This window comes from uncultured Tateyamaria sp. (genome assembly GCF_947497045.1).
Classification (GTDB): domain Bacteria; phylum Pseudomonadota; class Alphaproteobacteria; order Rhodobacterales; family Rhodobacteraceae; genus Tateyamaria.
Genome location: NZ_CANMEU010000001.1, coordinates 445,234 through 502,904 on the forward strand (window position 1 = coordinate 445,234; position 57,671 = coordinate 502,904).

Genomic DNA, 57,671 nt, shown 5'->3' on the forward strand with positions numbered 1-57,671 from the left:
ATGGCATAGGCCAGTTGATAATCCTCTTCGCGCAACTCGGCGGCCGCTTCGGCCTTCGCGCGATCTTCCTCAATCTGGCGGATTTCATCTTCGCTGAGCGAGTCGTTGTTGAGCGAGCCGCGCAGATCCGCTTCCGAGCTTTGGCCGACAGCGCTTGCGGGCTCGTCCTCTTCCTCGGTTTGAGGGGCGCGGCGCGGTTGTTCGACGATGATGTCGGGGCTCACGCCAAGCGACTGGATCGAACGACCCGAGGGCGTGTAATAGCGCGCCGTGGTCAAGCGCATCGCGCTTTCGCCCCGCAACGGCATGACAGTTTGCACCGACCCTTTGCCAAAGCTCTTGGTGCCGATCACGATAGCACGGCGGTGATCCTGCAAGGCACCAGCCACAATCTCGGAAGCCGAGGCAGAGCCGCCATTGATCAGCACGACGATAGGTTTGCCTTCGGCGAGATCGCCAGGAGTGGCGTTGAACCGATCCCCATCCACTGGATCCCGACCCCGGGTCGACACGATCTCACCCTCTTCGAGGAAGGCATCCGACACCCGGATCGCCTGGGTCAGCAAACCGCCGGGGTTGTTGCGCAGGTCGATGACGAAGCCGTTCACCGAATCCATGCCGCCGAGGGTTTCGACCTCTTCTTTCAATTTGGAGATCAGATTGGGCGTCGTTTTGTCGTTGAACGTGGTCACGCGCATCACGATGGTATCGCCTTCGGTGCGACTGCGCACCGCCTGCAATTCGATGGTGTCGCGGATGATCGAGACGTCGAAGGGCTCAGTTTCGCCCTCGCGCACCACGGTGATAATGATTTCTGAGCCCACCGGGCCGCGCATCCGTTCAACCGCTGAATCGAGCGTCAGGCCCAACATGCTGTCGCCGTCCACATGAGTGATGAAATCGCCCGCCTCGATCCCCGCTTCGGCGGCGGGGGTGCCATCGATGGGTGAGACAACCTTGATAAAGCCCTCTTCCTGCGTAACCTCAATGCCAAGACCGCCGAACTCACCGCGAGTCTGGACTTGCATGGCCGCCGCATCATCAGGCGACAGATAGCTGGAGTGTGGGTCAAGCGAGGTCAGCATCCCGTCAATCGCCGCCTCAATCAGCTCACCGGGTTCGACCTCTTCCACATATTGGCTGCGGATGCGCTCAAAGATGTCGCCGAACAGGTCAAGCTGTTCATAGACACTGCTGTTCGCAGCGCTTTCCTGTGCCAGCAATGGCCCTGCCACCTGCGTCGTGGCGATGACCCCGGCCAATGTACCGCCCAGCGCGGCCATGACGAATTTTTGCATTCCTATCTATCCATCCTTGTCGGTGCTGAACCACTCAAGCGGGTCCATTGGCACGTTGTCCTGTCTTACCTCTATATAGAGCGTTTCCGACGCCGCAGCGCCACCCCCATCACCACCAGTTGATGGCACGTCTGCGGAACCTTGCCCCGGCAGCCCCCCCATCAGGCCCAATGGCGTGTCTGCCGCGATAATCTGGCCGGTTTCTCCATAGGTAACGCCCATCCCCGCCAAGACAAACAATGTGCCCGGACGCGGTTCCAGAATCGTGACGTTCCCAAAATCGAGCAATGGGCCAACATAGCGGATCGTGGCGGCTGTTGGCGATGCGACAAGCGCGCCGGGCCGGGTGGCCAGCAGAATGCCGGGCCGTGTAATTCCGGCGGCATCCGGTTCACCCGCACGGCGCAGGATCAGCCCGCGTACCGGGGCAGGCAGGTTGCCGATCTGGTCGTCGATGCTGGGCGGAGTCCAGCCTGCGTCGTCGGTCGCGATGCTGGCCAGCCCGCTTGAGAACGCGTCAAGTGTCTCTGCCGAGGCGATCAGGATCGCGGTGCGGACGGGATCAGAGGTAAAGCGTTGGGGCAGGTCGGTGCGCTCGGCCATTGCCTGATTGAGCGCGGCGCGCGCGGTCTGCACTTCGCTGAGGCCCTTTTGCAGTTGGGAGGCTGCCTGCGTCTGCAAGAGGCGCAGGTCCGTCACATCCGCGAGGTCCCGGCGCAGCGTTTCGGCCCGCCGGTTCAGCGCAGGGGTGAGTTCGGCGAGCAGCATACCTGCACGCGCTGTGCCGTTGGGGCCATCGGGGTGCAGGAACGCAGTCGGGGATTCACCGGGGGTCAGCCGTTGCAGCACCGCCAGCAATTGTGCAATTTCCGCATCGCGTGCGGCCAATTGCCCGCTCAACTGTGCCTCGCGGATCGCCGCACGGCGCAGACCGGCGCGCATGGCCGACAATCCCGCCTCATAGGCTTGCACTGTTTGGGTCAACGCGCGCACCCGATCCCGCGCGCTTTCCGCGTCCGTCAACTGAATCGAGGCACTTTCAAGCTGCGCGCCCGCCTCACGCGCCAGCGCGCCCGCGTCCTCCTGAGCTGCGACAGACGCCGCCATCAGGCAAGCAATGAGGACCGCAAGATACCTCATGCAATCAGGCTGTGCCCCGTCATTTCAACCGGTTTGTCCAGCCCCATCAACTCAAGCAAGGTAGGGGCCAGATCAGCCAGGCGTCCATCATTCAATTCACCCTCGGCCCCGATCAGTGCGACAGGCACGAGGTTCGTTGTGTGGGCCGTATGCGGCGCGCCGGTATCGGGATCAATCATGGTTTCGCAATTGCCGTGATCGGCCGTCAGGATCATCACCCCGCCTGCAGCATCAAGCGCCGGCAGCACGCGGGCAAGGCCCTGATCCACCGCTTCACATGCCGCAATCGCGGCCTTGAGATCACCGGTATGCCCGACCATGTCCGGGTTCGCATAATTCACCACGATCAGGTCATATCCAGCCTCGATCGCCTCGATAAGACGGTCCGTGACCTCAACCGAGGACATCTCGGGTTGCAGATCATAGGTCGCCACGGACGGAGATTTGGGCATGACCCGGTCTTCACCGCGTTCGGGCGTTTCCGTGCCACCGTTCAGAAAGAAGGTCACGTGCGGATATTTCTCGGTCTCGGCAAGGCGGAACTGACGCAAGCCCGCCTTGGCAACCCATGCCCCAAGCGTGTTCACGATTTCAGGCTTGGGATAGACGGTGCCCATGTAAGCCTGATGCGCCTGGGAATAGTCGGCCATCCCGATCAGACCCGCCCAATCGGGGCGGCCTTCGGGCGCGAACGCCTCAAAGGACGGATCGCCAAGCGCCGCCATGATTTCGCGCGCGCGGTCGGCGCGGAAATTCAGGCAGAACAACCCGTCTCCGTCCTTGGCCCCTTTATAACCATCCATGACGGTGGCCGGAATAAACTCGTCCGTCGTGTCGTTGCCATAGGCGGCCTCGACCGCGGCATAGTGGCTTTTGGCGACACGGCCCCTGGCGGCCACAATCGCGGAAAATGCAGTTTCGACACGGTCCCATCGGTTGTCGCGATCCAGTGCGAAATAACGACCCGTGACGGTGACAACCCGCGCGCCCGCAGGCAGCCCGGCGGCCAAATCCGACAGGTATGTCTCCGCAGATTTCGGCGCGACATCCCGCCCATCGGTGATCGCGTGGATCAACACATCAAGGCCCGCATCCGTGCAGGCCCTGGCAGCGGCGATCATATGCGACAGATGCCCGTGCACCCCTCCGTCAGACACCACCCCAAGCAAATGCGCGCGCCCGCCCTGCTCCTTGATTGCGGCAATCCAGTTGTTGAGGGGGTCATTGTGGAAAAAGCTGCCGTCTTCTATGGCCAAATCAATCTGACCCAGGTCCATCGCCACCACCCGGCCCGCGCCGATATTGGTATGGCCCACTTCGGAATTGCCCATTTGCCCCTTGGGCAGACCCACATCAGGGCCGTGGGTGGTGAGGGTCGCGTTCGGGCAGGTTTCCATGATGTGTTCAAAGGTTGGTGTTTCGGCCAGCGCCGGGGCATTGCCATGCGTTTCTTTGCGCAGGCCCCACCCATCAAGAATGCACAGAACGACCGGTTTTGAGGGTGCCATTTGCCAACGAACCTTTATTTGCAACGTCCCGGGCTTTCTACCGTGCTATATCAGGCTTGGAAAGAACGGTTGGGGGGCGGGCAACAGTTGGCTGACATCCAGAAATACGTGCTGGTTCACATGAATGTCGTGCGCCCTGTAGGCCCCTTCAACGCGGGGCATCCCAATATCCAGTATTTTTTTCACCAGTTGCCGCTGATTTTCGCCAAGGCCAGGGCGGATGGTGACCTGTTTTGGCACGCTCACGGGGCGCGGGCACCGGATGGGCAATACCTTGAGATGGACGGGATTTTGGCGCAGGACACCCGCGGCACTCAGGACAATTTGCACATCATCACCATGGCCGGATGGCGTGACATCAAGGCGATGCACAGGTTCACCTATCGCGAGCCATTACATGTCGAGGGGATGCGGACCCTGCGCGATTGGGTGGATCGTTCGGACGGCGCGACGATGGTGATGTGGTGGGTTGTGCGCGGTACCCGCGTTTCACTGGCCGAGGGCTGGGAGAGGTTGCAGAGTTTGCGCCAGAACGGCGCGTCCAAGGATGCCTTTTCGCTGCAACAGCGGTTTGCTGCCCCTGAGTGACCGCGGCAGGGTCATGCCTGCCTGCGCGTATGAGGGGCTTTGCCCCCGCGCCATGCAGCGCTCCCCCACGGTATTTTTGGTCAAAAGAAACAGGAAAGCGCATCTTTCGGGTCGCGCCCTGATCGATGGGTGTTCATGGTCGGCCTGTTGATCTTGAAAGGACCTGATATGCCCGTGTTTACTGCGTTGCCCTCTGACATCGTTGCCGCTTATCGGGCAGGTGCCCCAGATGCCTTTGGCAATCCGCCAGAACGTGCCGTCAGCAACGGGAACGGCAATCCCTGCCGTCATTGTCTTTGTAGTATTCCCACCGGTGCCCCAATGCTCGTGTTGGCCCACAAACCGTTTGAGGGCACTCATCCCTACGCCGAGGTTGGCCCGATATTCCTGTGTGCCGAACCCTGCGCGCGCGGTGGCGGCAGTGCCGAAATGCCCCCGATCCTCACCACATCACCGGATTACCTGATCAAGGGCTATTCCGCCACGGATCGCATCGTTTATGGAACCGGTGCGGTGATCCCGACACCCCGGATATCGGCCCGTCTTGATCAGATCTTTGCCAACCCGGACGTCGCCTATATCCACATCCGCTCGGCCCGCAACAATTGTTATCAGGCCCGGGTGGATCGACCTGCGAACCCTGACGACTAGGGACTTGTCTGCCTGTCCCCCTTGGCCCATAAACGCGCCTGCACCGCGCCACAGCCAAGGATTGCAACCATGCCCATCGACGCCCCCGAAACCAAGATTGTCGACACTTCTCGCGTGGCCTGTGATGGAAGCGAGGGCGCGCTTGGCCACCCCCGTGTCTGGTTGTACGTTCCCGAGGATACCGGCTGGGTCGAGTGCCCTTATTGCGATTGCAAATACGTCGCGCGCGGCGGTCCTGCCGATACGCAGTAGCACCGCGCCAACGGGTTCAGAGGCCCGTCACCCCGGCTTGGCGCTCAACGCGCGTGTCACGCAGGACAGCAGGGTCTTATCAAGCCCGTTGTTGGCGAGCACATATGTTCCAATATTGTGCCCCGCCAGAAACGTAAGCCGATCACCGGCTTTCGTGCGTCCCCGCCCCAATGCCGTGCCAGAGCTGCGTTCGAAATAGGTGTACCGCGCCCGCCCTGTGTTCCCGTCAGAGCATTCGAATTTGGCCACACCTGCCCCAAGGAAAGTGCGCCGCCACATTCCTCGACAGGCTGTCCCGTCTGCACCTGTTGCCGTCAATGGGCCGCTTTCGCGTCCGAATGTGCGCCCCGTGAAAAAGTTTTGCCCATCCTGCGTGCATCCCACAAAGGGGACGCAAAAGTTGTCATTTAATGTGCAGGTTGTATCCGCTTGCACAGGATCAACCAGCGTTGCACTGGTAATTGCGCATAGGATGGTTAAGCGTAGCATCGCGGATCTCGACGTGGTCAATGGAAGGGCGTGGCATGACACAAACACAATTTGGCAAGGGCTGCCACCTGCATCTGATTGACGGCTCAGCCTTTATCTTTCGCGCTTATCACGCGTTGCCTCCGTTAACCCGCAAGTCTGATGGTTTGCCCATCGGGGCGGTGTCGGGGTTCTGCAACATGCTGCACCGCTATGTTGAAGGAAACACCGGCCCCGACGCGCCCACCCATGTGGCCGTGATCTTTGACAAGGGCAGCCATACCTTCCGCAACGACATGTACGACCAGTACAAGGCCAACCGCGAGGCCATGCCCGAGGACCTGCGTCCACAGATTCCGCTGACCCGTCAAGCCACCGAAGCCTTCAATATCGCCTGCAAGGAAAAGGAAGGGTTCGAGGCCGACGACATCATCGCCACCCTCGCCGTGCAGGCCCGTGCCGCGGGGGGCCGCTGCACCATCATCAGTTCAGACAAGGACTTGATGCAGCTTGTCGGTGATGGCGTCGAGATGCTCGATGCGATGAAGAACAAGCGCATCGACCGTGACGGGGTGTTCGAGAAATTCGGTGTCTATCCCGACCGGGTGGTCGACGTGCAGGCACTGGCGGGTGACAGCGTGGACAACGTGCCCGGCGCGCCCGGCATAGGGATCAAGACGGCGGCCCTGCTGATCAACGAATATGGCGATCTGGATGGGTTGCTTGACCGGGCTGGTGAAATCAAACAGCCCAAGCGTCGCGAAACCCTGATCGAACATGCCGATCAGATCCGCCTGTCCCGCCGCCTTGTGCAGCTGGACGCGGAGATGGAGCTGGATTTCACGCTCGACGATCTGGAAGTCCGCGATCCGATCCCGGATCAGCTTATGCCCTTTCTGGCGGAGATGGAGTTTCGCACCCTCACCAAGCGCATTTCCGACCAGCTTGGCGTCGAAATGCCCGAGATCAAGGAGCCTGCCCCCGCCGCCCCGGATGCGCCTGAAGCCCCCGGCTTTGACGAAGCCACCTATGAACACGTGCAGGACGCGAGCGCCCTTCAAACATGGATCAACCTGATTTACGAGCGTGGCTATGTGGCTGTTGATACCGAAACCACCGGGCTCAATGAAATGACCGCGGGGCTGGTTGGTATCTCACTGGCGGTGAACCCCGGTCACGCCTGCTATATCCCGCTCACCCACAAGCAGGGCGGCGATGATCTCTTTGGCTCGGACGATCTGGCCGAGGGGCAGATGCCGCTCGATGAGGCGCTGAAGATGCTCGCGCCCATGCTGGAGGACAACAGCATCCTCAAGATCGGGCAGAACATGAAATACGATGCCAAGATCTTTGCCCAGATCGGCATTACCGTCGCCCCCATCGACGACACCATGCTGATGAGTTACGCGATGCATGGCGGGCTGCACAATCACGGCATGGACACCCTGTCCGAACGCTATCTGAACCACACCCCCATCCCGATCAAACCCCTGCTTGGGTCCGGCAAGTCCGCCAAGACCTTTGATCAGGTGCCTGTAGATGACGCCGTGAAATACGCCGCCGAGGACGCCGATATCACCCTGCGCCTCTGGCAGCATTTCAAGCCGCTGTTGCATCGCGCACAAGTCACCAAGGTCTATGAAACGCTTGAACGACCCATGGTGCCGGTGCTGGCGGCCATGGAACGCTCGGGCATCAAGGTGGATCGCGACACCCTCAGCCGCATGTCCAACGCCTTTGCGCAGAAGATGGCGGGGCTCGAGGACGAAATCTATGAAATGGCGGGGCGCAAGTTCAATGTCGGTTCACCCAAACAGTTGGGTGAAATCCTGTTTGACGAAATGGGAATCGAAGGTGGCAAGAAGGGCAAGACCGGAGCCTATGCCACCGGCGCGGACGTGCTTGAAGATCTCGCGACCGAGCATGACCTGCCGGGTCGGGTACTGGATTGGCGTCAACTCAGCAAGTTGAAGTCGACCTATACGGACGCCCTTCAGGACCACATCAATCCGGACACGGGCCGGGTACACACCTCTTATTCCATCGCGGGGGCCTCAACGGGCCGGCTCGCCTCGACCGATCCGAACCTGCAAAACATCCCGATCCGCACCGAGGAAGGGCGGCGCATCCGCGAAGCCTTCGTTTCGGAACAGGGCAAGACGCTTGTTGCGCTGGATTACTCGCAGATCGAGTTGCGCATTCTGGCCCACATCGCCGACATTCCCGAACTCAAGCAGGCCTTTGCAGATGGGATCGACATTCACGCACTCACTGCGTCCGAAATGTTCGACGTACCACTGGACGAGATGACGCCCGAGGTACGCCGTCAGGCCAAGGCGATTAACTTCGGGGTGATTTACGGCATTTCCGGCTTTGGGTTGGCGCGCAACCTGCGTATTCCACGCGCCGAGGCGCAGGGGTTCATCGACCGATATTTCGAACGCTTCCCCGGCATCCGCACCTACATGGACGACACCAAGGCCTTCGCGAAGGAACACGGCTATGTGCAGACCCTGTTCGGGCGGCGGATTCATACACCCGAGATTGCGTCCAAAGGCCCACGCGCCGGGTTCGCCGCGCGTGCGGCCATCAACGCGCCCATCCAGGGCACCGCGGCGGATGTGATACGGCGCGCGATGATCCGCATGCCCGAAGCCATCAAGGACCTGCCCGCGGCGATGCTGCTACAGGTCCACGATGAACTGCTGTTCGAGGTTGAAAACGGCGCGGTGGACGATCTGATAGGTGTGGCCAAGGACGTGATGGAGGGTGCGGCAGATCCGGTCGTGCATCTGGATGTGAAGCTGATCGTGGATGCGGGGCAGGGACAGCACTGGGCAGAGGCGCATTAGGCACCCGGCCCCGCCGCTCCCTGCCCATTACTTATCGATCGTCAGCGTTTCGACCTCCCGGCGCGCAATCGGGGCGACAGGAAAGGCGACATAAGCCTGGAGGGCAGCAATCACTGGGCGCATCTCATGTTGCAGATCGGGGACAAAGCGCCGCCCGTGTGCACCCCAGAAAGCTGCGCTGCGCGCCCGCTCAGCGCATCCAGTCCAGCCCGGTTTCGGTACGGCCTTGCGGTGTGTATTCGGCGCTGACCCAGCCCGCGTAGCCGGACGCATCAATCGCCTGAAACAATGCAGGAAAATCAATTTTACCGGTGCCCGGCGGCGTGCGCCCCGGCCCATCCCCAATCTGGATGTGGCGGATCAGAGGGGCCATTGCCTCGAACGTGCCCACGGGGTCTCCGGTGATTTCATAGGCATGATAGCTGTCATATTGCAGTCCCAGATTGGGCGCATCCACGGCCTCTATGACCTCGGCCGCCAGATCAAAACTGTTCAGAAAGTAGCCGGGCTGCGCCTTTGGGTTAAGGGGCTCCAACGTCAGGCACAGGCCATCTGGCAAAATCTCGGTCGCCCGTTTGAGGTTGTCAATAAGGGTGGCCTTCGCCTCTGGCCCCTGCGCATCGCCACTCATCACATGAATGATGCCAGCGCCAAGAACCTGCGCGTAGCGCACAGCCCGGCGCATATCATAGTCGAACCGCGCAGCACCCCCGGGAAGGGCCGCAAACCCGCGCGGTCCGCCCGTATAGCTCGGCCCCGGCGCATTCAACAGCACCATCTGCAACCCATTACGGTTCAGCGCGGCCTGCGTATCGGGCGCAGGCACATCATAGGGAAACAACACCTCGACGGCCAGAAAGCCGGCCTCCGCCGCCGCATCAAAGCGATCCAGATAGGGAAGCTCGGCCCAAAGATGAGTCAGGTTTGCTGCAAAGCGAGGCATTTCGGCACCCTAGCGGCGGTCATCAACCAGCGCCATCAAAACGTCTTGACCCACCCATGCCCGAAACCAGATCGTAGCCTGCACCAAGGATGACGGCTGTGCCATTGTCCCTATTGCCGTATCCTGCCGATGCCAAAGAGGGCGGAGGACACCTCCGCCTTACGCCACACATCTGACTGCGCGCCCGTCTGGTGATCGCAAATTGCGGAATGTTCTGTCTTGTAAGGCGGAGGTGTCTTCCGCCATCCTCAGGGCAATTCAACGGAGGGTATGATCTGAAAGAATTGCCCACTTGACCAGACCCCAAACCAATCCTGGTGATGCACCCCCAGATCGACAAGCCGGTAAAAGCTTTTGCGGTCAATCAACGCCTCCAGATCGCTGCGGATCAGGATATAGGGGGCCGGTTCGCCCGTCTGTGCATCCCGGTGCACGCGGATCGGATGATCCGGGCCCGCCACCGCCACATCTTCCACATGGGTGGTAAAGGTCAGCACTTGATCAGCAGCCGCCCCTTTGGCCTCAAAATCCAGCGCGACAAAGGGGGCATCATCGACGGTGATTCCGACCTTCTCGACCGGAGTGACAAGGAAATACTTACCCTCTTCCCGCTTCAGAATGGAGGAGAACAGCTTGACCAGACCGGGACGTCCGATTGGTGTGCCTTCATAAAACCATGTCCCGTCTCGCGCGATGCGCATGTCCAGATCCCCGCAAAACGGCGGATTCCAGAGATGCACGGGCGGCAATCCGCGCGTTTTAGTGGCGTTGATCGACGCCAAAAGCCCTTCGGCATCAGGTGTCACGCTTTTTTGTCCACTCATATCTTTTGCCATTCCCTCTGAGGGTAATAGGTTATCAACTAGCATATATCCCGAATGAAAGAGATGTCATGACCGACGCGCAGGATCTTGTGGCCGAAATCGAAGCACTGGGGGGCAAGTTGGCCGAGGCCAAAGCCTCGATCACCAAACGCTTTATTGGTCAGGAACGTGTGGTCGAGTTGACCCTGTCTGCGCTGTTATGCGGTGGGCACGGGTTGCTTGTCGGCCTGCCGGGTTTGGGCAAGACCCGCCTGGTGGAAACCCTGTCGACTGTGATGGGACTGGATGGCAGCCGTATCCAGTTTACACCCGACCTGATGCCTGCCGATATTCTGGGTTCCGAAGTGCTGGACACCGCCGAGGATGGCAGCCGCGCTTTCCGCTTTGTCCCCGGCCCCATTTTTTGCCAGCTGCTGATGGCCGATGAGATCAACCGCGCCAGCCCACGCACCCAATCCGCCTTGTTGCAGGCGATGCAGGAAAAGACCGTGACCGTCGCCGGACAGGACCGCCCCCTTGGCATGCCCTTCCACGTGCTTGCGACCCAGAACCCGATTGAGCAAGAGGGCACCTATCCCCTTCCCGAAGCGCAGCTTGACCGCTTTCTTGTCCAGATCGACGTGCTGTACCCTGATCGCGCGACCGAGCGTGATATTCTGCTCGCCACCACAGGCACCGAAGACGCCCAGGCCACACCGGTCTTTTCCGGCGACGAGTTGCTTTCTGCCCAGACCCTCCTGCGGCGCATGCCGGTGGGGGACAGCGTGGTTGAGATGATCCTTGATCTGGTCCGCGCCTTCCGCCCGGACGAGGCTGACGCCTCCGATCAGGTCCGCGAAACCGTAGCCTGGGGTCCCGGCCCCCGTGCCGCGCAGGCCTTAATGTTGGCCGTGCGCGCCCGCGCGTTGTTGCAAGGCCGTTTGGCCCCCTCAGCCGAAGATGTCATCGACATGGCCCGCCCTGTCCTGTCCCACCGGATGGCGCTGAACTTTGCCGCCCGTGCCCGTGGGGACAGCCTTGCCGACCTCATCGAAACGACCGCCGCGACCCTCAGCCGTCAAGAGGCCGCCGCGTGATCACCCCCCTCGCCTTGCGCGAAAAGGCGGAGACACAAGCCGCCCGCCTGCCCGCCCTTCTGGCGCGGGCCGAGCATCTGGCAGGGGCCGTTCTTTTGGGCGATCACGGGCGACGCCGCGCGGGTCTGGGGGATGATTTCTGGCAATACCGCCCCGCGCAGATCGGGGACAGCCGCCGCATGATCGATCATCGCCGCAGTGCGATGGGCGATGTGCAGTTTGTGCGCGAACGCGAGTGGCAGATCGCGCAGTCCGTGATGCTCTGGGTCGATCAGGGCGCGTCCATGCGCTTTGCCTCCTCCGACAATCTGACGACGAAGGCAGAACGCGCCCGCGTGCTGGGGCTGGCCTGTGCGATCCTCCTTATTCGTGGCGGCGAACGTGTGGGCCTCACCGGAACCCAGTTACCCCCACGCCGGGGCAGCGCCCAGATCCTGCGTCTGGCCGAGATGTTCTCTCAGGACGATACCCAAGACTACGCGCCCCCCGAACACCGCGCCATGATCCCTCATGCGCGCGCCGTTTTCGTATCGGACTTCATGGGCGATATCGAGGCCGTGCGCACCGCCCTCACCAAGGCCGCTGACCGGGGCGTACGCGGTGTGTTGCTGCACACGCTTGATCCCGCAGAAGAGGCGTTTCCATTCAGGGGGCGCACCGTTTTTGAAAGCATCGGCGGCACAATGGAACATGAAACACTGAAAGCCTCCGATCTCAAGGAGCGTTATTTGGACCGCCTCGCCGCGCGCAAGGCCGAATTGCGACACCTCTGCGCCATTGCGGGCTGGCAGTACGGCCTGCACCACACCGACACATCCGCCCAGTCGGGATTGTTGTGGCTGTGGCGCGCCCTTGATGGCGGGCGGGCCCGCGCATGACCGTCTTTGGCCCCATCGGATTTACAGCACCCTGGTTGCTGATTGCGCTGATCGCCTTGCCGATCCTGTGGCTGATCCTGCGCGCGATTCCACCCGCCCCGATCCGTCAGCGGTTTCCCGGCGTGGCCCTGCTGCTTGGCCTTCAGGACGACGAGGCGGTGTCGGATCGCACCCCTTGGTGGCTGTTGCTGCTGCGCATGTTGGCCGTGGCCGCGATGATCATTGGGTTGGCTGGTCCGGTTCTCAACCCCGAGACGGATGCTGAAACCGGTGACGGGCCGATGTTGATCGTGATGGATGGCAGTTGGGCGGGGGCCGCGCAGTGGGCGCGCCAGATCGAAGCTGTCAGTGATACCCTGCGCCGCGCGGGGGCTGCGGGCCGCGAGGTCGCATTGCTGCATCTGGCGGCCCCGGCCCCGGCTGTCTTTCAGGCCGCCAATGCCATTTCGGCGCGCCTGCCCGGTCTGACCCCTGCCCCGTGGCAACCCCACAGTGCGGATGAGGTCAACGCAATGCTGCCCGAAGGGTCATTTGAGACTGTGTGGTTCAGCGATGCGCTCGACTATCCGGATCGTGCGCCCCTGCTTGAGACTCTTGAGGCCCGCGGCCCGGTGCGTGTCACCCAAACCGCGCTGGATGTGCTGGCGCTGACCCCCGCCGCTTATGTGGACGGGGCGGTTCAATTGACCGCCATCCGCGCACAGCCCGGCCCCGAACGGGGCGTCACCGTGCTGGCCCAAGGGCGCGATCCTGCGGGCAATGCCACAACGCTCGCCACCGCCAATGCCGTGTTCACAAGCGGTGAGATGACGGCAACCACTGCCTTGTCGCTGCCCGCCGAATTACGCGCCCGTGTCACGCGGTTCGAAATTCAGGGTGCACGCTCTGCCGGGTCGGTCACGCTGGTCGATGACAGTCTGCGCCGCCGCGAGGTCGCGCTGATCGCAGGACGTGAAGGGCGCGAAGGCCTCGAATTGCTCTCTCCACTTCATTACCTTGAACGCGCGCTGGAACCGACTGCCGATCTGCTCAGCGGCGCTTTGTCAGAGGTATTGCCGGCAAACCCGGATGTGATCGTGTTGGCCGATGTCGCCACCCTGTCCGAAGGCGAGGCAGAGAATCTGACCGAATGGCTGGACCAAGGCGGGCTGCTGCTGCGCTTTGCCGGGCCGCGTGTCGCCGCAAGCGACATCAGCCGCATCGATGAGGATCCGTTGATGCCCGTACGCCTGCGCGCCGGGGGGCGCAGCGTTGGTGGTGCGATGAGTTGGGGATCGCCCAAGACGCTGGCTGCTTTTCGCGAAGGGTCTCCGTTCTTTGGGCTGGACGCGCCCGAGGATGTGGCCATCACCGCACAGGTCATGGCCCAGCCCGACCCGACATTGGCCGAACGGGTCATTGCAGAGCTGAGCGATGGCACCCCGCTTGTGACCCGCAAACGGCTTGGTCAGGGCCAGATCGTGCTGTTCCATGTCACTGCCAATGCGGAGTGGTCCACCCTGCCTTTGTCCGGTCTGTTTGTCGAAATGCTCGAACGGCTGGCTGTGTCATCGACCAGTTCCGCACCCGAGGCCGGTGACCTTGAGGGCACCATATGGACCCCGCAGATCGTGATGGATGGTTTTGGCAGTTTGCGCGATGCAGGCGCGATGCCAGGCGTTGATGGCCCGTCGCTGGTGAGCGATCCGACCGGGCCTGACCTGTTGCCCGGTGTATATCTTTCGGGGGATCGCAGCCTCGCACGCAATGTGTTGACGGCGGATGCGACTCTGAGCCCCGCGACATGGCCCGCGCGTATTCCGGTGTCGGGTCTGACCATCGCCCCGGAACAACCGCTGGCCGGGTTGCTGCTGGCTGTCGCGATCTGTTTGCTGCTGCTGGATATCGTGGCCTCCCTTGCCTTGTCGGGTCGGTTGACGGGCGGTGTGCGCGCCACGCGTGTATCGGGGATCGCCTTGGCCGTTATCCTCGTCCTGCCAGCCCCTCACGCCCACGCACAACAGGATGACCAATCCCAGATTGCAGCCGCCTCCGAAGTCGTTTTGGCCCACGTCATCACGGGCGACCGCCAAGTAGACGAAATCGCAGAGGCGGGCCTGCGTGGTCTCTCGGACACCCTGTTCTTTCGCACCTCGATCGAGCCAGCGCCACCCATTGGCGTGAACCTGGAAGCAGACGAGTTGGCGTTCTTCCCCATTCTCTATTGGCCGATCACGCCCGACCAACCCCGCCCCTCGCGTGAGGCCTATACCAAGCTGAACGAATATCTGCGCTCCGGCGGCTTGATCGTTTTTGATACCCGCGACGGCGATATTGCGGGCTTTGGCACCACCAGCGGCAATGGGCGCAAGTTGCAGGACCTTGCCGCCCCGCTGGACATTCCCGCGCTTGAGCCGGTGCCGCGTGACCACGTGCTGACGCGCACATTCTATCTGTTGCAGGATTTTCCGGGTCGCCACGTGGGCGCGGATATCTGGGTCGAGGCCGCACCACCCGGTGCCGAACAGGTTGAGGGCATGCCTTTCCGCAACCTCAATGACGGGGTCACGCCCGTAGTGATCGGCGGCAATGACTGGGCAGCGGCGTGGGCTGTGACTTCGTCCGGTCAGGCGATGTTGCCTGTGGGCCGTGGCTTTGGCGGTGAGCGGCAGCGTGAACTGGCTTACCGCTTTGGCGTGAACCTCGTGATGCACGTGCTGACGGGCAATTACAAAAGCGATCAGGTTCATGTGCCTGCATTGCTGGATCGGCTGGGCCAATGACCGGAACTGTTCTGTTTGATCCCCTTTTGCCATGGGCAGTCCTCGCCGTGCTGGCCGTGCTGGTTGTCGGCGGGGTTGTGCTGGCCCTGATGCGTGGCCTTTCGGGCTGGGCCTTGCGCGGGGCGGCGGGCCTTGTGGTGCTGGCTGCGTTGTCGGGTCCCGCCCTGCAACAAGAAGACCGCGCGCCGCTGTCCGACATCGTGATCCTGGCCGAAGATCAAAGCGCCAGCCAACGCCTGCGCGACCGTCCTGCCCAAAGCATCAGTGCGGCGGACGCGCTTGAGGCCGCATTGATCGCGCGCGACAACACCGAGGTGCGCCGGATCACCGTCCCGGACGGGGATGAGGACGCAGGCACCCGCCTGATGACCGCCCTGTCGGACGCCTTGGCCGAAGAACCCCGCGCCCAGGTTGCGGGCCTGATCGCGATCAGCGATGGGCAAGTGCATGATCCCGATCTGCCCGTTGACCTGCCCGCCCCGCTGCACCTGTTGCTGAGTGGGAAAGACACCGATTGGGACCGCCGTCTGTTGGTCAAGAACGCGCCCGCTTTTGCGATCATTGGCGAGGCAGTAACCCTGACCCTGCGGATCGAAGACAGCGGTGCCGCACCAACCGATGTGGGGCTGGCCCCGCTCGATATCTCGGTCGATGGCGCACCTGCGCAGAGGTTTAACGTGCCTATCGGGCAGGATATCGACCTGCCCGTGACCCTGCCCCATGGCGGGCGCAACGTGATCCAGTTTTCGGTGCCCGAAGCTGAGGGCGAGTTGACAGACCGCAACAACACGGCCCTGATTCAGATGAACGGGGTCCGGGATCGCCTGCGCGTTCTGCTGGTCTCGGGTGAGCCCCATGCAGGCGGGCGCACATGGCGCAACCTGCTCAAATCCGACAGCTCTGTTGATCTGGTCCACTTCACCATCCTGCGCCCGCCTGAAAAACAGGATGGGGTGCCTGTGGGCGAATTGTCCCTCATCGCCTTCCCGACCCGCGAATTGTTCCTCGAAAAGATCGACGACTTCGACCTGATCATCTTTGATCGCTACAAACGGCGGGGGATTTTGCCTGCACTCTACCTCGACAATGTGGCGCGCTATATCCGCGACGGTGGGGCCGTTCTGGTCGCTGCTGGTCCCGATTTCGCAGGGGCCGACAGCCTTTTTCGCTCGCCCCTTGGTGCGGTGTTGCCAGCCCAGCCTTCGGCCCGCGTGATCGAAGAGGCATATCTGCCCAAAGTGTCCGAGATCGGGGAACGTCATCCGGTCACCACGGCCCTGCCAAATGCGGGCGATTGGGGGCGCTGGTTGCGTCAGATCGACGTTGATCCACGGTCTGGTACCACGGTGATGGAGGGCGTGGATGACCGCCCCCTCCTCGTGCTTGACCGAGTGGGTGAGGGGCGCGTGGCGCTGCTCGCCTCGGATCATGCGTGGCTGTGGAATCGTGGATATGAGGGCGGTGGGCCGCAACTGGAATTGCTACGCCGTCTGGCCCATTGGATGATGAAAGAACCGGAGTTGGAGGAAGAGGCCCTGACGGCCATTGCCACGGGCCAATCCATGCGCATCCTGCGCCGCACGCTTGAGGGTACAGCACCTCCGGTCACCATCACGGGCCCTGATGGCACGACCACGCAGCTTGATCTGAGCGAAGGCGCGCCCGGCCAGTTCGAGACCCGTTTTGATGGTCCTGAAATCGGCCTTTACCGGCTCGAGAATGGTGACCAAAGCACGGTGATCGGCCTTGGCCCTGCCGCGCCCAAGGAGTTTGAAGCAACCATCGCGACCCCCGACATTCTGGGGGAACGCGTCGCGGCCACCCGCGGTGGCGTGTTGCGCCTGCAAGGGGGTACGCCGCGCATCCGCGCCGTGCGCGAAGGACGCCCTGCTGCGGGCCGCGGCTGGATCGGCATTACGCCACGCAACGCCTATGAGACGCAGGATGTACGCCAGATGTCACTGCTGCCGCCGTGGTTGGTTTTGTTGCTGGCTGCGGGGCTGATCACAGGTGCGTGGCTGCGCGAGGGTCGCCGTTAGGGGCGTCGTTCCACTGCCACCCGCGCCGAACGACCCGCTGCGTCGATCACCGCAATGTCCGAAAAGCCGAGGCCTAGTGTGCCGATATCTATCTGTCGATGGCGCAGGTTCGAGGCGATGGGCGCGCCGTTCAACAGGACCGTCAGCGGCAATGCGCCCCCTTCGACTTTGATCACCGCATCGGCTTGGGCCAGCACGGCCCCGTCCGGTGGGAAAGCCACGGCAGGCCCAGTCACAGTGTCCTGCGGGGTGCCAAAGCGTTGCAGGGGCGCAGGCAGGTCTGCGGTGCTGAGCATCAGCGTGTCTGCGGGCGGTGGTGGGGCCGGGTCATAGGTGGGTTTGAGCCGCCCAAAGGCTTCGAACAGGATAGGGGCGGCGTGATCGCCCCCAAATGCGCCGGGCACCGGCGTACCGTCAGGCCGCCCCATCCAGACCCCAATCACGTGCCGCCCGTCATAGCCGAAAGCCCACGCATCGCGGTGCCCATAGGACGTGCCGGTCTTGTAGGCCAGTCCCGCAACCCCGTCGCGTGGCGGGGCAGTGCCACGCAGGATATCACCCACTTGCCATGCCGCACGGGGGGCAAGGATGCGGGCGCGGGGGATGTCTTCGCCGTCAAAGCCGACACGCGTTCCCAACTGCGCCAACCCTGCATAGACCCGCATCAAATCCTCAAGCGTCAGACCCAATCCGCCCAAGGCCACCGCCAATCCGGCGGTTCCTGACGGCAGGCGCGGTTCGGCCCCGAAGGCACGCAAGGTGGCCATCAGACGTTCCGGCCCCAACGCCTCTGTCAGCGCGACGGGCGGGATGTTCAGTGACATCTCCAACGCTTGGCGCGCGGTCACATCGCCGCGAAACTGTCCGTCAAAGTTCTGCGGTGCATAACGGCCAAACCGGGTGGGACGATCCGCAAAAACGGTGGCGGGATGCGCAAGACCCCGGTCAAAGGCCAACGCATAGATCAACGGCTTGAGGGTCGATCCCGGCGAGCGTTCCGCCCGCGTCATATCCACAAAGCCCAGTGCGCCGCGCGCGTCCGTATAACGAGGCGCACCGATACGGGCCAAAACCTCGCCTGTTTGATGATCTGCCACCATCAGTGCAATCGAAACCCCCGGCGCGAGCCCGGCGGCGTGGGTGCGCACAAGCCGCTCCATCTTGCGCTGAAGTCCGGCGGAGAGGTGGGTGTCGTGCCGCTGCGCTAACGGATCAGCTTGGCGCAGCGCATCCGCCATATGCGGGGCCAGCCGGGGGACAGGGCGCATCCGGCGTGGCACATCAGCCCGAACCCCGGCTGCCCCCACCCGCGCGAGAACCCGGTCGCGCGCCACCCGCGCGACACCTGCAAACCTGTCCGGGCGACGACTTTCAGGGGCTTGGGGCAAAGCGACCAGCAAGGCCGCCTCTGCTGGCGATAGACGCCATGGTTCTTTGCCGAACCACGTGAAACTGGCGCTGCGCACCCCTTCGATCCGCCCCCCATAAGGCGCGTGTTGCAGATAGAGATGCAGGATGTCGTCCTTGCTCAATCGCCGCTCGAGCGCCCAGGCCAGCCGCATCTGGCGCAGCTTGCCCCGCACCGACCCTGTGCCGGAATTTTCCAGCAGGCGCGCCACCTGCATGGTCAGTGTCGACCCCCCCGAAACGATCTTGCGCGACCAGATCGCCTGCCCCACAGCCCGCGCCATGGCCCGCGCGTCCACACCGTTGTGATCCCGGAACCGCTTGTCCTCGTAGGCGATCAACATGTCGATGAAATCAGCATCCACCGATCCCCGCGTCACGGCCAGCCGCAACCGCCCATCCTCGACCGGAAAGGCGCGCATGAGGATGTCATCGCGGTCCCGCATCTCGACCGAGGTTTCGCTTAGCGTTGGCGGGATCACGGTCGCGTCCACCCATATGTCCCACCGCTCGCGCACGAAGGCGACCGACAGCATCGCCAAGGCTATCGCAATAAGGGGACGATGCGGTTTCACTCGGTCACGACCGTTTCGCCGGTGGCTGTGATGGCGCGATATTCGGGCCGATACATGTCCTCGACCAGTGCGGCGGGGTGATGGAAGGTGCCGGGGCTGACGGCGCGCGCGATATAGGCCAGCTCAAACGCATCGGCCCCCCGTTGATCGACAGCAGCCAGAAAGCGGTCGGCGCGGAATTCGACATGTTGCACCGGTGCCTGACTCAGCCAGTCAAAGCCACTCACATCGCCCGATCTTATGAGGGTCGGGTTGTCGATTTCGATGCCCGCAGGCAGCGGATCGTCCACCATCAGCCGCGCACCCACCTCTTCAAACGGCGTAACGCGCAAGACAATCACTCGACGCTCGCCAACGGCCCATGGCCCCTCGACCGGGGTGCCCTCAAGCGTGAAGGCTGCGCGTATGATCTGGTATCCGTATCCGCCCGCTTCGGGTGGGGTCAGCGGCACACCATATGTGGTCAGCGTCACGTCCTGCGCCGCACCAGAGACGTTGCGGATGATCGACACCGCATCCCCGCGCCCGCGCGACTGCACCAGCGGCCCTGCCACGGGCACGTCATCAACGGTCAGGCTTGCAGGTCCCGTACCGCTGCGCAGGGCCTGCGCCGCCATCAGCACCTGTGCTGCCTCTTGGGTCGAATATTGACCCGATTGCGCGGTGATCGCACTGGCAAGTGTCGCGCGGTTCACGGCGGTGCTGCCCACTTCGGCGGCAAGGTGCAGAACACCCGCCGCATCGCGTAGTGGCGTGCCAAAATCGTCGCGCCATTGCTGCCTTCCGGGGCCTGCATTGACCGCCATATCCCCAGCCAGACCAAACATCCGGTCCGCCCGCGTTTGCTCCCCATAGCTGGCCAAGGCCGCCCCCAATTGCGCCCGCGCGAGCGGGGTGGCAAAAGCAGTGCCCTTGGTGTCGGCATAGTACCGCAAATCGCCAATCGACGCGGCCCCGGACCGCGCCAGCACCATGAGCGCATAGGCTATGTCCTCTCCCCCGGCGTCAAAGTCGGGCGCATAGTTGATCCGGTTGCGCAAGTTGTCCAAGGCCAACCGCACGGCACGTGCGGGGACGTTATAGCCCTGTTCCTGCGCACGCGTCAGGAAGTCAGTAACATAGGCATCCAGCCAGAACTCCCCCGCCTGGGCCTGCCACAACCCAAAGGCCCCGTTGCTGGCCTGACGGGTCAGCACGCGTGCAATCGCCTGATCCACGCGAGGCTTGATGTCGTCGATCCCCGCCGCACCTGCGACCTGTGGCGCATAGAGCAGCGGCAGTGCCGCTGATGTGACCTGTTCAGTGCACCCATAGGGGTAGCGATCAAGCTGGCGCAGTAGTCCCGGCATATCGAAACGCGCCAGTGGTCCTGCGGCGAGCGTCGCCCGCGCCGTGCTCCCATGCAAATCGGCGAGTACATTGTCGTCGAAGGTCAGGGCGGCCCCTGCATCCAGACTGAACCGCCGTGTGGTGGCGACAATCGGGTCGTTGGCACGCACGCCCAAGGTAAGCGCCTTGCGCAACACGGTGCCATCCGGTGTGGTCAAGGCCACGCGAATGCTGTGATCACCAACCGCGTCAGCAGTCACCGGCACAGCGACGCGCACCGTTCCTTGCGTACTCATTTCGATCTGATCGGGTGCGCTGCCGAGGATGACACCCTCTGCGTCGACTGCAAGCGTCATAGCCCCTGCATCTCCCGTTGCGTGCACAAATTCCAGCATCACACGGCTGCGATCCCCCGGCGCCAGAAAGCGCGGCACCGCCGCAGAGATCACAACCGGATCGCGTGCAACCATGTCCGCATTGGCCTGCCCGACGCCTGTGTTCGACCATGCCATCGCCATCAAGCGGATTGTACCGTTGAAATTCGGACGCGGCACCGGGATCACTGCGACCCCATCTGGCCCGACCTCGACGGGGCCGGAAAAGGCGGCCATCACAGCCTCGGTCGGCGGCGGCCCTTGGCGCTGCATCGCGGCACCCGCATCCCCGCCCGAGCGGACGGTGCCCGTTGCCCCGCTGCGCCCATCGATCAGCCGCCCGTACATATCGCGCAGATCAACACCCAGACGCCGCTGGCCGAAATAGTGCGCCTGCGGGTCGGGGGCGTCGAACCCCGTCAGGTTCAGCACGCCCACATCGACCGCCGCAAGTGTCACGTATCCCGTGGCCTCCTCCAGCCCATCCACGCGCACTTCGACATCTGTGCTTCCGGGCTGACCGTCGACGGCCAATGGGGCCTCGATGGACACGCTCAGCGCCTTTGCACCGGGGTCAATGGCCGCGTGGGCAAGGCCAAGGACGCGGCCCGGTCCGAACCCTTCGCCCGATCCACGCAAGGCTGAAGCCGTGACATAAGCCCCGGTGCCCCAATCCTCGGTCACGTCCAGTGGAATCACGTTTTCACCTGCAACCACTGGCACCACCTGGCGCGCAATCACCCCGTTTGACAGAACGCTCACCAGGGCCACGCCGTCAAATCCGGGCACGACTCGCAGTTGCGCTGTGTCCCCGATCCGGTAGCGCGCCGCGTCGAGCGACAGGGTCAGCCGATCCGGCGTGCTGCTGCTGTCCGTGCCCCCATACCAACCTGCTGCGAAACTGACCGAGCTTGCGGCATAAGCCCCCTCAACCGTTTCGACGACCACTTCGTAGTCGCCCCATTCGGTTGGCACCTCGATGCTTTGCGGTTCGCTCCCAAGTGTGATCTCTCCTTGGGCCACCCGCGTGCGCCGGGTTGTGGGTTCCCAATTCCAGTTGCCGAACAGTTGATACCATTGATAGCGCGTTTCGACTTTGTTGACGGTCCATTGCGCCCGCACCGCAGCACCGCCAAGCGCCACCAGATCGAACCGGGCGGTGCCGTTTTCGGGCAGAACATCCTCGAACCCCGGCCTGATCCCGATCACCATACCTGTCGACGCGATGGGCCGGGTGAGCGACCGTTCTACCGGGCGCCCACCACTGTCCGACACCCGCACCGTCGTGATCGCCTCAAGCAAGACGCCCTCGGCCGTGACATCGGGCCATGTGAGGGCGACATCTGCCTGTCCCGCGGCATCCGTGCGGCCCCCATCGAAAAAGACGCGCTGCGGCGAAAACTGCGCATCATGGCGGCCAAAGAAGTATCCCGGCCAGCCTGTGACGCTGTTGCGCCGTTGCACGCGCACATCGCCCTCAACCACCAAATCCGCCCCCGGTGCGCCGAACAGATAGCGGGCACCAACAGCAACGCGCGTGGGCGCTCCAATGCGCAAGGCCCCCTCGGGCAGGTTCAGATCCACTTCAATCCGGTCGGGAATAAAGTCTTCGACCAGTACGGTCTGACTGGCCAGTGGCGGAGCACCCACATCGCCCATCACCTCAATCCGCCATGTGCCGCGCGGCGCGGTCGTCGCAACGGGCAAGGCCATCACATGTCCACCCGCCCGGCCTTGGGTGCTGACTATGCGCGCGTATTCGACCCCATCGGGACGGAACAGAATTGCGGTCAGTGGCAGTCCGTTGATTGCACCGACCTTGGCGTCACGCACCAATGCTGTTGCATAGATCGTCGCACCGGGCCGGTATGCCCCTCGATCCGTTGTCAGGAACACATCGACGGGGGGGGCAGGTGGGCGACCCTCGACCCCACGGTCCGACAGGTCAAAAGCGGGATCGCTCAGCGGCAGGAACACGAAATCATCGCCCGTTTCGACTTGCAGCAGGGTCGGCGTTGCGGCCCCTCTGCCACGGGTCAATCCAGCCTCGAATTGCACGAATCCGTCTGCGTCCGTGCGCGCAGTGCCCAGGATCGCGTTGGCCTGCGAGATCAGACTGACCTCTGCCCCTTCAACCGCGCTTGCATCTCCAAGCGCACGCACCGCAGCCGTCAGCCCATCCGTCCCCTGCCAGCTGCTGATCCCAAGGTCGGACAGCACGAACCACTGCGAGGCGGGCAGCGTGTCAAAGCTGTCACTGCCCGGACGTTTGGCGGTGAGCACATAGATACCCGGCGCTTGATCGGCCAGCACATCACCCAAGGGCAGCAAGGTGCGCATTTCAGTGTTCAGTGTATTTTCCACATCTCCAGAGCCTTCCCAGATGACCTCGGCAATGTCTGTATTGAACTGATCCGCCTGCCATTGGGTCATGGGGCGGCCAAAGAAATCGCGCCGCATCGCCTGCACCAGATTGCGGTCACTGACCCGCGCAAGGGTCAGCGCCACGGTGTCCAGATTGACCGTTTCGACCGGAATGCTGGCCCCGGCACCGCGCGGCAGCACATAGCTGCGCCCCGGAAAGCGCACCACTGGTGCGCGGTCGCGGACATATTGGGTGAGGGTGATATCTTTGTTCAAGGTCTCGCCACTGGCCGCGGGCAGCCCGGAGCGCAGCGTGATGCGATACCGCTCACCGTGGCGCACCCCGTCAACGCAGAGCGTGCGTGCATCCACATCCACGACCAGCCCTTGGGTGTCGGTGCGCACGAAGGGTTCGTAATCCACACCCGCCTGCACCAGATCCTCGGAAAAGGTGGTGCAGATGCGCGGTGCGGCGCTGTTATTGTCCACTTGGGTTTCGACAACGCGGAAGCCATATTTTCCGATGGCACCGGTCAGGGCGGCCGCGATGTCATCGCGCGGTTGCAGCGCCTGCGCGAGCCGGAGTGCGCCGATCATCTCCCGCCCGCGCCCATTGCGTTCGAGCGCCTCGGCGTAAGTCTGCAACGCGGTCGCCTGTCCACCAACGGTCTTCGCGCGCAGGTAAGCGTTGAGCGCTGCGGGAACGGCCTCTTGGAGGGCATCGCGTCGCTGTCGGCTCGGGACATTCTCACCCAAGCGCTGCGCGATATAGGCGTAGCGCGCCCAGACATCCGGCGCATCGCTCAACGCGACAGCAGCGCCCGACCGCCGCAGAGCCACGGCACGCTCACCACGCTGCCACGCGGCGCGGGATGCTTCGATCAGAGCCTCAAGCGACTGCTCATTGACCGCAAACCGAAAACCCATGCGCGCGGCCAGAATACGCGCGGCCTCAATGTCGTCCTCGCTCACCCCCAATGCGGCAGCGCGTTGCGCAGCCGTCGTGTTTTGCGCTGCATCACCACGCACCCGCACCGCAGATTGCGCACCCGCATAGGGTTGGCGGTCGGTGATCGCAGATTTCGGGAAACAAGCGTTCGACCGGGTGTTGAACGTGAACGCAACGCATTGGTCATCCGCGCTGCACGCCCGCCGACAGGCCTCAACGGTGGTATCGAACAACGCAGTGCGGTCCGCGCCAAAGAAATCCATATCCTGGGTCAGAATATAGCGGTTTTCCGGCAGGATTTGCTGGGCCATGGCGGCGGGAACCATCAGGCAAACGCTAAGAAAACCGATGACGGCATAGATGGCACGACGCATGCGTGATCTCCGATAAAGTGGGCACAATACGCGCCAACCTGCCACGCGTAGGGCGGGGCATGCAAATGTTTCGGGTGATGGGGTTAAGCGCATATTCACCATCCCCGTGAGATACCGAATCCCAGAAGTTTCCATGGGGCAGATGTATGAGTCTGGCAAACAAGCTGGCTGAGGAACGGCGCGGGCGTCTCGCGGCTGAGCGGCTGCTTGAGTTGAAACAGGTCGAACTGTCAGCCGCCAACCGCAAGCTGGGTCGGCACGCGGCCGCATTGCAAGGCGAAATCGTCGAAACCCGCGCCGAAGTCGAAACCGTCAAGACGGAAAACGAGCGGGTCAAAACCGAACTTGGGCAGGCTAACCAAAAGGTCGAAATCGCCGAACGGCGGTTGTGGCACTCGGTTCAGACGATCACGGACGGATTTGCATTCTTTAATTCCGACAACCAGATGATTGCGGCCAACGGGGCCTATCTGACGATCTTTGATGGGCACGAGTTGATCCGGCCGGGGGTGAATTATGTCACGATCCTTCAAGTGCTGACGGAAGAGGGGATCGTGAACACTGGTAATCTCGCGCCTGATGATTGGCGTCAGATGATGACCGAGCGGTGGATGTCGCCCAACCCGGAACCCATCACAGTGCGCCTTTGGAACGATCAATATGTCAAGCTTGTCGACCGACGCGGGCACGGGGGCGATATCGTCTCGCTTGGCCTCAACATCACCGAATCCGTCCGGTACGAAAAGCAATTGAAGGATGCGCGGGCAGAGGCAGAGGCGGCAAGCCGCGCCAAGTCCGCATTTCTGGCCAATATGAGCCACGAAATCAGAACGCCCATGAATGGGGTCGTCGGTATGGCCGAATTGCTGGGAGATACGGGTTTAAGCGAAGAACAACAGCTCTATGTCGACACGATCAAGAATTCCGGCGAGGCGCTGCTGGTCATCATCAACGACGTGCTTGATTACTCCAAAATCGAGGCGCAAAAACTGCAATTGCACCCCGAACCCTTTGACCTGGAACGTTCCATCCACGAGGTGATCATGCTGTTGCAGCCCTCGGCCCGGGACAAGGGGCTGACGCTGCTCGTTGATTTCGATCTGTTCCTGCCGACGACTTATGTGGGCGACCCGGGGCGCATCCGGCAGGTTTTGACCAACCTGATGGGCAATGCGGTGAAATTCACGTCCGATGGTCATGTTCTGGTGCGCGTCACCGGCGTGCCGGACCCTGAAAGCGGGCAAGCCGACGTCACGATCGTGATCGAAGACACCGGGATCGGCATCCCCGAGGACAAGGTCGACCATATCTTTGGCGAGTTCAATCAGGTCGAAAACGAGCGCAATCGGCAATTTGACGGCACCGGTCTTGGCCTTGCGATCTCGCAACGGCTGGTCAAGCTGATGGATGGTGACATGTGGGTGACCAGTGAGGACGGCGTTGGATCATGCTTTGGGTTCAAACTCCCCCTCGCGCTCAGTGAAAGTAACTTGCCCGAGCATCCGCCTGTGCCCGATGGGCTACGCCGCGTGCTGGTGGTCGATGATATCGAGGCCAACCGCACCATTCTGCGCCGCCAGCTCGAACAGATGGGCCTGGGCGTGGTCTGCTGTTCCAGCGGGATGCAGGCCTTGAAAAACCTCGATAATATCGACCTTGTGCTGACCGATCACAACATGCCCGAAATGGACGGGCTTGAGCTGGCCGATGCCATCCGCGCCGCCGATAATCCGGTGCCGATCCTGCTGCTCAGCTCAAATCCCAGCTTTGCCGCAAACGATCCGGGTGCTGCACATCTGCACGCGATCATGCAGAAGCCAGTGCCACGCGCCGACCTGTTTGCGCGCCTGCAATCGGTTGGTCCGGTGATCAACAGCAGTACCGCCGCACCGTCCGATCCAGCCATGCCGCGCAAGATGCGCGTGCTGGCCGCCGAGGACAACAAGACCAACCAACTGGTCTTTGGTAAAATGGTAAAGGACGCCGATATTGACCTCAAATTTGCCAATAATGGGATTGAAGCCGTCGAATATTTTGAAAGCTTTGCGCCCGATCTAATCTTTATGGATATTTCGATGCCCAAAATGGACGGCAAAGAGGCGACCGTCAAAATCCGGGAGCTTGAAACCAAAACCGGAAGCCATGTTCCAATCGTCGCGCTGACCGCGCATGCGATGGATGGCGATGATCAAGGTATACTCGCCTCGGGCATTGATCACTACCTGACCAAACCGCTGCGCAAACCCGAAATCCACGGCAAATTACGCGAGATGTGCCCCGAAGGGGCCCTGCCGCCCCTGCCAGACGCAGAGGAAGAGGCGCGTCAGGCCGGATAGGGGCGCACAAAGACCAGCCGGGCGTCATCCGATTGTTCGGGCTGAAAGACGTATCCGTCCGCATCAAAGGCGCGCAGCCCGTCCAGATCCCGCACCCGGTTCTGCACGATATGACGCGCCATCGCGCCCCGCGCCCGTTTGGCGAAAAAACTGACGATTTTGGGGCCTGCCCCTTTATCTTCCATAAAGACGGGCGTGATGACGCGGGGTTTCAACGCGGCCTCTGACACGGCACCGAAATATTCCTGGCTGGCGCAATTCACCACCGTGTCCGCGCCAACTGCATCAGCCTGCGCGTTCAGGGCTTGTGCGATTTCGTCCCGCCAATAGTCATAAAGCGAGGTGCCACGTCGCGTTTTCAGACGACTGCCCATTTCCAATCGATAGGGTTGGATCGCATCCAAGGGGCGCAGCAACCCATACAGTCCGGACAATATCCGCAGATGACCTTGGGCATAGGCGGTATCATCCGCCGACAGGCTCGCCGCGTCCAAGCCCTGATAGGTATCGCCCGCAAAGGCGAGCATCGCGGGGCGGGTCAGATCGGCTGCGGGCGCATCCTCGAATACGGCAAACCGGTCGCGGTTCAGTCGCGCCAGATCATCGCTTAGGTCCATCAGCGCCTTAAGCTTGCCCAAGGTCAGATTGCGCGCCGTGCGCACCAGCCGCAGCGCATCCTCCTGCATCGCGGGTTCGCTTGTTTTGACGTCACGTTCTGCCCAATCCAGCCGTTTGGCCGGGGAAATCACCACCAACATAAACCTATCCTTACCTGTCTGAAATCGATCTAGCCCGCGTCCCGCAGCACGTCCAGAAATGCCGGGCCAAAGCGTTCCGCTTTGCGATCACCAAGCAGATTTTCCAGCGCCGCATTGTCGGCGGTGCGCAACTGCGCGACTTTGGCCAGTTGGGATGCCGAGCAACTCAGCGGTTTGTCTGTTCCGTCCAGCCCGCGCGCCAGTTGGGCCTGCGCCGCAAGCAATTGGTCATAGATCGTACCCGCCGTGTGCCCCGCCAGTTTGCGCCGGGTGGGATGCAAATTGGCCGCCTCCCCGTTGATCACCTCCAGGAATGCGTCGCCGAATTTTCCAAGCTTTTTGGCACCCACGCCACTGATCCCGGCCATTTGATCCAGATTGTTGGGCCGCTTTTCCGCCATCTCGATCAGGGTCCGGTCGGGGAAAATGACGTAGGCGGGCACGCGCGCGGCCTCGGCCAGCCCGCGCCGCTTGGCCTTGAGCGCACTCAGCAATGGTGCGTCTTCGTCCGACACCATCTCTTTGACCGCAGGGCCGCGTACCGCCGATTTGATCGTGTCGCGGCGCAGGTTGATCTTGGCCTCATCCCGCAGGATCGGCAGAGCCGCATCCGTCATGCGCAGCGCGCCGTAGCGTTCGGGATCAGGGCGCACCAGATCGTGCCCCATCATCTGCCGGAACACCGCCTGCCATTGCGGTTTGGTGTATTCCTTGCCTACCCCGTAGGTCGGCAAGGACGTGTGCCCGCGTTGGCGGATCTTATCCGTCTCGATTCCCAACAGGATGTCGATCAGGTGACCTGCCCCGAACCATTCTTCGGTCCGCAACATGGCCGACAATGCCTTGCGCACGGCGGTGGTTCCGTCGAACACGTCTGCGGGTGTGTCGCAGAGATCGCAGGTGCCGCAGATCACCTCGGCCTCACCAAAGTATCCAAGCAGCGTCTTGCGCCGACATTCCAGCGCCTCGGCCAATCCGAGCAGCGCATTCAGCCGGGCGTGATCCGCCATGCGCCGTTCGGGCGGGGCCAGCCCTTCGTCGATCTGGGTACGGCGCAGTTTGATGTCTTCGGGTCCAAACAGCGTCAGCGTTTCGGCGTGCGCACCGTCGCGCCCCGCCCGCCCGATCTCTTGATAATAGGCCTCAATCGACTTGGGCAGATCGGCGTGGGCAACCCACCGGATGTCCGGTTTGTCGACGCCCATCCCAAAGGCGACGGTAGCCGCAACGATCAGCCCGTCTTCCTGCTGAAAACGGCGTTCTGCGATACGGCGGTCGTCGGCCTCCATCCCGCCGTGATAGTGGATCGCCGCGTGCCCGGCCTCGCGCAGCGCGCGGGCCAGCGTTTCGGTCTTGGCGCGTGTGCCGCAATAAACGATGCCCGATTGTCCCTTGCGCGCACCTGCAAAGTTCAGGATTTGCGCGCGCGGCCCGTTCTTGGCGGCAAAGGCGAGGTGGATATTGGGCCGATCAAAGCCGCGCAAGAAACTGCGGGGCGGCTCGCCGTCAAAGAGTTTCTGGATAATCTCGGCCTGGGTTTCCGCATCCGCCGTGGCCGTAAACGCCGCAAGTGGCACGTTCAGCGCGCGGCGCAATTCCCCGATCCGCAAATAGTCTGGCCGGAAATCATGCCCCCATTGGCTGACACAATGCGCCTCATCCACCGCAATCATGCTGACGCCGATCCGACGCAACATGCCGATAGCCGATCCACCCCCAAGCCGTTCGGGGGCCATATAGAGCAGTTTGAGCTCGCCCGCCTCAAGTGCTGTCCAGACTGCATCCGTTTCTTCGGGGGTATTGCCTGAGGTCAGCGCACCTGCGTTCACGCCCGCCTCTTGCAAGGCGCGCACCTGATCCCGCATCAATGCGATCAGCGGAGAGATCACCACCGTGACCCCATCGCGCATCAGTGCAGGCAGTTGAAAGCACAGGGATTTACCGCCGCCCGTGGGCATGATGGCCAGCGTGTTTTCGCCCGCCGTCACCGCATCCACGATCTCTTCCTGTCCGGGGCGGAACCCGTCGAACCCAAAGACGTCCTGCAACAGCGTGGCAGCGCTGGCCATATCTCGAAACCCTGTCAAATTTTATGTTGTCTGCTCGTTTGGTACAGACTCACATTTTAACGGGTCGTGAACAAGCCAAACTTAACCCAGGAAGATTGCTGGCAGGATGAACGAGCGCAAGGCAATGACCGCGATAAACGCCACCAGCGGGGCCAGATCCAACGGATTCGTGTCGGGCATATACCGGCGGATCGGGCGATAGATCGGCTCAAGCAATTTGTTCAGCCCTTGCCAGATCTGACCGACAATCGGCTGATGCAGGTTGAGCACCTGAAAGTTGATCAGCCAGCTCATTATGATGTGGATGATCATAATCATGTAGACGACGCCCAAAATCAGGTCGAGCGTTTGGTAAATGGCAATCATGCGGACGTCCCTCTTGTTTCCCCAGACCTAGGGTGCCACGCGAAATGGCGCAAGGTCACTTGGCAACGGTGGTTGACGTTTCGCTGCGCCGCCGCATCTACAGGCGCTGGAGGTCGACCCTATGTTTCCATTCATTCGCCTTGCCAAAGATATGTATCTCGCCCGTCACCGGCCTGATATCGGACTGACTGATCTGCATGTGTCGCACCATATGGTCTGGCCGTGGGATCTGGACGGGTTTCTGGAGTTGAACAACGGGCGTGCGTTGACCTTGTACGATCTGGGCCGCTTGGGCATGGCCTTTCGCACCGGCCTTGTCACCGTTTTGAAAGAGCGCAAATGGGGTCTGACCATGGCTGGGTCGTCCGTGCGCTATCGCCGCCGTCTGCACGCCTTTGAACGGTTTGAGACCCGCAGCCGTGCGGTGTGCTGGGATGACAAGTTCACCTATATCGAACAGTCGATGTGGAAGGCGGATGGCGAATGCGCCAGCCACGTTCTCTACCGCGCCGCCGTCACCGACAAAAACGGGATTGTAACCCCGGATCGCGTTTTGGCGGCCATGGGCAGGGATGCCGTATCAACCCCCATGCCCGATTGGATCGCAGCGTGGGTCCAGGCCGAAGCACAACGCCCCTGGCCCCCAATGCAGGACATCCCGGTCCCTGCACGCGCTGCCGCCTGAAAACCTTTCCTTGCGCTTGGGCGCGCAACCCGCTTCTACTCTGCCTCAGGGGAATACGAAGGGGCGGACATGGCAGAGACTTCACAGCGCAAGCGCATTTGGGGGTGGTATTTCTTTGATTGGGCCAGCCAGCCCTACAATACCCTTCTGCTGACCTTCATTTTCGGCCCCTACTTTGCCCAGGTCGCCACAGGCGCGCTTGTCGAAGGTGGCATGGCCGAAAATGCCGCCAATGCGCAGGCCCAGGCCTATTGGGGGTACGGGTTGACCGTCACGGGCGTCATCATTGCCCTGCTTGCCCCCATCCTTGGCGCAATTTCGGACAGCACCGGCAAGCGGATGCCGTGGATTTGGGTGTTCTCCGTTGCCTATGTCATTGGTGCTGCCGGTTTATGGTGGACAGCACCGGCAGATTTCTCGGTGCTTTGGGCCCTGTTCTTTTTCGGTCTTGGCCTCGTCGGGATGGAGTTCGCAACGATCTTCACCAACGCCTTTCTGCCGACCTTTGGCCCGAAAGAAGAGTTGGGGCGCATTTCCGGGTCGGGCTGGGCCTTTGGCTATCTGGGCGGCGTGATCGCGCTTGTCATAATGATCGCCCTGTTTCAGGCAACCGACAGTGGCAAAACCATGGTAGGCCTGTCGCCCCTGTTCGGTCTGGATACGGAAAGCCGCGCCGACACCCGGATTGTGGGGCCTTTTGCAGCAGCGTGGTTCGCGATCTTTATGATCCCGTTCTTTCTATATATCCGCGACACACCCAATGCGGTTTCCACCAAATACAGGTTTGGCAGCGGGCTGTCCGACCTGATTGACACGCTGAAGCGGCTGCCCCAGACCCCATCGCTGTTTGCCTATCTTGGTTCGTCCATGTTTTACCGCGATGCGCTGAACGGGATGTACACGTTCGGGGGCATCTATGCCTTCGGGGTTCTGGGTTGGGCACCTGTGGATGTGGGCGTGTTCGGGATCATCGCAGCCCTTTCGGGCGCGATTTTCTGTTGGGTGGGCGGGCGCGTGGACCGGGCCATCGGACCCAAACCTGTCATCCTGACCTGCTGTATCGCGCTGATGGGTGTGGCGATCCTGATCGTGTCGCTCACCCCGACTTCCGTAATGGGCTTTGCGGTGCCGCTTGGCTCAACCCTGCCCGATACGATGTTCTACGTTGGCGGTGCCATCATCGGTGCGGCCGGTGGCGCGCTTCAGGCCTCGTCTCGCAACATGTTGACCCGCCAGGGCAATCCAGCCCGCATGGCCGAAGCCTTTGGCCTTTACGCCCTGTCCGGCAAGGCCACGGCCTTCATGGCCCCGTTCCTGATCGCTGTGACCAGCGACATTACCGGAGATCAAAGACTGGGCGTTTCCCCCTTGATTGTGCTATTCCTGATCGGGATCATCATGTTGATATGGGTGAAACCAGAGGGAGATCACGCATGAGACGGTTCAACAGATCCCTTGCCCTGATTGCATCGCTGGTGCTGTGCGCCTGCGCAGGCGGGGCTGACACCAACATTGACGGCACGCCACTGCCCGATGTCGACCCGGCCACATTGCAGGGCGTCGCCAAAGGTGCGTTCGGGGCCAAGCGCCGCGCCTCGGCCCAAGAGGCGGCAGCCTATGGCAGCTATGCAAAGGGCTGTGCTGCAGGGTCGATCCAACTGGCCGAAACCGGACCCACATGGCAGGCCATGCGCCTGTCGCGCAATCGCAACTGGGGCCATCCCGAACTGGTCGACATGGTCAAAAAGCTGAGCGTGAAGGCCGCTCAGCAACCCGGCTGGAATGGCATCTATGTGGGCGACATGAGCCAGCCGCGCGGCGGGCCCATGCTGACCGGGCACCGCAGCCACCAGATCGGGCTGGATGCGGATATCTGGATGTTGCCAGCCCGCAACCTTACCCTATCTGTGGCGGAACGCGAAAGCATCAGTTCCATCTCGACCCGCCGATCCGCCGGAGCCTTCGTCAATTCAAACTGGACCCGCGCCCATCACGAGGTCATCAAGGCCGCGGCCCAAGACAAGCGCACCGCGCGTATCTTTGTCTTTCCCGGTGCCAAGGTGCAAATGTGCAAGGATGAAAAGGGCGACCGCGCCTGGCTGAACAAGATCCGGCCATGGTATGGGCATCACTATCATTTCCATATCCGCCTTTCGTGCCCCAAAGGTGCGCGTGGCTGTGTCGAACAGGCGGCACCGCCGCCAGGTGACGGTTGTGCAGATGCGCAGGAATGGGTGAATAACATCCTCAACCCACCCCCCGCCAAGCCACGCGATCCCAACGCCCCTGCCCCCCAACCCCGCCGTGAGTTGCGGGTCGGAGATTTGCCGCAGCAATGTGCTGGCGTCCTGGCCTCGCGCTGATCACGGCCACTTGGGTGTGCGGAGCGGCATGGGCCGACCCACTGACCTTTGTGCGTGCGGTTCCGTTGACCTCTGGTCTGCCCGGCTTTGGCGGGATATCGGCCATTGAGACCCGCGATGGGTCTACTGCGGTTTTGCTGTCCGATCGCGGGGCTGCCTTTTCCGTCAGCCTGAACCGGGCCGCCGGCACCTACGAGGTGGGCGGGTTCAACCAGCCCCAGCCTGATCGTGACAGTGAAGGGCTTGCCTATTCAGGCGGCGATTTGTTCTACAGCTATGAGGGGCCGGGCGAAATCGTGGATCAGCAGGGCAACGCCTTGCCGGACAACCCCGCGTTCCACATTTACCATCCCAACGGCTCGTTCGAGGCGCTGGCCGCCGAGGCGAACGGCACGGTCTACACCCTACCCGAGCGATCTGGCCACAAGGCGCGGGGTTTTCCGGTCTATCGGTTTCGCAATGGGGTTTGGGACGTGCCTGCCACCCTGTCCCGTCACAATCCGTTCCTGCCTGTCGGGGCAGATATGGGCCCCGACGGGCGGCTTTACATTCTGGAGCGGGCCTTTTCCCCGCTTGGTTTTCGCAGCCGCATTCGCACCCTCAACCCCATGGACTGGGCTGCACCACCCCGGACCCTTCTGACCACCCACGCCGGACAGCATGACAACCTCGAAGGGGTGACCGTCTGGCAATCCACCAGCGGGGCCACGTGCCTCAGCATGGTGTCGGATGACAACTTTCTGTCGATCCTGCGCACCGAACTGGTGGAATACGCCCTCACGGAAACCCTTGCGGGCGGGGCCACCTGCGACTAAGACGCAGCCCGTCCGGTATCCTGCCGGGCCAAGTCGCCGCTACCTTGCAAAAACGGGCATCACATTATGACACGCGCACATCTTCCCGGCATTCTTGCCATGGCCACTATCGTGGTGGCCTCCAACATTCTTGTCCAATACCTGTTCGGCAATTGGCTGACATGGGGGGCGTTTACCTATCCGTTTGCGTTCCTCGTGACGGATATTATGAACCGTGTCTATGGGGCCGGGCCTGCGCGCACCGTCGTGTTGGTCGGCTTTATCGTGGGTGTGCTGTGTTCAATGATCGGCACGCAGATCGTGGGCGAATTCGGTCCGCTCGTCACCTTCCGTATCGCCATGGGATCGGGCCTTGCCTTTCTGACGGCCCAACTGCTTGACGTTGGTATCTTTGCCGCCTTGCGTCGTGGCGTGTGGTGGAAGGCTCCGCTGGTTTCGACCCTGATCGGCAGTACCGTGGACACAGCCATTTTCTTCAGCGTCGCGTTTTCGGCCTCGCTGGCATTTATCGAGCCGGGCAATGATGTGTCCTGGGCCGGCGAGGCTTTGCCGATCCTTGGCCTTGGACCCGTCGCACCACTTTGGGTGTCACTTGCCATCGCGGACTGGGCGGTAAAACTGACGCTTGCGCTTATTGCACTGGCACCGTTTCGCTGGATCACGGCACGTATGGGAACACGGGCATAAATCCGTTGACTTTCACACCGGCTGTGCAAAGCTGGTGTTGAGTTCAACAAATGAAAAGGAGGTGATCCAGTGTCAAGAAAGGTATTGGAGCGAGGTGTCGGAACAGCTTGGGAGGCCGCCCTCTAGGGCAACCCCACGCGGCGCAGGCCGCCAAGTTGGTCGGTGAGATCTAACCGGCACACCTCCGAAACATTTCGAAAAGGGCCACCCGCAAAGGTGGCCCTTTTTTCGTGCGTTCAAGTGGCCACGGCTGTCTGTGTCTGGGATGCTCTGCGTCTTCGGCATTGTGTCTCTCCCGAAATTATTTGTGGATTGGAGGACAAACGCACTGGTCGGGCAGGTCGTTCCATGGGTAGCAAGGGGGATGTTGCACATCACGGATGATATACAGATTCAGGACTGGGAGCTGAGCGAGAGCTTTGTGCGCGCATCCGGCCCCGGCGGGCAGAACGTGAACAAGGTCGCCACAGCCGTCGAATTGCGCTTTGAAGCGGCGCGTTCGCCCTCGCTCGCCGCTGCGGTCAAGACGCGGCTGCGCCGTCTGGCGGGGCGGCGGTGGACGACTGAAGGTGCGTTGATCATCCAATGCGACGAAACCCGCAGTCAGGCCCGCAACCGCGATATCGCCCGCCAGCGGCTTGCCGAATTGATCAAGAAGGCCCTCGTCGCCCCCAAACGCCGTATCGCCACCAAGCCCACGTTTGGTTCGAAAAAGCGCCGCCTCAAGGCCAAGAAAGTGCGCGGTGAGGTCAAACAGATGCGCGGTCGCGTCGACCCGGAAAGCTAGGGGATGCGCCCCACGGATCGCCCGGCCCTTGCTATCGTGCTTAGCCTGATTGCGTTGATCCTGTTCGATGCGATGGGCCTTGTGATCAAGCATCTGTCCACCACCTATTCCGCTGCCGAACTGTCGGCCTGGCGCAACCTGTTTGGCATCTTTCCTGTGCTGATTGCGTTGATGATGTCGCGCAAGTGGCATGCGGCGGGACGTTCCATTCGTATTCGCCAATGGCGGCTGGGCCTGTCGCGCGGGTTTGTCGTGACGCTGGCGCAGCTGTGCTATTACCTATCCTTGGGGCGGATGGAGTTCGCGACCGCCTCGACCATCACCTATGCCAATGCGCTGTTTGTCACAGCCCTTACCGTGCTCTTGTTGGGTGAACGGGTCGGTTGGGTGCGATGGGGTGCTGTCACCATCGGATTTGTCGGCGTGGTATTGGTGATGCGCCCGGGTTCCGCTGCCTTCAGCACGGACGCCCTTTTGCCCCTGTTCGCGGCTTTGCTGTATGCGTTGGTGACGGTGCAGGCCCGCACGATAGACGATGATGTCCCCAGCCCGCTGGTGAACCTTTATTCATCGGTCGCAGCCCTTATCGGGGCCTTTTTTCTGGCGCTTGGGTTTGGCGGGTTTACCCCGGTGCACAGTGCAGCGGACATGGGTTGGATCGTGGCCATGGGTGCCTTTGGTGGCACGGCGGTGTTGCTGTTGGTCGTCAGCTATCGCATGACCGAACCCAGCAATCTGGCCCCGTTCAGCTATTTCGGCATTCCGCTGGCCTTTGTTCTGGGCTGGCTGTTTTTTGACGAAACCCCGTGGGACGCCTTGTTCCCCGGCGCGCTACTGATCGCGACCGGGGGGCTGATGATCGTCTGGCGTGAACGGCGGCGCGCCCGGGCGGCGCAACACTTTTAACGCAACAAAATAGCGTCCCGTGCCGCTTGAGCTTCGCGGGTCAGTTGGGCCGTCGCGCTCATGTGCCAGTGGAGCCCGGAATGACCTCGGTCAGTGGCATCCCGAAGGTTCACCTGAGCTGTTTCAGTGTTTGCAATCGTATCGCTTAGCGCATCGGCAATCCAGTTTTGGCTTTGACGGATGCTGTCGGTCTGTGCGGCATAGTCAGCCTCCGAGATCAGGCCCAGATCGCGTTCCATATTCAGGTTTTTCAAGCGGGCGCTCTGCGTGTGCAGTGCCGCCTCGACGCTGTCCATCTGGTCGTTCATCGCACGCAAACTACGCACCAAGGCATCCGCAGAGACAAGTTCGTTACGTCCATCCGTTTGGGCAACGGGGGTCACGCCTTGCCGCGCTTTTGAGCGGCGCACGAGGGTTTGGGCGAGTGCGCTCAGCGCTTGCGCTTCGGTCGTTACGTCAATGGTCTCGACAACTTCAGCAGGGGCGGTTGACGGCCCGCGCTGCTCTGAAAATCCGATCAACGACACGTCCAGCCGCGATGTTTCTTCCACGCTCGAGGCGCACCCTGCCAAGATCCCAACACTCAGGATCATCCCTGTTTTTACAAAACTATACATGACGCGATTGCCCGTCCTTCTTAAAAAATACCTGCTCTTTGAGAGCGAGATATCGGGCAATTGTGGTTAATTTTGGGCCATTGTATAATTTTGCGAAACAATGATGGCCATCAGGCATGTTTGCGCCAAAGCCCGGTCAGACCTCGACTGCCTGCGCCTCTTGTACGCCCACCTGAAACACCCGTTTGTACCGCTCGATTTCGGATTGCGGGCCCATCGCCTTGTTAGGGTTGTCCGACAGCTTGACCGTTGGCCTTCCGTTGGCCGAGATCGCCTTGCAGACCAGCGAGAACGGCGCCAGTCGATCATCCTTGGTCAGCCCCTTGAAATCGTTGGTCAGCATCGTGCCCCACCCGAACGACACTTTGACCCGGCCTGCGAATTTTTTGTGCAATTCAACGATCTTTGCGGCGTCCAACCCGTCCGAAAAGATCACCAGCTTTTCACGCGGATCTTCACCACGGGTTTTCCACCACTTGATCGCGTTTTCCGCGCCGGTCGCCGGGTCACCACTGTCGATCCGTATCCCGGTCCAGCCCGCCAGCCAGTCGGGGGCGTTGTCCAGAAACCCTTGGGTGCCATAAGTATCGGGCAAGATCACCCGCAGATTGCCGTCATGTTCCTCGTGCCAATCGCTCAGCACATCATAGGGGGCCTGAGCCAGTGCCGCATCATCCGCGGCCAGTGCAGAATAGACCATGGGCAGTTCATGTGCGTTGGTCCCGATCGCCGCCACATCCCGGTTCTTGGCAATCAGGCAATTGGACGTGCCCACGAACGCCTCGCCCAACCCCTCGCCCATCGCCTGCACGCACCAGTCCTGCCACAGGAAGGAATGCCGCCGCCGCGTCCCGAAATCAGCGACCCGCAGCCCGGCATGGCCGCGCAGCACTTCGATCTTTTCCCACAGCTTCGTCATGGCGCGCGCATAAAGCACTTGCAGCTCGAACCGGCCCATTTCGTTCAGTACAGCGCGCCCGCGCAGCTCCATGAGTACCGCAAGTGCGGGGATTTCCCACAACATGACCTCGGGCCAGGACCCTTCGAACGTCAGCTCATACTGATCGCCGCGCCGTTCAAGGTGGTAGGCGGGTAGCCGGAGAGTCTCGAACCAGTCCATAAACTCAGGCGTGAACATCTGGCGTTTGCCGTAGAACGTGTTGCCGCGCATCCACGTGCTTTCGCCACGGCTGAGCGATAGTGAGCGGATGTGATCGAGTTGTTCGCGCAGCTCGCCCTCGTCGATCAGGTCGGCCAGCGGGACATGTTTGGATCGGTTGATCAGGCTGAAAGTGACTTGGGTATCCGGCTTGTTGCGAAACACCGATTGGCACATGAGCAGTTTATAAAAATCGGTGTCGATCAGGGACCGGACAATCGGGTCGATCTTCCATTTATGGTTCCAGACACGGGTGGCGATATCAACCATTGTTCAGTCCTTGATCTTATATGGCTTCGTAAATCCAGACGCGATGCCATCAATATGCTCCATGAGATCACCATCTACACTCTGCCACATCGGATCCAAGATAAACTCGACACCTTCTCTTCTGGCTACCTTGGCCGCCGGAATGAAATCACTGTCGCCCGTTACAAGAACGATTGTATCGACCTGTCGTTTGAGTGTCATGGACGCGATATCGAGGCCGATCTTCATATCCACTCCTTTCTGGCGGAGCGGAAAATAAACTGAATCGGCGTTATTTCCCGCCAAGGTGCAAGGGCCTCGCGCAAACTAACCAAGTCCACATCTTCAAGCGATACTTGCTGCGAGAGAATAGAATCGATTTCGTCCACACGATGGTAAAATTTTAGCAGGGACTTCATGTTTGCGTCGAAAGGAGTCCAAGTGCGCTCTGCTTTGAGGGTTCCGAGACGAAGGGCAAACTTGCGTTGCTTACGCAATAGATCGAATAGACCTCTTCGGAAGGCAGCTTCGGCCGTTCTGTCGAAATTTACTTGCTTCCAACTTATCGGATTAAATGGAGAACCATCATAAGGCTGCGCATCGTAAAAGAACATTCGATAGACATGATCTAGCCAATCGGATGACTTACAGCTAGGCACCAGCTGCATGATATGGTTTTGGCATAGACGTACAATTTCTTGTTTTACTGAATTCGCGTCTTTCTCTGAAATGCCAGGCCAAGCCTTAATGCGTTTCAGGAAAAAGCCACCGCCGATCAAAATTGCCACTCGTCTTATACGCAAGAGACATGTCCAAACGAAAAAGCTCCACCTTCTGGCACAGCCCCAAGATCAGTGGGGCGGCCTGCTTCGGTGGAGCGGATGCAAACAGTATGAGTCAGCTTGGCCGACGGAGCAAGAGTCATGATTGCAACAGTGATTCAAAAAAGTCACAGCGTCAACTGAACCCCGGCGTCCTTCATGCCTGTCTTCGCAGCGGCCAGCGATCCATCCAGATCGATGCCGCGGCACAGGTCCAGCCGGACCGTCACATCGAACCCGAGTTGTGCTGCATCCACCGCCGAAAAGTTTATGCAAAAATCCGTTGCCAGCCCCACAAGAGTCAGCGTGTCGATCCCGCGCGTCCGCAGATAGCCCTCGAGCCCGGTTGGCGTCGTGTGGTCGTTTTCGAAAAAAGCCGAGTAGCTGTCGATGCCGGGTCGATATCCCTTGCGCACGATCATTTGTGCACGTTCGACGTTGAGGTCAGGGTGGAACGCGGCCCCTTGGCTACCTCGGATACAGTGATCAGGCCACAACACCTGCGGCCCATAGGCCATGTCGATCCTGTCATAGGCTGTGTGCCCCGGATGAGAGGACGCAAATGACGAATGACCTGCCGGGTGCCAATCCTGGGTCAGGATCACCGCCTCTGCCGTGTTCGTCAGCACGTTGATCCCGTCCACGATCTGATCGCCATCCGGCACGGCCAGCGCGCCACCGGGGCAAAAGTCGTTCTGCACATCGATCACGATCAGGGCATGGGTCATGGGCTTCTCCGCAATGGTACGCGGTCAGTGTCGCACCGCCCCGCCCCCTTGCACAAGGGCATCGCGTTGCCCTATTTCGCAGATATGTTCACCATCGCTGCTCTTTATCACTTCACCCGGTTTGCCGATATCGGGGCCCTCAAACCGCCTTTGGTTACACTTTGTGCCGCCAATGATGTGCGCGGGTCGTTGTTGCTGGCCTCCGAAGGGATCAATGGCACCATTGCGGGGCCACGCCCGGGCATTGACGCAGTGCTGGCCCATATCCGCGCGCTGCCCGGTTGCGCCGATCTGGAGTGGAAGGAGAGTACCAGCCCCACGGCTCCCTTCGGCAAGATGAAGGTGCGTTTGAAGCGTGAGATCGTCACCATGGGTCAGCCCGACGTCGACCCGACTGCCCGCACGGGTCACTATGTTGAGGCCTCCGGTTGGAACGACCTGATTGGCCGCGAGGATGTGGCTGTGATCGACACCCGCAATGATTACGAGGTCGCCATCGGGACCTTTGACGGCGCCGTCGATCCGGCCACCGCCAGCTTTGGGGAGTTTCCGGCGTGGTGGGAGGCGAACAAGGATCAGTTTCGGGGTAAGAAAATCGCAATGTTCTGCACGGGCGGTATTCGTTGTGAGAAGTCAACGAACTACCTGATTGGGCAGGGGGTGGAGGATGTCTATCACCTCAAGGGGGGTATTCTGAAATATCTCGAAGAGGTCCCGCAGGCCGACAGCACATGGCATGGCGAGTGCTTTGTCTTTGATGGGCGCGTCAGTGTCGGCCATGGCTTGGCCATCGGCCCGCATCTGTTGTGTCATGCCTGTCGTCGCCCGATCCTGCCTGCCGACCGTGATCGGCCCCAATTCGAGCAAGGAGTCGCCTGTCATCATTGCGCAGACGAGACGTCGGATACGGACAAGGCCCGATTCCGCGAACGTCAGAAACAGATGGGTTTGGCGCGCGATCGCGGCACCGCCCATATGACCGGCCATGTCACCGACAAAGGCTGAGATGGGCGGACGACACGTCCGCCTTACGGGGCGATTACGCCGGTTGCATTGCCCCTCGGGATCGGCTGCGTGACAGCAGCCACAGCATGATCGCGATATTCGCCCCATTCCAGACGATCCCGTTCCAGAATGCCATTTGATAGCTACCCGTCATGTCGTAGATCCACCCCGACATCCAGCCTCCGAGCGCCATGCCCATGATCGTCGCCATCAGCACGAAACCCACCCGTGCGCCGGCCTCGCGTGCGGGCATGTATTCGCGCACGATAATCGCATAGCTGGGGACGATCCCACCCTGGCTCAGCCCGAACACGAGGCTGACCACGTAGAGCGAGATCAGCGCGTCAGAAGGCAGGTACAGCGCTAGCGCAATCGCCTGCGCGATAGAGCCCAACAACAACGTGCGCACCCCGCCCAATCTGTCCGCAAGCAGGCCCGAGATCAGTCTCGATCCGACCCCACCCAGCAACATGAGCGACAGCATCTCTGCCCCCACGGCCGGGCCGTAGCCGAGATCAACACAGTAGCTCACGATATGGACCTGCGGCATCGACATCGCCACACAGCAACCGACCCCGGCCAAGCCCAGCAAACAGGCCAGTGCTGTCGGGGACAGTCCTGCGGATCGCGCATTTGCGGAGGATGCGGCCTCGGCCATTTGGTGCGCGCTGTCAGGAACCTGCCGCCGCAAAGCGAAGGCCAGCGGCACAACAACCAACACTGTCGCCGCTGCGAGGACGGCATAAGTGGCCCGCCATCCATCTTCGGCCAACACGCCCGCCAAGATCAGTGGCCAGATGGCCCCCGACAGGTAGTTTCCGCTTGCCGCAATCGCGACCGCAATGCCGCGCCGCTTCATAAACCAGTGCGAGATATCCGCAATCAAAGGACCAAATCCGACTGACGTTCCAAAGCCCACAATCAGTTGTGCCAACGACAGCGCCCAGATCGAACCCGCGGCCATTGCAAGCCCGTATCCCCCCGCAATACCCAACGCGCACACGATCAACACAGGCGTGACACCCCATCGATCCACCGCCCGGCCCACGATGAAATTGCCCGTCGCGAACCCGATCATGGTCAGCGTGTAGGGCAGGCTCGCGTCCGCGCGGCTCACCCCGAATTCGGCCTGAACCGCTGGCATGATGACAATGATGGCCCACATGCCTGCATTCGCCACCATCGCAATGGTCAATGTCAGCGCGAGTCGCGTCCACGAATAGCGGCTGTCATGTGTTGGTGCGGTCATGCGCTTATCTGTGACCTTTACCACCATCCATGCAAGCACCGACTTTCATTTCGTACAATTGGATGTGTTAAGCCAAGGGTAAGGCCACTGCTGTACACCGCTCCTCGGGTGAGAAGAACCGAGGTATGGGCCATGACGGTGCAGGCGAACGCGCAACCGATCATAATCAAGCGTAAGAAAGTCGTGCAGGGTGGCGGCCACCACGGCGGTGCCTGGAAGGTCGCATATGCGGACTTCGTGACGGCCATGATGGCGTTTTTCATGCTGATGTGGCTGTTGAATGCCACGACCGAAAAGCAGCGCAAAGGCATTGCCGACTATTTTTCGCCCACGATCCCGATCAGCCGTGTTTCAGGCGGTGGCGATGGCAGCTTTGGGGGTGACAGTGTGTTTTCCGAAAATACGCTGCCCCAGAACGGGACGGGTGCCTCCTCGCAACGCCCCACCGAAGCCCGTGAGGCCCGTGGCGAGTTGGGAGAGGATCGGGCCGCTGAAGATGAGGTATTTGAATCGCTCGAAGCCCGCCTGATCGGGCATGGCGGTGAATCCAAGCTGATGGATAATGATTTCCAGCATATCGTGACCGAGCTTACAGACGAGGGTCTGGTGATCGAGGTCTTTGCAAGCGAGCGATCTTCGATCTTTGAACCGGGCACCGATACACCCACCCAAATGCTGATCGACCTCGCGGAATGGATAGCGGCCTCTACAGTGACTGTGGACAATGGCATTGCGATCAATGGGCATGTGCCGACGCAGCCCATTGTGATTGCGAACAATTCGACATGGCAATCATCGGCGGATCGGGCAACACAGATGCGAAAATTGCTCGAACAATTCGGTGTTGCGCCCACGCGCATGCAGCGAGTGACGGGCCATGCGGACCGCGAGCCTGCGGTCCCCAACACGATGGCTGTGCGTAATGACCGGCTGGAAATCATTTTGCTGCGCGAATGAATAGGTTGGATTTTATCTGTTAGCCTGACGTTAAGAGCAGAGGCCTAACTGTGGCACCATCAAGTCGATGCAGCAGAAAGGCGTATCCATGACAATTTCTTCGTCGCTCAATGCAGGTGTCGCGGGGCTTCAATCCAATGCCACGCGTCTTGCGTCCATCTCCGACAATATTGCGAACTCGTCGACCTATGGGTACAAGCGTGTACAAACCGATTTTCACTCGATGGTGATCTCGGGGTCAGGGTCGGGCTCGTACTCAGCCGGTGGGGTGCGCGCAACGACATCCCGGTTGATCGACCAGAGTGGGTCGCTTGTTTCGACCGCGAATGCCACCGACCTTGCGGTCAGAGGGCGGGGCATGTTGCCAGTGGCGCAAGCCACGGACATCAACAACAGCAATGGCGACAGTCAGATGTACCTGACGACGACCGGCTCGTTCCGCACCGATGCAGAAGGGTATCTGCGCTCTGACTCTGGGCTTGTTCTGTTAGGTTGGCCCGCCCTGCCTGACGGGACAATACCGACATTTCCACGTGATACTGCCGATGGGCTCGAACCTGTACAGATCAACGTGAACCAGTTTTCAGGTGAGCCGACGACCAAACTCTCATTGGGCCTGAACCTGCCCGCAACGGACACGGATGCAGGTTCTACCGGTGATACGCAGAACCTGTCGGTCGAGTATTTTGACAACTTGGGCACATCTGAGAATATCAACATCAGCTTCTCTCCAACCGTGCCGGCCTCTGGTTCCGCCGCATCAAACGAATGGACGATGCAGCTGTCTGACTCGGCATTGGGTGGCGCAGTCATTGGTGAATACGTGCTGACATTCGATGACAGCCGGACATCCGGCGGTACGTTGGCATCGGTCGCGATGACACCCGCCGCTATCGGGGGCGCTTATGATCCGGCAACCGGCAACATCGTCATTGCGGCCGAAGGTGGCCCGCTGGAGATCAATATCGGGCAGTTGGGTGATAGCGATGGGATTACCCAGCTCTCCGACAGCTTTGCACCTGTGTCGATTTCCAAGGATGGCTCACCGGTCGGTAACATGACCAATGTTGAGGTGGATGCAAATGGCTTTGTCACTGCGTTCTTCGACACCGGGATCAACCGGACGATCTATCAAATTCCCCTGGTGGACTTGCCCAATCCCAACGGGATGGTCGCGCTGGATCAGCAGACCTATCTACCATCCCCTGAAAGCGGAAGCTTCTTTCTCTGGGATGCAAGTGACGGGCCCACAGGTGACATCGTTTCCTATGCGCGTGAGGAGTCGGCCGTCGATGTGGCGGGTGAACTTACCGCCATGATCCAGACGCAGCGGGCATACTCTTCGAACGCGAAGGTGATCCAGACAGTGGACGAGATGCTTCAGGAAACGACAAATATCAAACGTTAACCCGCAGGCTTTCGCAGCCCGCCAACAGAAACGGAACACCGTGCCATGACGATCACAAGCGCATTGAATTCCGCCATGTCCGGGCTGCGGGCAGCCGGGCGCGCCTCCGAATTGGTGTCGAGCAATATTGCGAACGCATCGACCCCGGGATACGCGCGCCGCACACTGTCTATCGGGTCCTACAGCATCGGCGATATTGGCGGGGTCAGGGTCAACGGGATTCAACGCCATGTTGACGCTCAGATCGTCTCCGATCGGCGGTTGGCAGGTTCGGAATTTGGGTATCGATCTGAAACGACATCCTACCTCAACCGGATCGAGAATTTGGTGGGCACGCCTGATCAAGCGGGATCTCTGTCAGCGCGACTGACTGACTTCGAGAATGCTTTGATCACCGCCAGCAGTCGTCCCGACGCGATTGAACGGCTGGATAGCGCAGCACATGGGGCACGCGATCTTGCACGCGCCATCAAGTCGGTCGCGGGTGGCATCCAATCAGAACGCACAGATGCAGATCGCAACATCGCCGATCAGGTCACGCGCCTGAATGACACCCTCAAAAGCATCGAAACACTCAACGTCCGGATCACCGCGACCAACAACCAGAATATGGATTCGTCCGCGTTGCAGGATCAACGCAGGATACTGATCGATGAAGTCAGCGAAATAGTTCCGGTGCGAACGGTAAATCGCGATTATGGTGCGGTTGCCCTGTATTCCACGGGTGGATCGATCCTGTTGGATGGCCGTGCTGTAGAGATCGGTTTTGAACCCGCCAATATCGTTACGCCATATATGTCGATTGACGATGGCACGCTCTCTGGCCTGACGATCAACGGATTCGCGCTGAATACGTCGTCTGAGCTGGGGCGCTTACATGGCGGCACGCTCGGCGCTCAATTTGAAATTCGCGACGAACGCGCGCCTGAGGCGCAAATCAAGATTGATGCTCTCGCACGAGACCTTATCGAGCGCTTTCAGGATTCTACGGTCGATCCGTCCCTGTCAGCAGGTGACGCAGGCCTGTTCACCGACCGTGGCGCAGCCCTTGACCCTCTACAAGAGAAGGGGCTGGCCAATCGCATAGAGATCAATAAGCTGGTCGATCCCACGCAAGGCGGTGATGTCTGGCGGATGCGCGATGGGCTAGGAGCACTTGTGGCTGGTTCATCTGGAAATGCGACGCTACTCAACGCGTTGTCCGACGCACTGACGATACCTCGCGTGGTGAACTCCGGCAGTTTCGGATCTTCTCCTCTGACGGCAATTGATTTGACCTCACGCCTCTCATCGCAACTCGGAGCGGATCGGTTGCGCGAAGATCAGCAACTCGGCTTTGCTTCAGCACAGTTTTATGAATTGACCCAAATGGAACTTGCCGATGGCGTAGACACCGACGCTGAGCTGCAAAACCTGATGATCATCGAACAGGCATATGCGGCCAACGCGCGTGTCATTGAAACCGTCGATCAGATGTTTGACACTTTGCTAGGGATTTGAAAATGAGCAATTTTTCTCTTGGCGATCTGGCCCACACCTTCATGCTCCAACGCCAAGGTGCCGCGTTGAAAGCCAATATGACCCGCCTCAACGAGGAGCTGGCAACCGGACAGGTCAGCGACGTTAAGTCGGTTCTTGCCGGCAATACCAGCTATCTGAGTGACATCGAACGAGATCTGAAGACGCTGTCGGGGTTTCGTGTCGCAACCACAGAGGCTGCACAGTACGCTGAATCCATTCAGCTATCATTAGAAAGGGTCAGCGACAGCAGCGAACGTTTTGGCACCTCGCTACTCAAAATCTCATCAAATGCGACGGGTTCGGTTCTGGACCAGTTTTCCGATGATGCCGAATCTCAGTTGGCCGATATCGTGAGCATACTGAACATCAGTGTGGGTGGGCGTAGTCTCTTTGCCGGTGATGCGACAGATCAGCGGCCAATGGCAGACGTGGAGGTCATTCTTGATGGGCTACGTGCTGCAACCACCGGAGCAACGACGCCTCAGGATCTCCAAACCGCAGCAGACATCTGGTTCAATGACCCCGCTGGTTTTGTCGCGACGGCCTATCGTGGTTCCGCAACTGAAATAGCTCCGCTGCGGATCGGTCAAGACGAAGAGGTTTCCGTACAGATCAAGGGTGATGATCCAATATTCAAAGACATAATCAAACAGTACGCACTCGCTGCAATCGCGAGCGATGCCGCGTCTTCTCTAAGTGCAACTGATCGCCAAGAGTTACTGACCGAGGCAGGGCGCAACCTATTCTCCACGCAAACTGACATGACTGCTTTGCGTGCCAATATCGGGTCAGCCCAGGCACGCATCGATGAGGTGGCGACCAGAAACGCAACCGAGCAAACATCACTGCAATTTGCGAAGGGCGCTTTGTTGCAGGCAGACCCCTACGAAACAGCCACTGAACTGGAGGCAGTCCAATTTCAACTTCAAAGCCTATATACGGTCACCGCGCGCATGTCAGACCTTTCGTTTGTGAACTTCATTCGATGAGATGGCTCTCTTTCTTTCTGATCACTCTTTTCTTTGCACAGGTCGCTACCGCCAGTTCCGTGCGCATCAAGGATCTGGTTGAATTTGACGGCGTTCGGGGGAATGATCTGGTTGGCTACGGACTGGTCGTAGGACTTGATGGAACCGGAGATGGACTGCGCAACGCGCCTTTCACCGAAGACATCATGACCAACATCTTGGAGCGTCTTGGCATCAACGTGACCGGTGAGCAGTTTCGACCAAAGAACGTGGCCGCTGTATTCGTCACATCCACACTGCCAGCATTTGCCCGAAGTGGGTCTCAGATTGATGTGACGGTTTCTGCGATTGGAGATGCCAAAAGTCTGTTGGGCGGGACCCTGATCATGACACCGATGAACGCAGCGGATGGTGAAATATATGCCGTAGCGCAAGGTACGATCATCGCAGGTGGCGCCGTGGCAGAGGGCGATGGAGCACGCGTCACACAAGGTGTCCCCACGTCTGGCGTGATACCCTCGGGTGCCCGTGTTGAGCGGGAGATCGACTTTGAACTGAGCAGCCTGACCGACATGCGCCTTGCTTTACGCGACGCCGACTTCACCACCGCTGCCCGGATCGAAAGTGCGATCAACAATGACTTTGGACGGCAGGTTGCCATCATGCTGGATTCTGGCACCGTCAGTCTGAATGTGCCTCGGACCCGTATGCAATCGGTCGCACATGCTTTGGGCCGCATAGAAAACATCGCAGTTGAACCTGAACGGAAGGCACGTGTGGTTGTCGATCAACGGTCTGGCACAATTGTCATGGGCGATGATGTGCGGATATCGCGTGTCGCTGTGTCGCAAGGCAACCTCACTCTGCGCATTCAAGAACAGCCTATCACCGTACAGCCGAACCCCTTCGCACAGGGTGAAACCGTGGTGGTTCCTCGCACCACCGTCGACATCGAGGATCAAGACGGGCCCAGCCTCGCCGAGGTACCGGATGGCGCATCGTTGTCCGAGGTCATTGCAGGTCTGAATGCGCTTGGGGTCGCGCCGCGCGACATGATCGATATCCTAAAGAGCATCAAGGCAGCTGGCGCATTACATGCAGAGTTCGTAGTGCGCTAAGTGCAAATGCAAGGCTTGGCCCGTTTCGTTGAACGCGTACCGGTCGTCATTTGCTTCAGGTATGCCTGTAGCGAAACGCCGCGGCCTGAGGCCTGGAGAGTATTGTCTGTTTCGCTTGTCAGAAGTAACTGCGAACAAGGCTTCCAGCAATAAGGCTCCAACCATCTGCAACAACGAAAAACGCCAGCTTGAAAGGCAACGAAACGATCGCAGGTGGCACCATCATCATCCCCATGCTCATCAACACTGCCGCTGCAACCAAATCGATTATCAGGAACGGCAGAAAAATCAGAAAACCGATCTGGAACGCCCTTGCGATCTCGGACAGCAGGAAACTGGGTACCAGAACGGAAAGTGGGGCATCTGGTGACAACTCGAGTCCTTGGGTGTCTGGCCGGAGGTCAGCCATCGCGCTAAACGTATCAGCATCCAAACGCACGGACATGAAACCGCGAAAGGGTTCGACTGTTCGTGCAAAGGCGGTTTCCACATCTATCAAATTGTTGCTCAACGGTTGAAGCCCATTGGTCCAGGCCTGCATAAAGACAGGCTCCATCACGAAATACGTGAGAAACAGTGCAAGACTTACGATCAACATATTTGGGGGTGACTGCTGAAGTCCGATTGCCTGTCTCAGAATAGAGAGCACCGTCACCAAAAAGGGGAAGCATGTTACCATTATGGCCAAACCCGGCGCGAGGCTTAGCACTGTAATTAAAGCGATCAGCTGCAAAGTCCTGGCGCTTAGCGAATTTTCGTCACCAAGCGAGATGGCAATATCTTGGGCTAAAGCCGCAGTCGGGAGAAGGCAGGCAACGCCCAATAAAATGATATGCAGCTTCATCGCATCAAACGCTCGACCCAAGGTCGACGATCTCTGTCAGTCTCACGACCAGTTGACCCTCCTCATCCCCATCAGCCTCTTCCAGTTTTCCACGGGCGATCAACTTGTTGCCGACAAACAGATCAACGGGGTCATCAACGCGTTTGTCCAGCGTCAGAACCGCATTTGACCCAAGCATGACCAAATCACGAACCATGGGGCGCGCGCGACCGACGGACACGGTGATTTCGATTGGTACGGCCGTAAATGGATTGTGTGTGTCGGAGGCCAGCATTTGCGTATTGGGTACGTCACTCATTAGTCACCTGTGGCGTTTGCGTTTCAAAAAATGTTGAAATTTCGTTTGTGATGTCGGCAACAACCCGGTCCAAATCCACCTCTACCTCTCGATTGCCCAGGCGCAACACAACTTGGGTCGGGGCCATTAGATCATCTGGAACGATCTCAAAGGGCGCTGGTACATTATCAGACAGCGCAGCGCGCACAGCCTCTTCATTGGCTGGCGCAATCGCCAGTTCAATAGGTCGGTCCAAGCTCTTCCTTGCCGCATCCAAAATGACGTCCTCGATGTGTGCGCCGAGGCTGTGTTGCGCAATCAGCGGCAGAACTTTACGGGTCACTTGTGCCATGATTGTCTGAACCGATGCCGTCATCGCCGCGCGCAGCTCATGGTATTCAAACGATGCGGCCTGCAAGCTTGAGGCCAAACCACTGGATACATGTGTCAGAGTGTCGGATTGCGCCTTAATGGCGTCTTCCCAGCCAGCCTGATAGCCATTCTCAAATGCCTGAAGCTTGAGTTCTTCAATGTCCTCAACAGACAGAAGTGATTTGCTGGCGGTGGTCGGTCTTATTGTTCCAAAGTCCTGAAAGAGGTGTGCAGCGGACATCACGCGCGCTCCTCTTCTTCCAGCCAGCTTCTCAGGATCTCGACGGTTTCTTCTTGTCTATCACCGATCATGGCGCGCAGTCGATCAACAGGGTCTGTCGATACGGGCGACATACCGGCCGCTTCGGTAGAAAAGTTGAGGGCCGGTAGTTCAGAGGACGTGTCCAGGTTGGAGTCCATCGGGATATTCAGGAAGTCATCCGATGCCTCGGCAACCTCACCCGTGAGTGCAGGCTGTGTATTTGCTTCCCCAGCTTCAGTTGGCGGCAAGCTGAGAGGCGCCCCTGGGGCCTGCGTCAAAACCGGTCGCACCACGAATAGTCCCAAAACCAACGCAACAACTGCCAGAACAGCCATTTGAATCGCTGACATTATGTCGACGTGGAAATTGTCCAGAAACGATGACTGCACCTGCGTGCCCAAAGGTGCAACTGACTGTAAAACCATTGACTTAATGGTGATGATGTCACCCCGTGACTCGTCAAAGCCCACCGCGGATGCCACCAATTCACGCAGCGCATCAATCTCTTCCGCATCTCGCGGAATGGTTTCCAGCTGTTCACCATCCCCTTCCTGCGTCGCATCGTTTACCAGAACGGCAACGGTCACACGTTTGATCGCGCCGGCGGCGCGCACCACCGCCCGCTCCGTTTCGGATACTTCGTAGTTAATCCGCTCGCGCGTCTCCGAATTCTCCGAGGATGCGCTATCCCCTTCTGCACCGTCCCCGTCAGGTAAATTCGATGCAACAGTCACATTGCCGTTGCCGGCCTCGTTCGAATTACTCGTCCGCTCTTCGGTGTCCGTGCTGATCACCACGCGCCCATCCGGATCAAACCGCCGCTCACGGATTTCTTCGGTCTCGGTCACCGTATCAACGCTGACCTCCACAATGGCGTTCCCGGGACCTACGCGTGCCTCCAACAGCCGTTCGACACGCTCGCGCAGCATTTGCGCTTTGTCATCTGCACCCCCAGTTGGCGCAACATCTTCGGGCCCGCCGATCAGGTTCCCATTCGCGTCAATGACAGCGACGTCATCCGACGACAAACCGGCAACCGCTGACGACACCAAAAACCGAATAGCCTTGCCCTGCCCATTCGTCAGGCCCGACCCATTGGGTGTTACCGACACCGAAGCAGTCGGCGTCACGCTGCGTTGAAACGGGTTTGAGCCAGTAGAGGCGATGTGAACCCGCGCCATGGCAATATGCGGGCTAGCCGCGATTGTACGCGCCAATTCGCCCTCTTTCGCGCGCCAATAGGCTGCGTCAAACATCTGAGATGTCGTCCCGAAACCCGAGAGCGAATCGAGCAACTCATACCCCTGGCTGTTGTTGGCAGGCAAACCTTCGCTGGCAAGCGTCATGCGCAATTGATCACGATTGGCGCTATCAACAAAAATCGATCCGCCCCGCACCTCAAAGGCTATCCCGCGTTGCTCCAGCGCACTTACGACATCTCCGGCAGGACCGCTTTCGAGGCCGGCATAAAGAAGTGTCAGGGACGGCGACGTGGCGATGCGCGACATCGCAAGTACAGCCAACACCACAGCCAATGTCGCAACCACAACCGTAATTTGCCTACGTATATCCAAGCCCAACCAGACATTTAGCAACTGCTGCACAATTTCCTCCGTCCTGCCCCACGTTCTGTGTGGCGATGTAACAGCAATGACCGATCAGCCTTAACAATCGGTTAGTTGATCTGTGCCAAAACAGGTTTCGAGAAATAGCAGACGGTATGATTATGACAGACGCAGCTGCGGCAGACCCCGCCAGCCCTGAAAAAGCATCAAAAAAGCCAATCTTAATTGGCTTGGTCGCCGCCATTGCCGCGGGCGGGGGCAGCTTTTATGCAACTTTCTCCGGACTGGTTCTTGCACCCGAATCGGCGATTGCGGCTGCCGCATCGTCAGCAGAAATGAATGCGCTGCCAAAAGTGACATATGTTGAAATGGATCCGCTCGTTATATCGCTCGATCCCACGTCTCACTCTCGCCACCTGAGATTTCGCGCCCAGTTGGAAACACCTTACCAATACGCTGACGAGGTCAGGTCGGCATTGCCCCGAGTCATCGACATCTTGAACGGGTATCTTCGCGCACTTGAGGCACGAGACATCGAAGATTCTGCATCTTTGTTTCGGATTCGAGCACAAATGTTGCGGCGCGTTCAAGCTGTCACAGGTCCGGGGCGCGTGAACGATCTTCTTGTTATGGAATTTGTACTGCATTGAGGGATAAATCATGGATTTGATATCTGATATCTTGCTTATGGCAGGCGCTTTAGGAGCGGGGTTCTATTGTTTCATTCTGGGTCGACGGCTGAAGCGGTTCAATGATCTTGAAAAAGGCGTAGGGGGCGCTGTCGCGGTGCTATCTGCGCAGGTCGACGACCTTAGCAAGATGCTCGCGGCCGCCCAGGATGTGGCAACGGAATCAGCGAATACGCTCACACAGGTAGCAGAAAATGCTGAGCAGACATCAAGACGGCTCGAGCTGCAAATTGCATCCTTGCATGACATACCCGAAAAACCGCAACGTACCGCTCAACCTGTTCGATCGGCCGACAGCGTTCAACAGCCGGATCAACCAATGTTTGTTCGGCGAACAGCGGGGAACGCAAAATGAGCAAGCTTTCCAAAGTTAGAAACAGTGTGCGCGTTTCGGGATCCACTTTGATCATTTCGTCACTCTTGGTCAGTTCAGCATTTTTGCGCTTCGGCACCGATACCGGAGCGGCCATCGCTCAAACAACGATGTCGGCGATAGACCCAGACGTAACCTCATCAGGAAATAACACGACAAATCAAGAAGATGACTCGAATGGTAGAGAGCAATTGCTACAAGCTCTACTTAAACGGGAGGCGCAAGTCGAAAGGCAGGAGGCCGCTCTTCTGCAGCGTGAAAACAACCTCAAGGCAACCAAGGCAGAAGTAGAGCGCCGCATACGCGTTCTTGAGGCATCGGAGGATCGCCTGAGGCAGATGATCACACAAGCCGAAGCAACAGCAGAGGATGACGTTCTACGACTGACAACAGTTTACGAAAATATGAAGCCCAAAGATGCCGCAGCACTCTTTGAGACGATGGAACCTGAGTTTGCCGCCGGATTTTTAGCACGAATGCAACCTGAGGCGGCCGCAAAGCTTTTGGCAGGTCTAAACCCAGAAACCGCGTATTCCATCAGCGCTATTGTCGCCGGTCGGAATGCCCGTGCTTCAAATTTGTAGATCGAGAGGGCACAGAAATGATCGGCATAGTCGGCATTATAACAGTCTTTGTGATGGTATTTGGTGGATATCTGGCCGCCGGCGGCAAGATGGGCATAATTCTGAAGTCACTTCCGTTTGAAATGACCATGATCATCGGAGCGGCAGTTGGTGCTTTCCTCATCAGCAATTCCATGTCTGAAATAAAACACACAATCAAGGATCTGGGAAAGGTCTTCAAAGGGCCAAAATGGATCGCAGAAGACTATACCTCACTTTTATGTCTATTATTTGAATTAATACGTCTCGCCCGCCAAAATCCGGTAGGGCTCGAGGAACATATAGAGAACCCTAGTGAGTCTGCGATCTTCAACAACTACCCGAAGATTTCGTCCGATAGTGAAGCTGTGAACCTCATATGCGACACCCTTCGGTCAGCATCTATGAACTATGATGATCCACACCAGGTCGAGGAGGTTTTGGAAAAACGCCTTAGTTCAAATCTTCATCATTCCATGCATTCCAGCCACGCGTTGCAAACCGTTGCAGATGGCCTACCTGCGCTTGGCATTGTTGCTGCTGTGTTGGGTGTCATCAAGACGATGGCATCAATCGATCAACCTCCTGAAATCTTGGGAAAGCTGATCGGTGGCGCACTGGTGGGTACCTTTCTTGGCGTCTTCCTCGCCTACGGATTAGTCGGCCCGTTCAGCGCCAAGGTAAAGGCCGTTGTCGAAGAGGATGCGCAATTCTATCAACTCATTCGTGAGGTGCTGGTTGCCAATCTATACAATCACGCCACAAACACATGTATTGAGGTTGGCCGCCAAAACGCCCCAATACATTACCGACCGACTTTTACTGAGCTGGAAGATGCACTGAAAGACACCAAACAGAGGGCGGCTTGATGATGTGGCGGCTTGCCATTCTACTATTTGTTTTTCATCAACCTGCTCATGGTGCACCTATTACGGTGCGCACAGGAGGCCATGGCGAATTTACCAGAATCGTTTTATACGATGCGGTTGATATGCAATGGGCTACGAATATTTCTGATCGCAGACTTGAAATCTCGTTTCCTAATCAAACTCCTAAATTCGACAACAAAGGGGTTTTTAGTAGAATAGACAAGCGCCATATATCTAATATCTCCGCTGAAGAATCGCAACTTGTTGTGACGATGTCATGTGATTGCTTAGTACGTCATGTTCCACGAGGTGATTTATTAGTATTTGATATATTAGAGAAAAATATTGAAATCGAGTCAGAACTCGGTGGTGATCTTTCTACAACAGCGTCTGTGGAGAATCTTCAGAAAGCCCGGCCTTCGAGTGAAGAGCCGAACGATATGGTTGGATTAATGCCTACAAGATCTATGCCAAAAAAACCCAATGGATTAGGTCAGGATAATTATACATTTGACGTGTATATATCTTTGAAAAAAACTCAGAATTCCACCAAGAAAGTTTATTCTACGTGGGGAACTTATCTCCATAATCTAGCGAGAAGAGACGACAAACCTAGTGATAATAGTATAATAGAAAACACTATGGATATTATGCACAAAGACTCTATATTGAAAAACCTCAAATCCAATATGACAGCATCTCAATATTCAAGCCTAGCAAGTGCTCCTGGAGCAACACGGTCTGGTTCTTACGAAATTGAATCTAATATTTCTTCCAATAACTGCTCAAGCAGCAAAGATCTTGAGATACAAACTTGGATAAACGAAGGCACCACATTTTCAGAGGCGATCTCACGATTACACTCCGAAATATTAGAATTTACCCTGGAGGCTAGCGAAGAAAATAATGTAAAAACCATCAAAACATATCTCTATTATGGATTTGGGTCAGAGGCTCGGCAACTGCTCAATGCACATCCGTCAATAGCAGAGAGGCGTTCTGAGTTTATTAAATTAGCAGATATTATGGAGCCGCAATCAGGCAATATCGCTAGAACTACTTTTTCTGAAATATCTGAGCAATGTTCCGATATGGCGGCATTCTGGATTATCTTAGATAATAAGGGGAAGGAGCGCTTTTCAAGACCCGCGGTTAACAGTGCACAGCGAGGGTTTGGCGCTCTACCAGCACACCTAAGGGCACATTTAGGGCCAAAATTTATGAAGAAGTTGCGGCTAATTGGTGAGGTAGACGCAGCAAGTGCAATCAACAGAGTGCTTGAGGAAGTAAATATTTATACGGGCCCTGAGCACGAAGTTAATCTAGATTTTGCGAGTGATAGAATACCTACCAGATTCCCAGAATTAAGCGATGTACTAACTATCAGGAATACTCCAGCAGCCACAATGGAAGATTACATCCATACTGAACTGATGGCTGGTAAGATGATAGATATGGATACCATTACTCTGATAGAATCATATATCACAGAATTTCAAGACAGCGCATTACGAGGTCCTCTAATTAGGTCACTGGCACTCGCGCTAAGCGGTATAGGTAATTTTTCAGATGCATTTGAAAATATTTCAAGATTGGATAATGATGAAAGTGGATATTTACTTTTTGAAACAGTATTTAACCATTTTGTAAGTGATTCCACCGATGTTGAATTCATTGAAAATATATACAACATTGATCCGGTGAGGCTATCGGTACTTGATAGGGGGCTGATTGACAACACTGTGCAACGCCTCTCATCTCTTGGGTTCCATGATCTTGCTGATAGAGTCGATCCAACGATTACAAGCCGGTCTGATTCGGCGGGTCAACAGATCTCTGAGGCTGAAAGAACCGATTTGAACCCACCAATCCGAGCACCTGCAATTGACTCACCTAGTATAGCATTTGAGGCACCGTCAACGGATGCTTTAGCAAAAAATGCCACACCTTTTGGTCTCAAGGAGTTCCAGGGCATTTTACTTGAAAGCGAAGAGTTTAGGATCCGCGCTCGGCGCGGTTCGCTGAGCGGCGAGTGATCCGGTCAAGCGCAATGAGCAGCGCCTTACACCTCTGATCAACCCGCTCGGGTGCCGTATAAGCTTCTGCGGTTTAACCTTAGATGGACGAATACCAGAACCTGCACGCGGACAGGGCAGCATCGAGATGAATCTTGAAGCGATGTATCGAGGGTGACACAATCCACTTGTCTCGTAGATGAGGAAACAGATGGCCTTGAAACAAACCGCTGCGACGATGGTCGCAGCCGCCCGCGCCCGAATTCAAGAGGTGGAAACTGGCGATGCCCTCGCCATGTTCTCGGACCCGGATGTGGTGATTGTCGACATTCGTGATGTCCGAGAGCGTGAGCGTAGCGGTTTCATTCCCGGCTCTGTTCACGCGCCGCGTGGTATGATCGAGTTTTGGGTTGATCCGGACAGTCCCTATTTCAAAGATGTGTTCGGCCACCCGGACAAGACATACCTGTTCCATTGCGCCTCAGGCTGGCGATCTGCGCTGACCGTGGCGACATTGCAGGATATGGGTTTTGATGCTGTGCATTTGCGCGACGGTTTCACGGACTGGGAGGCGCATGGCGGCCCGGTGGAGAGGAGAGAGAAGCGATGAAAATCAAACCCTTAGTGACCCCATTTTTTGACGAGCGTTCAAACACCATATCCTACATCGTAAAAGAGCCGGATGGCCCCGGATGTGCCGTCATCGATGCTGTCATGGACATCGACTATGCCGCCGGCGCGCTGAACTTTGATGGGGCGGATGCAATGATCGCGCATATCAAAACGCACGACCTGCGGCTTGACTGGATCATCGAAACCCATGTGCACGCCGATCATTTATCAGGCGCGCCCTACATTCAACAAGCACTGGGTGGCAAAATCGGGATCGGCGCGAAGATAACAGAAGTTCAGGATACTTTTGGGAAAGTTTTCAATGAGGGTACGGAATTCCAGCGGGATGGATCACAGTTTGACGCGCTTTTCATCGACGGTGATACATATCAGGTGGGCGCGATGACATGTACTGCGATGCATACGCCGGGGCACACACCCGCCTGCATGGTGCATATCATGGGCGACGCGGCCTTTGTCGGAGATACCTTGTTCATGCCCGATGGGGGATCCGCACGCGCTGATTTTCCAGGAGGGGATGCCGGACAGCTATATGACAGCATTATGCGGGTGCTCAGCCTGCCCGATGAAATGCGTCTGTTTATCTGCCACGATTACGGACCCGGCGGTCGTGCCATCGCGTGGGAGACGACGGTGGCAGAGGAACGGGAAAACAATATTCATGTCGGCGGCGGCAAGACCCGCGAGGATTTCATCAAATTTCGAACCGAGCGGGACGCGCAACTTGCCATGCCGTCCCTGATTATTCCCGCCCTTCAGGTGAATATGCGCGCAGGCAAGATCCCACGCGACAATGCGGGCGATATGGCCCTCAAAGTCCCACTTGGCAAACTCTGATCCAAAAACACAGCCGACATTCTCTGTTCCACGGTATCTTCACCAAAGGACGCAGTGATCACGCGCGCCCTTGTCATTTGATGACCGCAGCACAAGACTATGCGCATGAC

General features: G+C 59.2%; 51 protein-coding genes (2 of these 51 only partly in view). 30 read left to right on the forward strand and 21 right to left on the reverse strand.

Annotation, left to right across the window (positions count from 1 at the left end):
* The 3 genes in view from Q0859_RS02440 to gpmI are tightly spaced (at most 29 nt apart) and all read right to left on the reverse strand, a layout consistent with a single transcriptional unit that may run on beyond the window.
* Window positions 1-1,298, reverse strand: the 5' portion of a protein-coding gene (locus Q0859_RS02440) for a S41 family peptidase (RefSeq protein WP_299147294.1). Its footprint begins 43 nt before the window's first position; 1,298 of the gene's 1,341 nt are visible here — the first part of the coding sequence; it begins with the start codon at window positions 1,296-1,298; its stop codon lies beyond the left edge, outside the window.
* Between the two features lie 6 nt (window positions 1,299-1,304).
* Window positions 1,305-2,405, reverse strand: a complete 1,101-nt coding sequence (locus Q0859_RS02445) for a peptidase M23 (protein ID WP_299147297.1) — start codon at window positions 2,403-2,405, stop codon at window positions 1,305-1,307.
* Window positions 2,406-2,434: 29 nt separating this feature from the next.
* The gene (gene gpmI, locus Q0859_RS02450; protein ID WP_299147298.1) at window positions 2,435-3,946 is read right to left on the reverse strand and encodes a 2,3-bisphosphoglycerate-independent phosphoglycerate mutase; all 1,512 of its coding nucleotides are present in this window, start codon (window positions 3,944-3,946) and stop codon (window positions 2,435-2,437) included.
* Window positions 3,947-3,988: 42 nt separating this feature from the next.
* On the opposite strand from gpmI, the gene Q0859_RS02455 reads away from it, so the two are divergent.
* The 3 genes from Q0859_RS02455 (at window position 3,989) to Q0859_RS02465 (ending at window position 5,437) form a co-directional block, all read left to right on the forward strand.
* Complete coding sequence (locus tag Q0859_RS02455) at window positions 3,989-4,534, forward strand: DUF3291 domain-containing protein (RefSeq protein WP_299147299.1); 546 nt, start codon at window positions 3,989-3,991, stop codon at window positions 4,532-4,534.
* Between the two features lie 168 nt (window positions 4,535-4,702).
* Window positions 4,703-5,185: a DUF1203 domain-containing protein gene (locus tag Q0859_RS02460; protein ID WP_299147300.1), complete on the forward strand. Its 483-nt coding sequence runs from the start codon at window positions 4,703-4,705 to the stop codon at window positions 5,183-5,185.
* A gap of 69 nt (window positions 5,186-5,254) precedes the next feature.
* Window positions 5,255-5,437 (forward strand): zinc-finger domain-containing protein, encoded by a 183-nt coding sequence (locus tag Q0859_RS02465; protein WP_299147301.1) that lies wholly within the window; start codon window positions 5,255-5,257, stop codon window positions 5,435-5,437.
* A gap of 27 nt (window positions 5,438-5,464) precedes the next feature.
* Here Q0859_RS02465 and Q0859_RS02470 read toward each other — a convergent pair whose 3' ends face one another.
* Window positions 5,465-5,926 carry a hypothetical protein gene (locus Q0859_RS02470; protein ID WP_299147302.1) on the reverse strand — a complete coding sequence of 154 codons (462 nt, stop codon included), beginning with the start codon at window positions 5,924-5,926 and terminating at the stop codon, window positions 5,465-5,467.
* 35 nt (window positions 5,927-5,961) lie between these two features.
* Here Q0859_RS02470 and polA point away from each other — a divergent pair, with 35 nt between their 5' ends.
* Window positions 5,962-8,757: a DNA polymerase I gene (gene polA, locus Q0859_RS02475; RefSeq protein WP_299147303.1), complete on the forward strand. Its 2,796-nt coding sequence runs from the start codon at window positions 5,962-5,964 to the stop codon at window positions 8,755-8,757.
* A gap of 190 nt (window positions 8,758-8,947) precedes the next feature.
* Here the strand turns inward: polA and Q0859_RS02480 are convergent, their stop codons facing one another.
* Window positions 8,948-9,700 (reverse strand): TIM barrel protein, encoded by a 753-nt coding sequence (locus tag Q0859_RS02480; protein WP_299147304.1) that lies wholly within the window; start codon window positions 9,698-9,700, stop codon window positions 8,948-8,950.
* Window positions 9,701-9,948: 248 nt separating this feature from the next.
* Window positions 9,949-10,524, reverse strand: a complete 576-nt coding sequence (locus tag Q0859_RS02485) for a DUF1285 domain-containing protein (RefSeq protein WP_299147305.1) — start codon at window positions 10,522-10,524, stop codon at window positions 9,949-9,951.
* A gap of 68 nt (window positions 10,525-10,592) precedes the next feature.
* Here Q0859_RS02485 and Q0859_RS02490 point away from each other — a divergent pair, with 68 nt between their 5' ends.
* The 4 genes from Q0859_RS02490 to Q0859_RS02505 are packed head-to-tail and all read left to right on the forward strand — an operon-like array spanning window position 10,593 to window position 17,279.
* Window positions 10,593-11,600 carry a MoxR family ATPase gene (locus Q0859_RS02490; RefSeq protein WP_299147306.1) on the forward strand — a complete coding sequence of 336 codons (1,008 nt, stop codon included), beginning with the start codon at window positions 10,593-10,595 and terminating at the stop codon, window positions 11,598-11,600.
* Window positions 11,597-12,478, forward strand: a complete 882-nt coding sequence (locus tag Q0859_RS02495) for a DUF58 domain-containing protein (RefSeq protein ID WP_299147307.1) — start codon at window positions 11,597-11,599, stop codon at window positions 12,476-12,478. Before Q0859_RS02490 ends, Q0859_RS02495 begins: the two co-directional genes overlap by 4 nt.
* Window positions 12,475-15,240 carry a DUF4159 domain-containing protein gene (locus tag Q0859_RS02500; RefSeq protein WP_299147308.1) on the forward strand — a complete coding sequence of 922 codons (2,766 nt, stop codon included), beginning with the start codon at window positions 12,475-12,477 and terminating at the stop codon, window positions 15,238-15,240. Before Q0859_RS02495 ends, Q0859_RS02500 begins: the two co-directional genes overlap by 4 nt.
* Window positions 15,237-17,279, forward strand: a complete 2,043-nt coding sequence (locus Q0859_RS02505; RefSeq protein ID WP_299147309.1) for a hypothetical protein — start codon at window positions 15,237-15,239, stop codon at window positions 17,277-17,279. The genes Q0859_RS02500 and Q0859_RS02505 overlap by 4 nt, the downstream gene beginning before the upstream one ends.
* On the opposite strand, the gene pbpC is transcribed toward Q0859_RS02505, so the two are convergent.
* Window positions 17,276-19,222, reverse strand: a complete 1,947-nt coding sequence (pbpC, locus tag Q0859_RS02510) for a penicillin-binding protein 1C (protein ID WP_299147310.1) — start codon at window positions 19,220-19,222, stop codon at window positions 17,276-17,278. The two genes, Q0859_RS02505 and pbpC, sit on opposite strands and share 4 nt — an antisense overlap.
* Before the next feature lie 35 nt (window positions 19,223-19,257).
* Window positions 19,258-24,651, reverse strand: coding sequence for an alpha-2-macroglobulin family protein (locus Q0859_RS02515; RefSeq protein ID WP_299147311.1), 5,394 nt, complete (start codon window positions 24,649-24,651; stop codon window positions 19,258-19,260).
* A gap of 146 nt (window positions 24,652-24,797) precedes the next feature.
* Here Q0859_RS02515 and Q0859_RS02520 point away from each other — a divergent pair, with 146 nt between their 5' ends.
* Entirely contained in the window at window positions 24,798-26,987 is a 2,190-nt protein-coding gene (locus Q0859_RS02520; protein WP_299147313.1) for a response regulator, read from the forward strand.
* Here the strand turns inward: Q0859_RS02520 and yaaA are convergent.
* The 3 genes from yaaA to Q0859_RS02535 all read right to left on the reverse strand — a co-directional run bounded on the left by yaaA (window position 26,975) and on the right by Q0859_RS02535 (window position 30,180).
* Window positions 26,975-27,745, reverse strand: coding sequence for a peroxide stress protein YaaA (gene yaaA, locus Q0859_RS02525; protein WP_299147314.1), 771 nt, complete (start codon window positions 27,743-27,745; stop codon window positions 26,975-26,977). The genes Q0859_RS02520 and yaaA overlap by 13 nt on opposite strands.
* 29 nt (window positions 27,746-27,774) lie before the next feature.
* Window positions 27,775-29,814 carry a DNA helicase RecQ gene (recQ, locus tag Q0859_RS02530; protein WP_299147315.1) on the reverse strand — a complete coding sequence of 680 codons (2,040 nt, stop codon included), beginning with the start codon at window positions 29,812-29,814 and terminating at the stop codon, window positions 27,775-27,777.
* 81 nt (window positions 29,815-29,895) lie between these two features.
* Window positions 29,896-30,180 carry a YggT family protein gene (locus tag Q0859_RS02535; protein WP_299147317.1) on the reverse strand — a complete coding sequence of 95 codons (285 nt, stop codon included), beginning with the start codon at window positions 30,178-30,180 and terminating at the stop codon, window positions 29,896-29,898.
* A gap of 121 nt (window positions 30,181-30,301) precedes the next feature.
* Here Q0859_RS02535 and Q0859_RS02540 point away from each other — a divergent pair, with 121 nt between their 5' ends.
* The 7 genes from Q0859_RS02540 (at window position 30,302) to Q0859_RS02570 (ending at window position 36,423) form a co-directional block, all read left to right on the forward strand.
* Window positions 30,302-30,865 carry an acyl-CoA thioesterase gene (locus tag Q0859_RS02540; protein WP_299147318.1) on the forward strand — a complete coding sequence of 188 codons (564 nt, stop codon included), beginning with the start codon at window positions 30,302-30,304 and terminating at the stop codon, window positions 30,863-30,865.
* 69 nt (window positions 30,866-30,934) lie between these two features.
* Window positions 30,935-32,302 carry an MFS transporter gene (locus tag Q0859_RS02545; protein WP_299147319.1) on the forward strand — a complete coding sequence of 456 codons (1,368 nt, stop codon included), beginning with the start codon at window positions 30,935-30,937 and terminating at the stop codon, window positions 32,300-32,302.
* Entirely contained in the window at window positions 32,299-33,228 is a 930-nt protein-coding gene (gene mepA, locus Q0859_RS02550; RefSeq protein WP_299147320.1) for a penicillin-insensitive murein endopeptidase, read from the forward strand. Before Q0859_RS02545 ends, mepA begins: the two co-directional genes overlap by 4 nt.
* Window positions 33,201-34,043 (forward strand): esterase-like activity of phytase family protein, encoded by an 843-nt coding sequence (locus Q0859_RS02555; RefSeq protein ID WP_299147321.1) that lies wholly within the window; start codon window positions 33,201-33,203, stop codon window positions 34,041-34,043. Before mepA ends, Q0859_RS02555 begins: the two co-directional genes overlap by 28 nt.
* 66 nt (window positions 34,044-34,109) lie before the next feature.
* On the forward strand, window positions 34,110-34,730 hold the full coding sequence (locus Q0859_RS02560; RefSeq protein WP_299147322.1) for a queuosine precursor transporter: 621 nt from the start codon (window positions 34,110-34,112) through the stop codon (window positions 34,728-34,730).
* 364 nt (window positions 34,731-35,094) lie between these two features.
* Window positions 35,095-35,517 (forward strand): alternative ribosome rescue aminoacyl-tRNA hydrolase ArfB, encoded by a 423-nt coding sequence (gene arfB, locus Q0859_RS02565; protein ID WP_299147324.1) that lies wholly within the window; start codon window positions 35,095-35,097, stop codon window positions 35,515-35,517.
* Window positions 35,518-35,520: 3 nt separating this feature from the next.
* Window positions 35,521-36,423, forward strand: coding sequence for a DMT family transporter (locus Q0859_RS02570; RefSeq protein ID WP_299147325.1), 903 nt, complete (start codon window positions 35,521-35,523; stop codon window positions 36,421-36,423).
* On the opposite strand, the gene Q0859_RS02575 is transcribed toward Q0859_RS02570, so the two are convergent.
* From Q0859_RS02575 to pncA, 5 genes are all read right to left on the reverse strand, one after another.
* Window positions 36,420-36,974 carry a hypothetical protein gene (locus tag Q0859_RS02575; protein WP_299147326.1) on the reverse strand — a complete coding sequence of 185 codons (555 nt, stop codon included), beginning with the start codon at window positions 36,972-36,974 and terminating at the stop codon, window positions 36,420-36,422. The two genes, Q0859_RS02570 and Q0859_RS02575, sit on opposite strands and share 4 nt — an antisense overlap.
* Window positions 36,975-37,176: 202 nt before the next feature.
* Window positions 37,177-38,469: a nicotinate phosphoribosyltransferase gene (gene pncB, locus Q0859_RS02580; protein ID WP_299147327.1), complete on the reverse strand. Its 1,293-nt coding sequence runs from the start codon at window positions 38,467-38,469 to the stop codon at window positions 37,177-37,179.
* Window positions 38,470-38,472: 3 nt separating this feature from the next.
* Window positions 38,473-38,697 (reverse strand): NYN domain-containing protein, encoded by a 225-nt coding sequence (locus tag Q0859_RS02585; protein WP_299147328.1) that lies wholly within the window; start codon window positions 38,695-38,697, stop codon window positions 38,473-38,475.
* Window positions 38,694-39,236 (reverse strand): hypothetical protein, encoded by a 543-nt coding sequence (locus tag Q0859_RS02590; RefSeq protein WP_299147329.1) that lies wholly within the window; start codon window positions 39,234-39,236, stop codon window positions 38,694-38,696. Before Q0859_RS02590 ends, Q0859_RS02585 begins: the two co-directional genes overlap by 4 nt.
* Before the next feature lie 161 nt (window positions 39,237-39,397).
* On the reverse strand, window positions 39,398-39,997 hold the full coding sequence (pncA, locus tag Q0859_RS02595; RefSeq protein ID WP_299147330.1) for a bifunctional nicotinamidase/pyrazinamidase: 600 nt from the start codon (window positions 39,995-39,997) through the stop codon (window positions 39,398-39,400).
* An 84-nt stretch (window positions 39,998-40,081) separates the two neighbouring features.
* Here pncA and Q0859_RS02600 point away from each other — a divergent pair, with 84 nt between their 5' ends.
* Window positions 40,082-41,002 carry a rhodanese-related sulfurtransferase gene (locus Q0859_RS02600; RefSeq protein ID WP_299147331.1) on the forward strand — a complete coding sequence of 307 codons (921 nt, stop codon included), beginning with the start codon at window positions 40,082-40,084 and terminating at the stop codon, window positions 41,000-41,002.
* Between the two features lie 34 nt (window positions 41,003-41,036).
* On the opposite strand, the gene Q0859_RS02605 is transcribed toward Q0859_RS02600, so the two are convergent.
* Window positions 41,037-42,251, reverse strand: a complete 1,215-nt coding sequence (locus Q0859_RS02605) for an MFS transporter (protein ID WP_299147333.1) — start codon at window positions 42,249-42,251, stop codon at window positions 41,037-41,039.
* 132 nt (window positions 42,252-42,383) lie between these two features.
* Here Q0859_RS02605 and Q0859_RS02610 point away from each other — a divergent pair, with 132 nt between their 5' ends.
* The 5 genes from Q0859_RS02610 to Q0859_RS02630 all read left to right on the forward strand — a co-directional run bounded on the left by Q0859_RS02610 (window position 42,384) and on the right by Q0859_RS02630 (window position 48,223).
* On the forward strand, window positions 42,384-43,208 hold the full coding sequence (locus Q0859_RS02610) for a flagellar motor protein MotB (RefSeq protein ID WP_299147334.1): 825 nt from the start codon (window positions 42,384-42,386) through the stop codon (window positions 43,206-43,208).
* An 88-nt stretch (window positions 43,209-43,296) separates the two neighbouring features.
* A complete protein-coding gene (locus tag Q0859_RS02615) occupies window positions 43,297-44,616 on the forward strand; it encodes a flagellar hook-basal body complex protein (protein ID WP_299147335.1) in 1,320 nt (439 codons plus the stop codon).
* Window positions 44,617-44,661: 45 nt separating this feature from the next.
* Window positions 44,662-46,116 carry a flagellar hook-associated protein FlgK gene (gene flgK, locus Q0859_RS02620; protein ID WP_299147336.1) on the forward strand — a complete coding sequence of 485 codons (1,455 nt, stop codon included), beginning with the start codon at window positions 44,662-44,664 and terminating at the stop codon, window positions 46,114-46,116.
* Window positions 46,117-46,118: 2 nt separating this feature from the next.
* Window positions 46,119-47,126: a flagellin gene (locus Q0859_RS02625; protein WP_299147337.1), complete on the forward strand. Its 1,008-nt coding sequence runs from the start codon at window positions 46,119-46,121 to the stop codon at window positions 47,124-47,126.
* The gene (locus Q0859_RS02630; RefSeq protein ID WP_299147338.1) at window positions 47,123-48,223 is read left to right on the forward strand and encodes a flagellar basal body P-ring protein FlgI; all 1,101 of its coding nucleotides are present in this window, start codon (window positions 47,123-47,125) and stop codon (window positions 48,221-48,223) included. Before Q0859_RS02625 ends, Q0859_RS02630 begins: the two co-directional genes overlap by 4 nt.
* Window positions 48,224-48,341: 118 nt before the next feature.
* Here the strand turns inward: Q0859_RS02630 and fliP are convergent, their stop codons facing one another.
* From fliP to fliF, 4 genes are read right to left on the reverse strand one after another with little or no spacing between them, the layout of a single operon-like run.
* Window positions 48,342-49,067: a flagellar type III secretion system pore protein FliP gene (fliP, locus tag Q0859_RS02635; protein ID WP_299147339.1), complete on the reverse strand. Its 726-nt coding sequence runs from the start codon at window positions 49,065-49,067 to the stop codon at window positions 48,342-48,344.
* Between the two features lie 4 nt (window positions 49,068-49,071).
* On the reverse strand, window positions 49,072-49,365 hold the full coding sequence (locus Q0859_RS02640; protein WP_299147340.1) for a FliM/FliN family flagellar motor C-terminal domain-containing protein: 294 nt from the start codon (window positions 49,363-49,365) through the stop codon (window positions 49,072-49,074).
* Complete coding sequence (locus tag Q0859_RS02645; protein WP_299147341.1) at window positions 49,358-49,957, reverse strand: hypothetical protein; 600 nt, start codon at window positions 49,955-49,957, stop codon at window positions 49,358-49,360. Before Q0859_RS02645 ends, Q0859_RS02640 begins: the two co-directional genes overlap by 8 nt.
* The gene (gene fliF, locus Q0859_RS02650) at window positions 49,957-51,582 is read right to left on the reverse strand and encodes a flagellar basal-body MS-ring/collar protein FliF (RefSeq protein ID WP_299147342.1); all 1,626 of its coding nucleotides are present in this window, start codon (window positions 51,580-51,582) and stop codon (window positions 49,957-49,959) included. The genes Q0859_RS02645 and fliF overlap by 1 nt, the downstream gene beginning before the upstream one ends.
* Before the next feature lie 122 nt (window positions 51,583-51,704).
* On the opposite strand from fliF, the gene Q0859_RS02655 reads away from it, so the two are divergent.
* From Q0859_RS02655 to Q0859_RS02690, 8 genes are all read left to right on the forward strand, one after another.
* Window positions 51,705-52,193: a flagellar basal body-associated FliL family protein gene (locus tag Q0859_RS02655; protein WP_299147343.1), complete on the forward strand. Its 489-nt coding sequence runs from the start codon at window positions 51,705-51,707 to the stop codon at window positions 52,191-52,193.
* 10 nt (window positions 52,194-52,203) lie between these two features.
* Entirely contained in the window at window positions 52,204-52,587 is a 384-nt protein-coding gene (locus Q0859_RS02660) for a hypothetical protein (RefSeq protein ID WP_299147344.1), read from the forward strand.
* A complete protein-coding gene (locus tag Q0859_RS02665; protein ID WP_299147345.1) occupies window positions 52,584-53,189 on the forward strand; it encodes a hypothetical protein in 606 nt (201 codons plus the stop codon). The genes Q0859_RS02660 and Q0859_RS02665 overlap by 4 nt, the downstream gene beginning before the upstream one ends.
* 17 nt (window positions 53,190-53,206) lie before the next feature.
* A complete protein-coding gene (gene motA / locus Q0859_RS02670) occupies window positions 53,207-54,076 on the forward strand; it encodes a flagellar motor stator protein MotA (RefSeq protein WP_299147346.1) in 870 nt (289 codons plus the stop codon).
* A complete protein-coding gene (locus Q0859_RS02675) occupies window positions 54,076-56,112 on the forward strand; it encodes a hypothetical protein (protein ID WP_299147347.1) in 2,037 nt (678 codons plus the stop codon). Before motA ends, Q0859_RS02675 begins: the two co-directional genes overlap by 1 nt.
* Window positions 56,113-56,302: 190 nt before the next feature.
* Window positions 56,303-56,701 (forward strand): rhodanese-like domain-containing protein, encoded by a 399-nt coding sequence (locus Q0859_RS02680; RefSeq protein WP_299147348.1) that lies wholly within the window; start codon window positions 56,303-56,305, stop codon window positions 56,699-56,701.
* Entirely contained in the window at window positions 56,698-57,561 is an 864-nt protein-coding gene (locus tag Q0859_RS02685; RefSeq protein ID WP_299147349.1) for an MBL fold metallo-hydrolase, read from the forward strand. Before Q0859_RS02680 ends, Q0859_RS02685 begins: the two co-directional genes overlap by 4 nt.
* A 99-nt stretch (window positions 57,562-57,660) precedes the next feature.
* On the forward strand, window positions 57,661-57,671 hold the start of the coding sequence (locus Q0859_RS02690; RefSeq protein ID WP_299147350.1) for an acetylornithine deacetylase/succinyl-diaminopimelate desuccinylase family protein. The gene runs 1,273 nt beyond the window's last position; only the first 11 of its 1,284 coding nucleotides appear in the window; its start codon is at window positions 57,661-57,663; its stop codon lies off the right edge, out of view.

Excerpts from the sequence above, each read along its gene's own strand:
- Q0859_RS02490 (WP_299147306.1), top strand. The coding sequence starts at position 10,593 with ATGACCGACGCGCAGGATCTTGTGGCCGAAATCGAAGCACTGGGGGGC.
- Q0859_RS02460 (WP_299147300.1), top strand. The coding sequence starts at position 4,703 with ATGCCCGTGTTTACTGCGTTGCCCTCTGACATCGTTGCCGCTTATCGG.
- Q0859_RS02520 (WP_299147313.1), top strand. The coding sequence starts at position 24,798 with ATGAGTCTGGCAAACAAGCTGGCTGAGGAACGGCGCGGGCGTCTCGCG.
- flgK (WP_299147336.1), top strand. The coding sequence starts at position 44,662 with ATGACGATCACAAGCGCATTGAATTCCGCCATGTCCGGGCTGCGGGCA.
- Q0859_RS02660 (WP_299147344.1), top strand. The coding sequence starts at position 52,204 with ATGGATTTGATATCTGATATCTTGCTTATGGCAGGCGCTTTAGGAGCG.
- fliP (WP_299147339.1), bottom strand. The coding sequence starts at position 49,067 with ATGAAGCTGCATATCATTTTATTGGGCGTTGCCTGCCTTCTCCCGACT.
- gpmI (WP_299147298.1), bottom strand. The coding sequence starts at position 3,946 with ATGGCACCCTCAAAACCGGTCGTTCTGTGCATTCTTGATGGGTGGGGC.
- Q0859_RS02625 (WP_299147337.1), top strand. The coding sequence starts at position 46,119 with ATGAGCAATTTTTCTCTTGGCGATCTGGCCCACACCTTCATGCTCCAA.
- Q0859_RS02665 (WP_299147345.1), top strand. The coding sequence starts at position 52,584 with ATGAGCAAGCTTTCCAAAGTTAGAAACAGTGTGCGCGTTTCGGGATCC.
- Q0859_RS02500 (WP_299147308.1), top strand. The coding sequence starts at position 12,475 with ATGACCGTCTTTGGCCCCATCGGATTTACAGCACCCTGGTTGCTGATT.
- Q0859_RS02630 (WP_299147338.1), top strand. The coding sequence starts at position 47,123 with ATGAGATGGCTCTCTTTCTTTCTGATCACTCTTTTCTTTGCACAGGTC.
- Q0859_RS02570 (WP_299147325.1), top strand. The coding sequence starts at position 35,521 with ATGCGCCCCACGGATCGCCCGGCCCTTGCTATCGTGCTTAGCCTGATT.
- Q0859_RS02655 (WP_299147343.1), top strand. The coding sequence starts at position 51,705 with ATGACAGACGCAGCTGCGGCAGACCCCGCCAGCCCTGAAAAAGCATCA.
- Q0859_RS02680 (WP_299147348.1), top strand. The coding sequence starts at position 56,303 with ATGGCCTTGAAACAAACCGCTGCGACGATGGTCGCAGCCGCCCGCGCC.
- Q0859_RS02470 (WP_299147302.1), bottom strand. The coding sequence starts at position 5,926 with ATGCTACGCTTAACCATCCTATGCGCAATTACCAGTGCAACGCTGGTT.
- pbpC (WP_299147310.1), bottom strand. The coding sequence starts at position 19,222 with ATGCTGTCGGTCGCCTTCGTGCGCGAGCGGTGGGACATATGGGTGGAC.
- Q0859_RS02610 (WP_299147334.1), top strand. The coding sequence starts at position 42,384 with ATGACGGTGCAGGCGAACGCGCAACCGATCATAATCAAGCGTAAGAAA.
- Q0859_RS02615 (WP_299147335.1), top strand. The coding sequence starts at position 43,297 with ATGACAATTTCTTCGTCGCTCAATGCAGGTGTCGCGGGGCTTCAATCC.
- yaaA (WP_299147314.1), bottom strand. The coding sequence starts at position 27,745 with ATGTTGGTGGTGATTTCCCCGGCCAAACGGCTGGATTGGGCAGAACGT.
- recQ (WP_299147315.1), bottom strand. The coding sequence starts at position 29,814 with ATGGCCAGCGCTGCCACGCTGTTGCAGGACGTCTTTGGGTTCGACGGG.
- mepA (WP_299147320.1), top strand. The coding sequence starts at position 32,299 with ATGAGACGGTTCAACAGATCCCTTGCCCTGATTGCATCGCTGGTGCTG.
- Q0859_RS02515 (WP_299147311.1), bottom strand. The coding sequence starts at position 24,651 with ATGCGTCGTGCCATCTATGCCGTCATCGGTTTTCTTAGCGTTTGCCTG.
- Q0859_RS02560 (WP_299147322.1), top strand. The coding sequence starts at position 34,110 with ATGACACGCGCACATCTTCCCGGCATTCTTGCCATGGCCACTATCGTG.
- Q0859_RS02465 (WP_299147301.1), top strand. The coding sequence starts at position 5,255 with ATGCCCATCGACGCCCCCGAAACCAAGATTGTCGACACTTCTCGCGTG.
- Q0859_RS02600 (WP_299147331.1), top strand. The coding sequence starts at position 40,082 with ATGTTCACCATCGCTGCTCTTTATCACTTCACCCGGTTTGCCGATATC.
- Q0859_RS02605 (WP_299147333.1), bottom strand. The coding sequence starts at position 42,251 with ATGACCGCACCAACACATGACAGCCGCTATTCGTGGACGCGACTCGCG.
- Q0859_RS02445 (WP_299147297.1), bottom strand. The coding sequence starts at position 2,405 with ATGGCGGCGTCTGTCGCAGCTCAGGAGGACGCGGGCGCGCTGGCGCGT.
- Q0859_RS02485 (WP_299147305.1), bottom strand. The coding sequence starts at position 10,524 with ATGAGTGGACAAAAAAGCGTGACACCTGATGCCGAAGGGCTTTTGGCG.
- arfB (WP_299147324.1), top strand. The coding sequence starts at position 35,095 with ATGTTGCACATCACGGATGATATACAGATTCAGGACTGGGAGCTGAGC.
- Q0859_RS02505 (WP_299147309.1), top strand. The coding sequence starts at position 15,237 with ATGACCGGAACTGTTCTGTTTGATCCCCTTTTGCCATGGGCAGTCCTC.
- polA (WP_299147303.1), top strand. The coding sequence starts at position 5,962 with ATGACACAAACACAATTTGGCAAGGGCTGCCACCTGCATCTGATTGAC.
- pncB (WP_299147327.1), bottom strand. The coding sequence starts at position 38,469 with ATGGTTGATATCGCCACCCGTGTCTGGAACCATAAATGGAAGATCGAC.
- Q0859_RS02645 (WP_299147341.1), bottom strand. The coding sequence starts at position 49,957 with ATGTCCGCTGCACACCTCTTTCAGGACTTTGGAACAATAAGACCGACC.
- Q0859_RS02545 (WP_299147319.1), top strand. The coding sequence starts at position 30,935 with ATGGCAGAGACTTCACAGCGCAAGCGCATTTGGGGGTGGTATTTCTTT.
- Q0859_RS02480 (WP_299147304.1), bottom strand. The coding sequence starts at position 9,700 with ATGCCTCGCTTTGCAGCAAACCTGACTCATCTTTGGGCCGAGCTTCCC.
- Q0859_RS02640 (WP_299147340.1), bottom strand. The coding sequence starts at position 49,365 with ATGAGTGACGTACCCAATACGCAAATGCTGGCCTCCGACACACACAAT.
- Q0859_RS02675 (WP_299147347.1), top strand. The coding sequence starts at position 54,076 with ATGATGTGGCGGCTTGCCATTCTACTATTTGTTTTTCATCAACCTGCT.
- Q0859_RS02685 (WP_299147349.1), top strand. The coding sequence starts at position 56,698 with ATGAAAATCAAACCCTTAGTGACCCCATTTTTTGACGAGCGTTCAAAC.
- pncA (WP_299147330.1), bottom strand. The coding sequence starts at position 39,997 with ATGACCCATGCCCTGATCGTGATCGATGTGCAGAACGACTTTTGCCCC.
- Q0859_RS02585 (WP_299147328.1), bottom strand. The coding sequence starts at position 38,697 with ATGAAGATCGGCCTCGATATCGCGTCCATGACACTCAAACGACAGGTC.
- Q0859_RS02540 (WP_299147318.1), top strand. The coding sequence starts at position 30,302 with ATGTTTCCATTCATTCGCCTTGCCAAAGATATGTATCTCGCCCGTCAC.
- Q0859_RS02535 (WP_299147317.1), bottom strand. The coding sequence starts at position 30,180 with ATGATTGCCATTTACCAAACGCTCGACCTGATTTTGGGCGTCGTCTAC.
- Q0859_RS02555 (WP_299147321.1), top strand. The coding sequence starts at position 33,201 with ATGTGCTGGCGTCCTGGCCTCGCGCTGATCACGGCCACTTGGGTGTGC.
- motA (WP_299147346.1), top strand. The coding sequence starts at position 53,207 with ATGATCGGCATAGTCGGCATTATAACAGTCTTTGTGATGGTATTTGGT.